Origin of the sequence: Shewanella sp. SR44-3 (genome assembly GCF_014163735.1) — a bacterium.
GTDB lineage: Bacteria > Pseudomonadota > Gammaproteobacteria > Enterobacterales > Shewanellaceae > Shewanella.
Window position 1 is genome coordinate 1 of record NZ_JACJDV010000012.1, and the last position, 57,671, is coordinate 57,671.

Here is a 57,671-nt window from a genome sequence, read left to right on the forward strand (position 1 = left end):
TCATCATGCATATACACAAACATGCTGATTTTTTTATCTAAATGGCAACACTGAGGCTAATGAGAGGGTGTTGGACTAAATGGCTCGAGTGCGTGAGCAGCAGGGATGCTGCGCCCGAGCCCACAAGGACGTGTTGACGGCGTCAGTCGGGACGTTAGTCCAATGGACGAGTTCACCTTACCGCGAATCACAATACTACAAACAAGCTTTGGGGCAAAAACGCGTTAAACTCCGGCCAAAGTTTATCAATGATCTGCTCAATTAATGCCTGTTGATTAAAGCTAAACGGTAACGCAGAGGCCAATAAGAGGCTGTTGGACTAAATGGCTCGAGTCTATTTCTTGAATGAGGCTGCAGGGATGCTGCGCCCGAGCCCATAGGGGCCTTCTTACCAATAAGAATACGGCGTCACACGAGACGTTAGCCCAATGGTCGAGGTCACCTTGCAACTAATCAATTACTCAAATACTTAGTCCATAATCGAGGCTTGTTTATATAGCCTGGAGTGCATCAAGGCTGATAAAGACTAAGGACAGCAGCATCAAGTTGGGTAGCTGTTTGGCTTTGTAGTTGAGGCTTAATACCACAAGTAGCGCAGCTAGGGTGCACAGTCCCATGTAGATCACACTGCCGTAGGCTACACCTTGAGTGTTGATGCAAAAAGCATAACCCAAACATAAGCTGGTCCAGGCAACAAGGCGAAATAGCTTAGACCCTAATGGTTTGATAGGGCGGGAGAACACCTCTCTGAAATGACCAAACATGGCCAGTGAAAAGCAGCAAAAGCTAAGGTAACAAGCAAGCAGTAGGCTGAGCATGTTATTGACCTCCTGGGCTTGCTGTTTCAATAACAGCATTCGCATCAGTACTAGCATCAGTACTAGCATCAGTACTAGTATCAGTACTTGGCATAACCTGTGTGTTCATGTGAATTGCAGTGCGATTTTTCCTAGGAATAACGGCTTTATCAGTGGCTTTAACTGCGGCTTTGTTGTGGCATTTGATTGCTGCAAAACTCAGTGCGAGAGCGAAAATGAGGCTCATCAGATCGAAACCTACTAACACCCATTGGCCAGTGGCGATATTATCGAACAGGTGTTGGCTTGATGTGAGGCCATTGAGTAGCGGCAGCATGGCAAAGGCCAGTGCAGTGAAGGCAAGCACGGTGCGCCACATTTGAAGCCCTGTGCTGATCAGCGCGCATAAACCAACTACACCTAGTCCGATAAAAAAGCTATCCACTTCTAATTGCGCTCGGCCGTCAAGTTGCGGGGCAAGTAAGCGATTCGCATAGAAAAACGCTGCTGTGCCAAGGGGCAGGCCTGCGATAAAGGTTAAGTTTAACCCTTCAACTAAGCGCAGCCCTAAGCTGGCTTTGTGGCCTTGGGCTATGTTCTTGGCTTGCTTTTGACGGATTTTAACCGCCCAAAGTACAGTACCCGTGGCTATCATGGCGCAGCCCATTAGGCCGCAAATAAAGAATATTATTCTAAGCACGGGCTCAGAGAAGCGTGCGGTATGCAGCGCCATAAAGGTGTCATGGGTTGCCTTGCTGGCTGACACTTGATCAAACGGTTTGCTAATGAGCTCACCAGTAAAGGGATTGAGGATCCAAGGAATGCGTTTATCCGTGACTTCTTTGGCAAGATCGGGGTAGACGTTCACTTTGGCATCTGGGCTTTGGGGCTGGCTGATAACAATCTGCTTGATGGGCTTATGGGCTAAGTGTCGCTCAATTGATGGCAATAGCTGGCTTAATACATAAACTTGGTCCACTTGTTGGCGGTTAAGCTTCGCTGAATTTACATCTTCTGAGCCTAAGTTTATTGGCTCAAAGGTTTGCACTTGCTCGCTGGCGGCTTGGCTTCTGAATGCGCGCACTTTCTCATTGCTATCTTTGCCATCGAAGGCTGTCATTATTCCCCAAGGCATAAACATCATCATAAAGGTCACAAGGCCGGTGTAGGTGATCATTAAGTGATAAGGCAGTGCCAGTACGGCAGTGACATTGTGACCATCGAGCCAAGAACGTGGCCCTTTGTTGACCCTAAAGCTAAAGAAGTCTTTAAAGATACGTTTATGGATAACAATACCGCTGAGTAGCGCCAACAGCATAAATAGACTGCACAGGCCCACCAGCCAGCGGGCGGCAATCACAGGGAGATAGTGTAAGTCGAAATGTAAACGGTAGAAAAAGTCACCCCCACGGGAGCTGCGTTTATCCGTGATAACGGTTTGGTTATCGGCACTCAATATTTCTTCAGTAAAGGTGCCCCTGCGTCTTGGCTCTTTGGCGGCGTCTTGCCAGCCATAACTTAAGTAAGGATGGCGACTGCTGGGCAGCGAAATAAACCAGCTATCGGCATTGGCGGCTTTTTGTTGCAGTAATTGCTGCACTTTATCCAGCTGTGGCTTGAGGTTTTGCGGCGTTTGCTGCTGCAATACTCCTTGATGAAGCTCAGGCGCGGTCCAGATTGAAATATCATGGCGAAAATAGCTTAAGCTGCCAGCATAAAAAATAATTAATAACACCCAGCAGACTAACAGCCCAACCCAAGTGTGCAGCCAAGTCATGGAACGAAAAAAAGTGTCTTTCATAATTAATCTCTTAACTCGTAAATAGGTTAATTAACCTATTTACGAGTCTTTTGTGGTGTTCTAATCGTGATGAATTAATAGCGATGAGCTAATTGTGGTGAACTAGCAGCGCCAAAGCGGAAAAGCTGCCACCAAGCAGCAATACAAGCGCCCAAGCGAGGGCGACCCGCTTAACGCTAAATACCCAGATGGCAAACAGGGCATAGATAATAAAGGCGCTCATCATGGCCACGATGCTGCTGTCTGTGGTGGGCAGGGGTAATGCCACCGCCATGAGGGCGCTGGCAGACGCCGCGACAAAATAACCACCGAAGAGCGCCGCCATGGTGCGCAGCAGCAAGGATAATTGAGAGGAAAACAGCAGTTGCCGCCATGAAATAGACATCAATGACACAGAGCAGGACCTAAGACTAAAAATGACAAGCCGATATTCTACAGCAATGAAATCAATTGAGAACTGTTTTTATTCGTATTACTTGCGTTGAGCGCACTTTATATTACTGTTACTTGGGTTACTTGGGTTACTTGAGTTACTTGAGTTGCATGAGTTGCTTGAGATGTATGGGGCAGTAGGATTTGGAACATCATGATTTAAGGCGTAAACAAAAAGCGCCAGTCTCAAACTTATGTGAGACTGGCGCTTTTGCCGTTAACGGCCGAGTTGCTGGCTTATCACATCGCTCAAGTACTCAGTGAAGTCATGACCGTGATTTTGCAGCATTTTAGGGAACATGGATATAGGGGTTAGCCCAGGGAAGGTATTGATTTCATTTAGTAATATTTCATTATCTTGAGTTAAGAAAAAATCAATACGGGATAAATGGCGCAGCTTCATGCCTTTAAATGCCTTGATGGCATAGTTTTGGATCTGCAGGCTGAGTTCTGGCGACAAATTGCTGGCGACCACATCGGTGCGCGCTTTGGAATCTTTGGCGTATTTTTCATCGAAACTATAAAAGTTATTGGTGTCACAGATGATTTCACCGGGCAAGGTGGCGATGATTTCGCCCTGATATTCATATACTGCCACTTCAAGCTCACGGGCCTTAATGGTTTTTTCTACCACCACATAAGGCGCATAGCCGAAGGCCTCTTCCAGTACCTTAGCGATATTGTCACGTACATCGACCTTGTAGCAGCCCACAGATGAGCCTTGAGAGGCGGCTTTGATAAACACTGAGCCCCAAGTGTCGAAGGCGGCTTGGGTTTGGGCAATGGCGTCTTGGTCAAATTGATGCAAGAAAATGTACGGAGTATTGGGCACACCTAAGGCACTGAACCACATCTTGGCGGTGATCTTATTGAAACAGTTGCTGGATGCTTCAGATTCACAACCAAAATAGGGCAGTTGAATTAAGTTGAAGTAAGACTGAATGTCGCCGGTTTCACCGGGGAACCCGTGAATACAGGGGATGACATAATCCACCGCCCAAGGTGCGATGCTAGCGTCTTCGAAGCGGATCTCGCGGCGATTGGTGAGTGAGCACAAGTCGCCATTTTCTGTATGATAGTGCCCCTGTTTATCTAAGGTGAGTTTAAGCACAGAAAATTGCTCAGATTTGGCTAAGGACGTCTCAAAAAAACGCGCCGACATCAATGAAATATCGTGTTCGGCGCCGCCGCCACCACAAAGTAGCAGCACATTAATCTTAGCCATGATAACTCCTAAAAGTAAAACCTAGGGCCAGAAAAAGCCAAGCTTGGGCCCCTAAAAAAAGTGTGCCTATGATAATGAGCCTATGGCAGCTAAAGCAATAGCGCCGCGTTAAGTTTTCATCAATTATTGCCCGCTTTTTGCAAGAAATATTGAGTCACGTTAACGCTATGGTATTAGGCTTCCCATAAGCGCCGCGCAAGTCCCGAGGCCCTTAAAGTCACTTGGCGGCTGGCTCGCTCAAACACAGGCTGGCTTCCCAAGCAATAAAATTGTGCTTTAGCGCGAGTTATCGCGGTATAGAGCAGTTCTTTAGTGAGCAATTGCCATTGGGCTGTGCTGGGCTTTGGCGGCAGCACAAAGCTCACCTTGGCAAATTCACTGCCCTGACTCTTATGCACTGTCATGGCATAACAAGTATCGTGACTTGGCAGGCGCGCGGGCTGAACCTTAAGCACGCTGCCATCGGCCTTGATAAAGTGTGCCATCAAGCGAGTGGGTTGATCTTTGTCTTGTAAAATCAGCCCGATATCGCCATTGAACAGTCCTAAATTGTAGTCGTTACTGGCGATAATAATGGGCCTTCCAAGATAGAACTCTTGTTTGGGGTCAATAAGTTTGCGCTGTTTTAGGGCTTGGGTCAGGGCTGCATTAATGCCATCGACACCAAACTCACCGGCGCGCATGGCGCATAAAATCCGGTATTGATTAAAGCTGTCGATAATGGTCTTGGGGCTATGAAGCGCACTGGCATCAGTTATCTCAAATTGGCGCTTATTGTCTGCAATTAAGCTTAGATAATCACCATAGGCAGACACGGATAGTGCCAGCAAGGCGTCTTTTCCTTGAGCAGAGTTTGCATCTGTGTGGTGCTCAAACCAGTTAAGCTCCTGATGTTGTTGCTGCCACACTTGCCTGATGGCCTTAATATCGGCGCGATTCACCGCTGCGGCCAAAAGACCAATGCCGGCATCGCCTTTAAATCGGTGGCTGTGAAACAAGATGCACAAGTTATCCCCAAGTCTGGCTTGTGGGTGAATATATCTTGTTAGTTTTTCCCCCGTTAATGCCTCAAGCAATAGCGCTTGTTCATGAGAATAACGCATCTGCCATTGCACCGCACTCGAGGTTGGCGCCTTAAGGCCTGCGCAAATATCCGCTAACACGGCGCCGGCTTCCACTGAGGCCAATTGGTCTTGATCCCCAAGTAAAATCAGCCGCGCATCTTTAGGTAGGGCACTTAACAACTTGTGCATCATAGGTAAATCAACCATGGAGGCTTCATCCACCACCAATAAATCTAGCCTAAGGGGATTATGCTCATCATGCCTAAACTTGTGGGAATGAGGGATAACCCCCAATAAACGGTGCAAGGTCGAGGCCTCTTCTGGAATAAGGCTAAGGGAGTCGATTAACTGCTTAAGGGCTAACTGGCTGCTTGAGTCTGGGCTCACATTCTCAGTGTGGATGTCAGTTTGGTTTTCAGCGTCGGTGTGGTTTTCAGCCATAGTTTGGTTTTCAGCGATAGTATGGTCAAAGTCTAGGCTCATCTGCCCTTGAGCCTGCTTCTTTGGCGGTGAACTTTGCCTAGATATCGTTGAAGCAGGAGAGCTGGCCGTTTGCTTAAGCTTCTGGGATAGAAAGTCATGCAGCTTGGCTTTCGAGTCTTTAATGGATTCACTGAGGCGCGCCGCCGCTTTTCCAGTCGGAGCCACTAATTTAATGTTCATTGCTGACTGAGTTTGCAATAACAGCAGTAACTTAGTCACTGTGGTGGTTTTACCCGTACCAGGGCCGCCGGTGATGACTGCTAAGGCCTTGGTGAGCGCGGTGGCGGTGGCGACTTTTTGCCAGTCTATCTGCGCCTTTTCAGCAGCGGGGAACAGGCAATCCAGTTGCTGACGCACTTGATTAAGCGTGCCTGCATCAAACGCATTGCTAGTCGCTATGAGTTCGGTTTGCGCTAATCGATTGAGTTTATGGGCAACGTGGGTCTCAAAAAAGTGATACTTATTTAAGTAAAGGCAGCCTGTATCTAAGATAAGCGGGGTATTGTCGCCGGCTTGGCCAACGGCGCTAAATTGACTGAGTTGCTGTTCAAGCTCAGTTAAGCTTAAGTTAATGCTGCAAGAGGCGGGAGCGCGGTAGCACTCTTCCATCATAGGGTTAGCTAAATCTATTTGCGACAGCACTAAGCAGCTGTGTTGATTAGATAACTGCCGACTTAACAGCGCGCAGATGAGCATAAATAGCTCAGCTTCTGGATTGTGCTTATCCAAACCTTCAATATCACAAAGGGACAAGGCAAAGTGTCTGTCAAGCGGCGTGAGTAAACGCAGCTCTTGCCAATATTTAAGCCGCTCTCTTAAGCTTGGCATTATTTGAGCCTGAGTGTCGTGGCTTTGGGCAGTTTGAGTCTCTGCTGTTTGGTTCAGTGCAGTCTGCTTCAGTGCTATCTGCTTCAGAGCTATCTGTTTTAGAGCAGTCCGCCCCAATGCTATTGGCGTCAGCGCTATCATAGGCGGCGTTTTTTGCTTGGTCATAGAGTTGAGCCCTTAAGGGGTTTTGCTACCTTAGTTTCACTGCTTGGCATGCTTTGACTGTCAACTTGAGCTTCAATTTTACTTTCGCCGTCACTAAAGAGGCTGTCCAGAGCCTTGATTAAGTCTAGCGATGGGCGATTAAAGAACACTCCCGTGCCTAAGTGTGTTGGGCTCATGCCGCGCAAAAACAAATAAAAACAGCCGCCTATGTGGGTGTCATAGTCATAACTTGGCAAGCGCAATTTAAGGTATCTGTGCAGGGCTAAGGTGTAGATGATGTACTGCAAATGATATTGATGCTCATCCATGGCCTTGGCCATATTAGCCATTTGATAATCCTCAAGGCTATGACCCAAATGATTAGACTTGTAATCGGCGATAAAGAATTGCCCTTGATATTCAAAGGTTAAATCGATAAAACCTTTGAGCATGCCCCTTAAGGTATCAAAGCTTAACTGCGCTTGATAACCATGGGATTGAAGCAGCTTATTGAGGGCAAGGCTGCCAAGGGCCGAAATCGGCAGGTAAAACTCCATTTCCACCTTGATTTTAGAAGGATTAAGCTCGGATAAGCTAAAACGCCTTTGCTGCTGACTTGCTGCAAACTGGGTATTTCGTGGTGTTTGCTCAGGGAGCAGTAGCGGCGTAGTCACTACCTCTTGATACCAAGTGGTTAGTGGCTCAAGCCAAAGCTCTACATCAAAGCCATAGTGCACCATGGCATCCCTAATCGCATCACTCAGCTGGCTTTGATACTGGCTAAAGTCAAAGTTTTCTAACACTAAGTGCATAAAGCTACCGGCATTGGCGCCGCGCTCGAAGCTGAATCTATCCAACGGCACTAATTCATCCTGCGGAGCTGGCTCATATAGGGGCGCAGGCGCTAGTGGCTTATCAGCTAAATGCGCTGACACAGTCTCATGAGCCTCTTGCTCAGTAAAGTGTAGCGTGAGCTCGTCGGTGAATTCTTCATCATCGGCGCCTGGGCTCACTTTTTCGTGGGCTTGATGCTTAACTAAACCTGAATAACTGCCCACACGCCAAGGGGTTTGATAACCGCGAGTTAAGGTTTTTGGGGCTAAGTGATGGTCATTATCGTCATTATTTGCTAACACTTGGGTGTCAGGATTATCACTCACTAAGCTCACTTCGATGGCAGGAATATCAGCGGTTATCGCCTGCACCGCCCCTTGAATAAAACTAAAGTCGACTTTTTTATCCTTGGCGCCAAGTAGATAGCCTATACCGGTTTCTGCCAATTGGCTGCTAACGCCGCCTTTGAGCTGGCGGCATTGATTGGCTATGTATAAATAACAGCGAAACACAGGCCGAGTCAGCGCGACATATAGCAGGCGTAAATCTTCGGCTAAATGGGCTTGCTGATAGCTTTCAAGGCCTTCATCTGTGTCGTGAATATCCCAAATCAATTGACCCTCTTTATGATAAAGAATGGGGCTTGGGCGACGGTTACTGCCCCTTGCTAAGCTCACAAATGGCACAAAGCACACTGGGTATTCTAGGCCCTTACTCTTATGAATCGTGACGATTTGCACTAGGTTTTGCTCACTTTCAAGCCTTAATTGCTGCTCATCTGTGGTATTAGCGGCAATCAGTTGTTGCTCAAACCAATTGATAAGGGCAGCGCTGCCATCGAGCTCAGTGGCTTTTTGTTGCAGTAATTCACACAGATGGCGAAAATCTGTTAGCCTGCGCTCCCCTGAGGCCAGCTCTGATGGCTGAGTTTCATCTTGCTCGGTATCAAACTCAGTTGCCGATGTTGACTGAGGCGCGGCGCTATTGTTGTGTGAATCGTTGTGTGAATCGTTAGCTGAGCCTTTGGCTAAAAAGTCTTTCGTTGAGCCTTTGGCTAAAAATCTTGGGATCAAACCACTCCAATTAGCCAGTGCCAACAGGGCGGGCATCACTCCTTGGCGTTGCCACAATTGGTGCCAATGATAAAATTGGCTGAGCAGTGTCTGACGACTGTCTTCATCCTGATTAAAACTGTGAATTTGCAGCGCATCATAGCCCATCAATTCGGTGGCAAGGCCGGCTCTGAGTAAGCGCTCATCTTTGGGGTTGGCTAATGCCCGCAGCAGTAGCAGTAATTCCCGCGCCTCTAAGGTGTCGAACACGCTATCGCGGCTTAAAAACACCGCCCCTATCTGGCGGGCATTAAGGGCAGCTTTAATCACAGCCGCTTCATTCCTGTCACGAACCAATACCGCGATATCTTTGGCTTTCAAGGGGCGCGGCGGCTTATTGGACTCGCTTAACTGACATTCACCTTGCTGAGATTGTGTCAATAATTGACGGATTTCACTGGCTGCATCGGCGGCTAAGTGCTGCCTTGCTTGGGTCTTGTTAAGCCCAAATTCAGCGTCTTCGGCCAGCAACTTTATTTGCAGCGCAGCCTTTGATATCTGAGCGCCAATCAGTTGTTTCTCTGCCGCCGAGCTAGGGGTTTTTACACTATCAAAAGGGATCGCCTGATTGATAAAGGGATCCTTATGTTGGGCAAATAAGCGATTCACCCCGAGCACCAGATTTTCACTGGAGCGAAAGTTAGTGGCCAAGTTGTAATGGGCCGGGGTCTGGTTTCTTGCTTGAATATAAGTGTGAATATCGGCGCCGCGAAAGGCATAAATCGCCTGTTTGGGATCGCCAATCATCAATAAGCTTAAGCCCGTTTTTGGGCTAGCTTCGAGGTGTTGCTCCTCACTTGACGCCTTGCCATACACTTGGCTGAAAATGTTAAATTGCAGCGGATCGGTATCTTGGAATTCATCGATAAGCGCTACAGGAAAGCGCTGGCCAATGGCGCTTGCCAAGGTATCAGGGTTGGCATCTAAGGCGCTGGCAAGATTTGACAATAAATCATCGGGAGCCATTAAATTACGTTGATGTTTTTGTGCCATAAAGCGCTGTTTAATGCCTTCTTTGGCGCGCAATAAAAACGCCGGAATAAAGTTATTGATAAGAATATTAATCTGATCGAAATGAGCCAGTAACGGCGCCTCAGCAGCACTGGGGATAATCCCACCTTTGTTGAGTTTAAGTTCTGATAACGCCAAACTGCTCAACGCTTTAGTGCTTGGCAATCCATAGTCTGCCATGGCCCAGTGGCTTAATTCATCAAACATTTGTCCAAGCTTGGGGTAGCCATCGCTTTGCTTACCAAAGCGGGTGCCGTTTAGGGGCAAGCTGTGGAGCAAGGCCAAGGTGTTTTCATGCTCGCTTTGCCACAAGAGTTTGAGCCGTGAAAGGCTGGTGGTTAAGCCTTGAGTTAAGGTGTTAAACGATGGAATAGCCCCTAAGGTCTTGGCTTCATTGGGCCCAAGCAACGGGCGTAGTTTACTGGCTAAGGTATCGGGCTCACCAAAGTGTTTGGCGATAATTTCGGCTAAATAGGGGGGCAAGGGATAACAGGTTTCTCGCCAGAAATCTCGCACACTGTGGTGTAAAAATTCGCTGTCATCTAAGGTGAATTCAGATTCAAACAGCAATGAAGATTCAAAGGCTAAATCCGCCAAAATCCGCTGACAAAAACCATGAATAGTAAAAATGGCCGCTTCATCTAAGGATTTAAGGGCTAAATCCAGCCGTTTTAAGGCAATTTGGCGCTCAGATCCTGGAAACGCCTGCTTTAAGGCATTGACAAATTCATCCTCTACGGCCACCCCAAGGAAGCATTTAAACGCCACTTGGATGCGTTTTCGAATTCTATCCCTGAGCTCTTGGGTGGCGGCATTGGTGAAGGTCACCACGAGAATTTGCTCGCAGCCAAGTGGTGGCAGCTCACCATGGCCCAGAAGTAGCCTTAGGTAAAGCCCTGTAATAGTGTAGGTTTTACCGGTTCCGGCACTGGCTTCGATAAGACTTGAGCCTAAAAACGGCAAGGTTAATGCATCCAGTGGGCTGCGGGTTGGGCTAATGCTAGGGCCCTTGCTTAAGTCTGTTTGGCAAGCTTTTGCTTGTTTAACTTCTGCTAGCGCTATTTCAGTTTGTTTTAGCTCAGTCATGGCGCTCCCCTTTGCTTGTAACTGCATCGTCCGCTGTTCTGCCAACACTTTGTTCTACTTCGCTCTTTTCTACAGAGCTATGGCCAACCGCTGCCTGACTGACAAAATCTTCTAACTCACTGAGTTTGCCCTTGTGATACAGGCTCAGCATGGGGCTCAATAATGTGGTGGCGATGGCGCCAAAGCCTGACTCAGTGAAATCTTCAGGAAAGCGAAACAGCCTGTGGTTATGGGGCTCAAAACCTTCCCCTAGCTGATTTTGCTCATCTCGCCACAGTTTTTGCGCGGCGATTAATTTTTCTTGATGACTACCTGGGGTTTCCACATAAGCAAAGGCGGTGCGGGGCATAAAGCACAATGGCCGCGTTTGCCCTTGAATATAGGCCAGAATAAAGGCCTTAAGTTGCGCTGTTGCATGGGCTGGCGTTATTGGTGCAAAGCTATGAAATTGCGCCATATCCAGTAAATAGCTGGTCTGCTGCTGACCACTGGCATTGAGGCATAAATGCCTTAGGTATACCCGCACTAAATCACGGCCGTGGGCGGCGCCGGGTCGATAATTTATCAGCCCCTTGGGCAGGATGTCGTCGATGCGCCCAAGTAGGGTGAGTTTAAGCGGCGCTTGGGCGGCTTTATGGGCGAGCTCTGAGCTGTTTATTAGTGCAGGCTCAAGGCTAATTTCACTCAGCTCAAGGCTGTTCATTGAAGCAGGCTCAAGGCTGTTAGCCAGAACTTGCTCTGGGCTGAAGCTAAATTCCAGTTCAAGATTAAGGCTTCTTGGCTCACATTGCTCGCCGCGCATAAATTGCACCCTGCCAATGAGCGGCGCCATGTCCCTTTGGTACTGACTCAGTAATAGCTCATCAAAGGGTGCCATGGGTAAACTGCCCGCGGCTTTTAGTGCTTGGGTAAGGCTTGCTTCAGGCGTTTTCTTCCTATTCAGGCCATTGTTATCAAGATCATTGTTATTAAGGTCAGAGTTATCAACGTCAGGTGCTAATATTTTATCTAACAGTTTCGCCTGTAACAGGTAGCGCTCCAGCGCATTCAGGCTAAAAGGCTCATCGTTGTCATCGGCTTGAATGTCTAAGGATAAATCCACTTTTAGGCTGCGATTAAAGAAAAACTGGCTGGGATTTCTGAAAAATCTCAGTAGGGCAGATAGCTCAAGCTCAGCATCCGTTGCGGCAAATACCGCTTTTTCCTCCAAATCACTGTGCCATTGCGGCCATAAGCTGTCTGCTAATATTGACTGAGGCAGGCTTTGGTTTGGCCCTAAAAAACGCCCAGAACTATTCATAACCCAAGTGTTAGCTGAGGTTTCAGCAGAGGCTGGCGCAGTGGTTGTGTTATTAGCTGGCGTGCTCGGCGGGCACCACTGGCTGTGATAACTCTGCTGCAGGGCAATGCCTAGGGCTTGATTGTCTCTAAACAGCTTTGGATCGAAAGGCTGTAACGGCTGCGCCTGAATAAGCCGTGCGAGCAGGGCATCATCACAAGGTTTGCTCAAGGCAAGGATTTGCTCTTCATTAAGTTTGCTGAGCTGCGCTTTCATCTCTGGGGTTAGGTAGCAAAGCTGACAATATTCAATGAGCTCTGAGACTAACATCGAGGGAATACGCTCACTATTATCCCGTTCACTCTGGCCGATATAACTGATGTACAGCTGCTCTCGGGCGGAGAGTAGGGCTTCGAGAAATAAGTATCTGTCATCGGCGCGCCGCGAGCGATCACCTTTTTTAGCGCCAAAGTGGGCCATTAAATCAAAGCCCACTGGGTGCTGTACCCTAGGGTAATCGCCATCATTCATGCCCAGTAAACACACCATGTTAAAGGGGATTGAGCGCATCGGCATTAAGGTGCAAAAATTGACGCTTCCTGCAAGGTAGCGCTGACCCACGCGAGACTCGCTTAAGCGTTGGTTAAACCAGATTTTAAGCACTTCAATATCCAGCATACCTTGATGGCCGGCGCCTTTTAGTTCCTCGCTTAATTTGGCAATAGCTTCATTAATGGCTTGAATTTCTTCCCGCTCATCGTCATCGGCCTCGAACATGTCTTGAAGCAAGGTTTGCAGCTCAAACAGGCGTTGATGAGTGGCGCTAGAGGCGGCAAACAGGGCGCGATAATCATCTAAGGTTTCAAGGAAATTCATTAGCTTGCCAAGGGCCTGAGCCGATTGCCCTTCAAGACCTGGCACTAATAAGGTGTCTTGATACAGGGGCGCTGCATCATTAAAGGCGTAACCTAGAATTAACCTTCGAATGCCAAAAGCCCAAGAGTTTTGCTCAAACGCCGGCAAGTTTAAGGCGGCGCGGCTGTGCTCATCTCGGCCCCAACGGACATTGGCCTCATCTAGCCAGAGGCGAATTTGATTAAGCTCATCATCGCTGAGTTTAAAGCGCCTTAAAATGGCGGGGACCTCTAAAATCCCCATGATTTCAGTTAAGGCAAAGCGGCTCTGATTAATGTTTAATAAGCTTAAAAAACTATTGATAAGCGGCGACTCTGCCGCTGCGCCGCGATCGGCGATGGCATAGGGAATATAACTATTGCCTTGTTGGCCCGCGCCATCAATCCCAGACGCTTCGGCATTGGCGGTGCCAAACACCGCATCAATATAGGGGGCGTAGGCGGCCACATCTGGCATCATGACCACTATGTCTTTGGGATGCAGCTGCGGGTGGCGGCTCAGCATGGCCAATAAGTGATTGTGTAACGTTTCAACTTCTCTTAAGGGACTGTGACAGGTGCGGATGGTGATAGAGTCATCGTCTGGCTGTAACAGGCGGCGCTCTGGAATATTGTTATACAGCGCTGCATCTGGTCCTAGGCTTACGCCTAAGGTTTCCATTTGCAAAATGTCATACTGCACCCCATGAAGTAACTTGGCGTTTTGCGACGTACTTATTTGGCTTAGATGAGCTGAACTTGGCACGCTAGGATTAATATCCCAAGGTTTGACATAACAGTCATAGCCAAAATCTGTGTGCTCGCTTGGCAAGGCGAGCATCAGATCCAGTAACTCACGGCCAAGCTTACCGTTATTGGCAAGTAGCGGGTTGCCCACCTCAAGGCTTGACTCCCAATCCTGTGGAAGCTGTTTTTTATCTGCGTATTGCAGTGCCATGCGGGCGCGGGTTTTGGGATCTATGATATCCCCCCAATAATGCTCACAAGGGCTTAAGGCCAGCATAATCACTGGAATGCGCCCTGCCAGTTGATGCAGGATTTCTAAGGTTTGTGGCGGCATGGAGGAAATGCCAAACACAAATAGCCTTTGGGGCAGGTTGGCGACAGAGCTTTGCTCATCGGCTAAGGCTTCAAGCAATGACTCATGTAAGTTAGCCCTGTGATAGGGACTGGCGCCCAGTTCATCGCGGTTATAGTCGATAAGTGCGCGCCACAATTTGGGCTGCCATAACTGGCTGTCATCGAGTTTGAGTTTATTATCTAATGAAGTCAGTGGTTTATTTTGCTCCCAAGCTAAGATCCACTCGGGGCGATAGACCAAGTATTGGTCAAAAATATCGGCGATGCGGCTGCATAGTTGATAACGCTTGATGGCATCTTGCGCCGCCGATAAAGCAATGGCTTGGGATCTTGAGTCAGGCGCTGCTGCGGCTTGCTCTGGTTTTAATTCAGGAGCTAGCTCAGTGGCCAGCTCAGTAGTTAAATTCTCAGCAGATAAATAGGTCGCCAAAGGGGCAAAGTCAGCATCGTCCAGTAGGCGCGGCAATAAGTCCATCAACTTCCAGGTCATGGCAGGCTTTGTGAAGGCGTTATCCTTGGGGACGTCGGGCAGCAGGGTGTGGCAAAGTTGCCAAATAAAGCTTGAGGGCAGCGGGAATTCAAGGGCGGCAGCTATGCCATTATGGCGAGCGACTTCGAGCCTAAGCCAAGTGGACATGCCCGGGCTTTGCACTAGCACATGCTCACTGGCCAGCAGGTTTGTCTCATCTAATGGGGTTGCCAGCAGTTTGGCTAATTGTTCAGATAATACTTCCATCTGATTGGATTGAATTAACGTGAGCATGGTGCATCCAGTTAGCCGAAAAATTAAGTTGGCTTTATTCTATGTGGTTGACTTATAAGGTTCAATCTTAAAGGCGTGATAACCCGTATTAATGGAGAGGTTAGTTAACTAAAAGCCCAAATCTTAGCTTGCGGTACAGGGCGTGAAAGCGTTTTTGCTTAAGTCTGCGCTGTTTTGGCGGCAAGTCTTGATATTTAAGTGCAATATAAAGCGCATTGAAACCGGCAAACTGTTTGGCAAGCTTGGGGTTGACTTGAGTTAGCTTAGGGGCAATTTCTGCGGCAAAGCGCTGCGGCGGAGCCATCGGCGTAATAGGAGCCATCGGCGTAATAGGAGCCATTGGCGTAATAGGAGTCATTGGCGCTATAGGAGCAATTGGCGCAATAGGTGCCAATGGCGCTTGGGAATTAACTTGAGCTTTAGTCTCGACAAGTCCTTTGTTAATCAGCCGCTGACAAATACTGAGGTAGCGCCGATTAAGTTTATCTTCAAAGGAGAAATGCAATAACCCAGCAGAATAAGCGATGAGAAGCAAGATGACACTACTTAGCCCTAAGATAATCATCGCCAGCTGACTTAGGCTGATATCGCCAAAAAGCTTGTCTAACACTTGCTGCTTTTTAGTCTCATCAAAGCCTAAGACCCACAGACTCCAGTAATAATCTAGACTTGCCATTTTATACCTAAGGTCATTCAACCAAGGCGTGTGCTTAAAGCGTAGGCTGGTAAACAGTGTGTCCGATAAGTAGCTAGAGGCACCATCAAAGCTTGCATCAAAACCATCGAGAATTCGCTCTGGAGCTATCATGGCGGTGGGATCAAACCGCTGCCAACCTTGGCCCTCAAGCCAGACTTCGGCCCAAGCATGAGCCATGTATTGATACACACTGTAATAACCCGCCTCGGGGTTATATTCGCCGCCTTGATAGCCCGCCACTACGCGGGCGGGAAGCCCAGTCGCCCTTGCCATATAAACCAGCGCCGAGGCGTAGTGGGCGCAAAATCCCGCTTTATTGTTAAACAAAAAATCATCCACTTGCTGCTTGCCAAGGGGAGGCGGGGATAAGGTATAAAAGAAGGCTTGGCGATTAAAATAGCTCATCATGGCGGCGAGCCTGTCACTGGGCTTGGGATAATCGAGCTTAAACTGCGCCGCTAACGCTAAGGTTTGTGGATTTAATCCTTTAGGCAATTGCAGGCTGATGGAGGCGATGGTTTTAGATAATTCTCTGTCCATCACGGCATTGGGGTAGGACACCACAGCATAACTAAAGCGCTGGGTGATGTCGTTTAAGGCGTAGAGACGATGATCCGGTAGCATGGTGAGTTTAGGATCGTCACTGGTGGCGACATCTAAGCCATAGAGCCATTTTTGATAACTTGGCTCACTGATGATGTTATAAGCTATTGATTTGTTATTGTGCCCTTGAAGATCAGGCGTTGATTGCGTGGGTTTAATTTGCCTGACTAATGTTTGAATAGTTAAGGTTTGTATGGCTTGCATACTGGGGTGTTGGCGCCAAGTTTCACCGTCATATTCATCTAACACTAAGGTGCGCCAATACAAATCCTGATTGGCGAGTCGGCCTTGGGACTTGCTATCAAAACCCACCCTAAAGGCCAGTTCAGCCGAGCGGGTGAGTTTACTGATATCCCCAAACGCCATTTCGTTACTCAGGCCGGTTCTGGCATTGTCCATACTGGGCATTAGCCACAAGGGGGGCAATCTTGGAAATACCACGAACAGTATTAATGCCAGTGGCAAGCTTTGAGCGAGCAGCTTAAGACTGAACTTGAACTGAGAAAGATTGAGCAGGCTAGATTTGGATCTAGTTATTCTTACATTGCCGCGGCTCTCGGGGAGGGTTTCCATCGCTGGCTGACTTTGCTCTTGATACAGGCTGATAAGCACGCAAGTGTTGATGGTGCTCACTAACAGCAAATGCAAGGTATTGAGGATTGAGTTGTATTCTAACAGGCTAAAGCCAATCAGGAAGTAGCCCACGAGCACTAAGACTTTAACGTCACGGACTTGCCGCATCTCTATGTATTTAAGTGCATAACCCAGCAGTAATAGGTTGACCAATGCATTGAGGGCGCCAATTTGGCTGGCGACTAAGCCTAAGGTGGTGGCGGCGCCAATGGCGAGCGAGGTTACCAGAAGTTTAGGCGGCGCTGCAACGCGGCCAAAATAAATCCCCACTCGCCATAAAAAGCAAATAGCGCAAATGCCTATGCTCCAAGGCATGATTTTATCAAACAGTGGACTCAAGATGGCAATATTGGTCAGCAGCAGCCAGAAAAGGGTGGATCTGCCGATATGGCTATCAAAATTATCCTGCATGGGAAGCTTCCTCATCGCGACCACTTTTAGTTTGGAATAGGGCGATGGCTTGCTGACAAGTGATCCTGTGACTGTCGCCAATGTTTTGCTCGATGGTGTGAGCGTTATCGAGCACCACACCAAAAACTTGCTGACGCCTGCTCAGTTCATCCACCTGCCAGGCGAGTTTACTGAGCCTTTCTTCAATATCGTGCCCGGTAATATTAGCCAGCAGTAGCCAAAGAGGCTTACCTTGAGGCTGAGAAAATGTTTTTGTTAACAATCCCTTGCCTTGAGCCCACTGTTTCCATGCCACTTGCTTTAATGACTCCCCAGGCACATAAGCCCTAAGCTCATTAAATTCACTGACACCGGCGCGCTGCAGGCCATGCTCATCCTCTTGGGCTTCTTTGTCAGCTGCACTTAAGATGATTTCATAGGGCTTAGGTTTGGCAAAAATAATTTGTTGTAAATCTAAATCCACATAGGACCAAGTGCGGCATAAGCCTAATGGGAAATAGGATTCAACTGTGATGCGCCCAGGATTTAACCTGCCTCGCTGGCAGTTATCTAAAGGCACATAAGTTAGCTGTTCATTGATGACGTGTTTGACCCTGACATGGTGTTGATTGGCAAATCGCAGGCAAATTTGCTGGTGGCGATTATCCCTAGAGCCATGTGGGTTACTTTGACTTGCCGCAAGTCCTAGGTCGTGATGACTCAATTCCACCGCAAAACTTGCCGTACCACCGGCATAAATCTGTGGATTTTTTATGGCGCTTAATCTAAGTCCTGCCAAATTTTTGTAACTGTAGATAATGCAGGTTTGAAATAGGCTTGCCAGTAATAGGCTCAGACCGATGATGAGATTGTTCTGGTAGTTAGTGCCAAACAAATACAGCAATAAAATAAGCCCAATCCAAGCTAGGCCGAAGGCGCTGGGGAGGATAAAAATACTTTTATGGCTTAGGGTGAACTGGCGACTTGCTGGAATGCGTTTTGCGAGCCACTTTTGCCAGCGAAGGCGTAATTTCTTGGGAATGGCCTTAAGGGTAAGTCGCATTAATAGCGTCTGCCGCGGCGCTGCTAATTGAGTTTTTAATTGAGCATCAGGAGCAGGCTTAGAATGTATCATGTTTTCGCTCCTTGCTGTTGTGGGCTATAGCGCTGCTTGAACATCGCTACATTCTTAACATGCCAGTTAACTCATTGCCTTAACTTACAGGCTTAACGTACAGGGTTAGGTTATGGGGTTGACGCTGGCGAGTATAATGTCGGCTAAGGTTTGGCCGATGGCCAAGTGACTGGTGCGAATTCTATGCTCGGCGACGGCGCTAAACACAGCTTGAATGTCTTCTGGCAATAAATAGTTGCGTTCATCGATATAAGCCCAAGCTTTAGCGGCTTGCAGTAAGGCAAGGCTGGCTCTAGGTGATAACCCAGTGGTATCGGCGTGCTGTCGAGAATAATCAACCAAGGCAATCAAGTAGTTGAGTAGCGCATCTGAGGCGCTCACTTTACTGACCTCTACTTGCAATGCCTGCAGCTCATCAGGGGTTATGCAGGAGGGCAAGTCTTGGGCTTTTAGGGCCTTACCTTTTAGCATGTTCAGCTGCGCCTCATGGCTTGGGTAGCCTAAAGAAATCCTCATCATAAATCTGTCTAATTGAGATTCAGGTAGAGGAAAAGTACCTGATTGCTCGGTGGGGTTTTGGCTTGCTACCACAAAAAATGGTGCGGGCAGAGGATAGGTGACACCATCTAAGGTGATTTGTTGCTCGGCCATGGCTTCAAGCAAGGCGCTTTGGGTCTTGGGGCTGGCGCGGTTGATTTCATCGGCCAACAACATTTGGTTAAATACCGGCCCTTTATGAAACACAAATTGGTGCTGCGCTTTATCGAAAATGGATACCCCTAGGATGTCCGCTGGCAGCATGTCACTGGTAAATTGAATGCGCTGATAGCTCATGCCTAAGGTACTTGCTAGGGCTTGAGATAAGCTGGTTTTACCCATGCCCGGCAAATCTTCAATAAGTAAATGGCCGCGGCCCAAGATACAGGCAAACGCCAACTTGATTTGCTCTGGCTTGCCGAGTAACACTTGTTCAAGCTGAGTTAAAATCCGTGACACCTGGCCTGTTAATGGGGATTTGTGGTTATCGCTCTGCTGGGATTGAATCGTCGGTTGCATCACGGCAAACCCCCTGTAGTGATTTAATTTATGCCTTGAGATAAGCGTTTTGAAATAAACACCTTGATATAAAAAAGGGCATTTTCATGCCCTTAAATAATGATGACTCCCTTACCGCAGTGGTTGCCTTGTCTTGTATTCGCTCACTTAGCTTTAATAAGTAAGCTTAATAAGCAAAGTTACGCTCATAGGGAGTAAACATACCCGCATCAGGTGAATGGGACTGCTGATAAATCATTCGATAACTTAACACCGCCTGCACATATTCACGGGTTTCGGTATAAGGTATGGTCTCGATAAAACTCATCACATCCAATTGACCTTTAGAATCAGCTAACCAACGTTTTACCCTGTGAGGTCCAGCGTTATAAGCTGCGGTAGCCAGTACTCGATTGCCGTTAAATTGTTTTAAAATTTGGCTGTAATAGGCGCTACCTAACATGATGTTATTGTCGGCGCGGTATAAATCGTTAGGCTTATTATAGAGTAAACGGTATTTTCGGGCGGTTTCTTTCGCTGTCGCTGGCATCAGTTGCATCATACCGCGAGCACCCACACCTGAGGTCGCAAAGCGATGAAACGCACTTTCACGGCGAGAAATGGCACGAATTTCATCGATATTCACCCCAAAATGCTTACTGGCTTTCTCGAATGATTTTTGCGCCGCTAACGGGAAGCGTAAGTTAAGAGCATTCCACTGCTCACCTTGAATGCTGGCCTCAACACTGAAGTTATACCAGCCATTTTCTAATGCCAATAAACCGTATTCAGCTTTGGTTTGATTGTCATGGCGTCTCAGTAAGTAAATCCACTCAGTGCGAGCATCATGAGGGCGTTTAATGGCCAATAGCTCAGTGACCCTTGCAAGGCCTGAGTCTTGATTTAATTTGGTTTTTAGCTCATCTGAAAATACCAAACCCGCATCGTTCATGCTTAAAGGGGCATTCAATGATTGGGCGGCGTAGAAGCCATAGAAGTTACGTTCTTGGCTTAAGGTGCTGGCCTGTGATTGTGCAAGGTTTGGGTTGGTTTTTCCTGTAATACGGATTTGCCAATATTGCCAACGAGGATCGGCTTTACCCTTAGGGCTGAGTTGAGCTAAATACTTTTCCACTGTGGCATCATCTTTTTCACCTATGGCCCAGCGCATGCGCATGCCAAAGAGTTCATCAGATTTAAGCTTTGGCAACATGGTATCAATATGGTTGCGCTGTTTTTCGACTTTAAAAATCAAGGCGCGGCGCACTAAAAAGTGATTTAGACTGGCATCTTGCTCTGCGCCAAAACGATGGGCCTTGTGGTATTTTTTATATAATTTAATCGCTTGATTAATATTGGACAAGGCAAGTTTTCTTAACCCAGCATCGACAATGTCACCGTAGATAGTGGCATTATTACTGAATCTTTGGGTGTGCCTTAAGCTGTTGGGATCTTTATACACTGAGACTAATAACTTAGCCTCGGCTTTATGGCGGGTAATTTTTTGCGCCAAATAGTTCACTAAACCATACTGGCCGGCATTGAAACTGAGCAATAACCGAGACCAGATCATCCCTTGGCTGCGATGGCCTGCTTTACTCCAAAGTGCAAATAAAGGGTCGCACTCAGCAGGGCGGGATTTGCCATAAAGCCATAGCGCTTGAGTCGCTTCAAAGGCGGCGGTTTTATTTCCCTGATGGTAATTGGCCAGCTGATAAAAGCATTGCAAGCGCACATCATTAGGTCGCTCAGGCGCAACGGCAAGAAAGTCACCCCAGCGCTTAGCTTTACCTGCGGTAAGTAAATAGCGATAACGGGCGGAGTTATATAAAGGCGTGCCCGCGAAGGCTTCTATGTCTTTGGCGGCCTGTTTACCGGGTAACTTGATAATATCGGCCATGGTTGCGTTGTAGTCTAGATAGACTGCCAGTGGATAACCATTGAGTTTAGATCTTAAGGTGCGATATTTAGCATACTGTTTGTTGTCGAGGGCGCGGCTGGCGTCCAAATAGGTTTGCTGGTCCTGAGTATAGGCACTCAAGCTTTGAGAGAAAAACATCAGCGCCAGGCTGGCTGCCGTTAAACAAGATGTCATTAGTGTTTTGTGCATTTAATCGAGAATCTCCGCCTCAGTATGCTATTGTTATATATGACGTTATCAAAGCGTAACGACTGTTTTGTTAACGCTGTTATCTGTTTTAAATCTCTGTACTTAGTTTCTATATTTGTCGCTGTATTTAATTACTCTACTACAGTGCTTTTTCTTTTTAGTGCGTATGCTATTTATAGCACAGCTATCAATGAGGTTAGCGTGTTTAAGTGCAGTGCTAGCTAGTCACTGCACTTAATCTTGTTTGGGCAGCATGAGGTTCATTGTGCTCTTCATCTTGGTTCTCATTTTGACTTTCATCCAAATGACCATTGAGGGCTAAATTGATTTTTTGTTTATCCAGCTGTTTACTGGTGTCGACCCCCAGTTTCTGCATTAAATGCGCTTGCCTAACTAAGTTCCCTTTGCCAGAGGACAGTTTACCCATGGCGCTTTGATAGCTTTTTTCAGCCCCCTCTAATGCACGGCCCACTTTGTCCATGTCTTCGATGAAACCGCAAAATTTATCGTACATTTTTGCGGCTTGTCTGGCGATGGTTTGGGCATTTTGATTTTGATATTCATAACGCCAAATGTTGTTGATGGTGCGTAGCGCCACCAACAAATTGGTGGGACTGACCAACATAATATTTTGCTCTAACGCATAGTTAATGATGCTGGGATCATGCTCGATAGCGAGCAGGAAAGCAGGCTCGATGGGAATAAACATCAATACATAATCAAGGCTCTTAAGGCCATGGAGTTTATGATAATCCTTTTGGCTCAAGCCTTTGATATGCTGCCTGATGGAAATAACGTGCTCTTTCAGTGCTTGCTGTTTTTGCTCGTCATCACTGCTATTAAAGTAACGCTCGTAAGCGATGAGTGACATTTTGGCATCAATAACCACGTCTTTTTGCTCAGGCAAATGCACTATCACATCGGGTTTGAAGCGTTTGCCGTTATCATCTTTTAACTCTTGTTGAGTCTGGTACTCGTGACCTTCGCGCAGACCACTTTCTTGCAGCACCCGCTCTAGAATGACTTCACCCCAGTTGCCCTGTTGCTTGTTGTCGCCTTTAAGGGCGTTAGTCAGGTTGATGGCATCTTGACTCATTTTCATGTTGAGTTCATGAAGATGATTTAATTGGTGTTTTAATGCGCTGCGTTCAGATTGCTCATGGGTGTAAGATTCATTGATCTGCTGTCTAAACCCTTCTAATTGCTGTTTTAGAGGTCCCAATACCCCATCAATTTGACTGACGTTTTGTTGCTTAAAGTTTTCGCTACGCTCTTCAAATATCCGATTAGCCAAGTTTTCAAACTGTGTGGTTAACCTCGTTTCGGCAGTTTCAAGTAAGCGGATTTTGTCCTGCAAAGCTTCTTGTTCGGTGCGGCTTTTGATTAAAATGGTTTGCTGCATGGCATTGGATTTAGATAATGCCAGTTGGGACTCCATTAGCTTTCGCTGGGTGTCGCTGAGTTGCAGTTCAAGGCTAGTGGCACGTTCGGCCTGAGACTCGACTTTTGACACTTGAGCGATAAGCAGCTCAATTTTTGACTGGGCATGTTTTATCATGTCGTCTTTATCGTCGATAAGATCTTGCTGATGGGCGGTTACAGCTGCTGCGGCATCACTGACTTGCTTATTGGTGAGTTCTTGAGCGATTTTAACTTGTTCCCAGCGCTGGCGTGTCAGCCGTTGGTTTAATAAGGCGCCAATAAGTAACGCAAGCAATGCAACGGCGCAAAGAATAATCAGCTGAGGTAAAGATAAGGCTGTCAGTTGAGTGGGAAAAGGCATGAAAGGTAACTCAAGGAAAATAATAGCCTAGAGTCGCATGTGCCGCGGGTTGCTGCAAGTCTGAGGTGCTGGATTTAAGCTGCAATTGCTTAATGAATGAGCAAAATACTGTGAATTGATCTAGTTTTATCATCACGATGGTGTTTTTTAGCTTTAATTGCAATATTTTTAGCTTTCCCCATGTCTATTCAATTATCAACAATGCGCGATACTTATTTTTTACTGCGATGTGATTAGCAAAATCATTGACAAAATAACAGAAGTAACAAGAGGTTTTTATGAGTCAGAAATCATCATTTATTCAAGGCATAAAAAAAACTGCCTCTTGGGCATTACCGGACAATCAAGTGACTCCAGAAGCTGTGTTTAATGACAGGCGTAATATTGTGAAAGCTTTGGGCTTTGGTGGATTAGGTGCGCTGGGGGCGAGTCTGTCGCCATCGGCTCAAGCGGGGTTGTTTGATGTATTTACAGACAAACCTAAGGGTGAATTTGTGCGTTCTGCACTTAAATTTTCTCGGCCTCAAGGGTTTATGCTTGATGAAGGATTAACCCCTGAAGATAAAGTGACCCGCCATAATAATTTTTATGAGTTTGGCACCAGTAAACAAGATCCCTTTGAGAATGCACAGCAGCTGAATGTCGACCCTTGGAGCTTGACAATAGATGGGCTTGTTGATAATCCCATCACTTTAAACCTTGAAGATTTAACGCGGTTATTTCCATTAGAAGAACGCACTTATCGGTTACGCTGTGTTGAAGCTTGGTCCATGGTGATACCTTGGGTTGGCTTTAGTTTAGCGGACTTACTGGCCAAGGTTGGGGTTAAGTCCAGTGCCACTCATGTGGCGTTTGAAACCTTGCATGATCCTGAGCAAATGCCTGGGCAAAAGAGCCGCTTAGTGGGAGGCGGAATACATTACCCTTATGTGGAGGGGCTGACTTTAGCTGAAGCCATGAATCCACTACCTTTTATGGCTGTGGGACTTTATGGCAAGACATTACCACCACAAAATGGTGCGCCTATTCGCTTAGTCGTGCCTTGGAAGTATGGCTTTAAGAGCATTAAATCTATTGTTCGCATTCGATTATTAGACAGAGAACCACCAACCAGTTGGAATCAACTGGCGAATAATGAGTACGGTTTTTATGCCAATGTGAACCCAGATGTGGCTCACCCACGTTGGTCACAAGCCAGTGAGCGCAGGATAGGTGAAGGCGGGCTATTCTCAGCGAAACGTATCCCCACTCAAATGTTTAATGGTTATGGCGATGAGGTCGCATATTTGTATCGAGGCATAGATCTAAAGAGGTTTTATTAATGCGCTTAACCTCTGGCAATCTGGTGTGGCTTAAAGTGGCGCTGCATTTACTTTGCTTATTACCCCTAATGTATTTAGTGCTGTTGGTGTTGACTGATAACGCTGGGGGCGATCCTGTGCAGTACATTATTCATTACACGGGTATGGGCGCTATTAATGCGCTGATTGTGACCCTGTTGGTATCACCTTTGGCTAAGCGGTTTAAACAAGGCTTGTTATTGCAGACTCGGCGTTTATTGGGGCTTTATGTACTGGCTTACGCCATGCTGCACCTGAGCGCATTTATCAGTTTAGATTTACTGTTTGCTTGGGAATTGTTGTTTGAAGAAATCCTTAAACGGCCATATATCTTGGTGGGAGCCAGCTGTTTAGTGTTACTGCTGGTGCTCGGGTTGACCTCATTCCAGCGGGTGAAACGTAACATGGGCAAACGCTGGCAGTTACTGCACAATTGGGTGTATCTTGCTGCTGTTTTAGCGCCAATTCACTTTTATTGGTCGGTGAAGTCTGAAATTATTGAACCTGGAATTTACCTGTTAATCTTTGCTTCTTTGCTGCTGTTACGCCGTAAAGCGCTGACTAAACATCTGCGCTTGAGCTAGATTGGGGTTAATTTAGGCTTTTTCTAATAAAGGTAAATGATACTTTTCAAATAGTTTTACCACAGAGGTTTGGTGCAAGGGTTTGATGATATAGCCTTTTGCACCGGCTTCTATGGCTTGGCGTACGGTATTCTTATTTTTATTACCAGTGAGCATTATGATGGGGGTTTTTTTGTTCAGGTTTGCCGTTGTTCTTATTTGGTCGAGAATATACAGCCCATTGGTATCGGGTAAATTAATGTCCATTAACACTAAGTCGTATTCACGGCTGCTTAAGCAGGCAAAGGCGCGCCGTCCTGTTTCTGCACTATCAAATTCCAGTTTGTAATTACCCAGTAATACTTGGGTTAAGTGCAGGCTAATTTCATCATCTTCAATGATGAGTACTTTAGGGATCTTCTCTTTTACTACAGGTTTTGTGGCAATTGGGGCCTCAGCGTGAGTCCTATCAAGTGCAGGTGCCACTTTAGTGACTGACTTTTCTGCAGCGGCAGAAGCGGCCCGTTTAATCTCGATATCAGGTAATTCAGTTTCATCGGAAAACAGCATGTTTTCGGCACTAAAGCTACTTTGGGCATCACTGACAACTTGTTCTAATAGTTGTATCGCCTTATTTTGAATTTTAAGCAGTTCGGGGCGTATTTCATCGGATTTAATTGCCGACAAGGTTTTTTTAAGCATCTCCATGTCAAGCTTAACGGTTTGATGTTTTTGAATTCTGTCGGCTGCTGCATCTAAGGCTTTGTCAATTTGACTTAAGCTATTCTCAAAATCTTTTTTCATCGACTCCTTGCGTTCAATACCCTTGGCGATGATTTCCTTGGCAGCATCGTTATAGTTTTTCTTGTATTGTAGAAAGTCGGTTTTGTGTGTTGTGCCCTCAGTTAAGCCCACTTTTTTTAGCAAATGCTGACAGATAACCACAGGGCGATGTAATTCGTATAGGGGCCGTGCAACAAGGTAGTCATCGATAATGCCACTGCAATAGGCTTCATAGGCATCTTTTTCATCGTGTCTTGAAATCACTCCTACCACGCAATGCTCGCAAATTTTACCGCCTTGGACTTCATCTAGGGCTTGATAGTAAGTGGCTAAAGATTCTTGCAGGGTTTCGCAAGAGACGAAGATGACCTTAGGGGCCAGATCTCTTAATGCTTCACTGACACTATTAATCTTGTCTACGACCAAGACTTTGGCAAAATTGCGGGAGATTATATTGATTAGTAGAGCGTCATTCTCCTTAGATTGGCTGAACATGATAATGTTTGATACTAGACTACTTTTTGCCATATTGACCCTTCCTTGCGACTAGGTATGCCAATAGACGTTCAATTTCCCGCTCAACATGTTGCCATAATTGATGAGCCTCGACTAAATCCACCTGATTGTTGCCAGTGTTATTTTCGAGTTTTTGGCAGGCATCACTCAAGGCTTGTGCGCCAATATAGAGGGCGCTACTTTTGATGGTGTGAACTGATGAGTGAACGCTGTTAAAATCATGATCCATAAACGCCTGCTGCAAGGCTTGATGACGCTGCTCTAGGTTGCCCAAAAATTGGGTTAAGAAATCATCGATTTCTTCATCACTGATATCGCCGACGAACTTATAGATAACCTTGATATCCATGGGTGCTGGCTGTTCTTGAGTTGTTGATTGGCTATTCAAAGGGTGAATAGCAGGGCTTTTATTGACTCTCGATTCCTGGCTATCAATAAGGTATTCATTAACTTGCTCTTCATCGTCATTGAAGGTGTCGATGAAGATGTCATCTCTGTCGGTAAAATCATGCTCCAAACCATCTAGGTTATTTAATGGATCATCCTGTTCTTGATGTTCTTCTAAGAATAAATTTAAATCGCAAAGGTATTTTTGCAAGACTGGTAAAGACAATGGTTTGATAAATATTTGATTCACTTGCGCTTTACTGCACGCTTGCTGACACTCAGAGGATTTGTCAGCCGTTAGCACTATCACTTGTGTAGGAATTCTAAACTCTGTTTCTTCGATATAGCGTATGGTTTGCGTCAGTTCAGCGCCAGTTAAATGGGGCATCTGATAGTCAGAGATGATTAAATTATAATTGTGTTGCTGGAATTGAATGATAGCTTTTTCGGGATCATCACAAAAGGTTGCCTGTACGCCAATGGACGCCAGTTGATGTTCCAAGACAAAAATATTATCAGCATTATCCTCTACAACTAATGCATTAATCCTATTCAAATTGTTTTGATCACCTTGGCGCTTTGTATCAAGTTTGTTGTTGCCGTTGCTAGTGTCTTTCACTAATTCTAATAACTGCTCCAACCTTAAGGGCATCAAGGATATTTGTTTAATATTGGTTTGGTTCGCACTAAAGTCGCCATCTTGAATGAGCAGGGCTTTACGTTGGGGCATACTGAGCAAATGTTGAAATAAGTTTTTGTCTTTAAGCTGACTATTACAAAATTTAAGATCCGCTTGATGAGGGTCAAATAATATCACCGCATCGGGTTCATTAAGCTCGAGCAAACTGTAAGAGGACACATAATGCAGATTAAATCCGATGGCATCTGCATAGCGCTGTAAGGTGTAGGACAATTTGGGATGATTAGTGAAGATGTTAAGATCAGCACGGCTTAATCCTTTAAGGGGGTTTTTCTGACTGACTTGAGTTTTCTGTGAATTAGTGAATGGAATTTTAACTATAAAATAGAAGGTTGCGCCGTGGTTGACTTCACTTTCAACTTTTAATTCAGAATGCATTAAATGACATATTTTTTGACAAATATTGAGGCCAAGGCCGGTACCACCAAACTTCCTAAAGGTTTCGTCATCGGCCTGCATAAAGCCTTGGAAGATTTTGTGCTGTTGCTCTGCCGTCAAACCAATACCGTTATCGCACACGGAAAATTTAAGGGTTTGCGATGTTGCTGTGCTACTGAGCGCTTCAAGTTTTAACAGCACCGATGGGGTTTCTGAAGTATTAAATTTAATCGCGTTACTGATAAGGTTATGCAAAATTTGCGTTATCCGCACATCATCATAATGCAGCAACTTTTCCAGTTTAGGGTCGACATAGAGCTCAAGCCAGACGCCTCTTTGTTGAGCTTGCACCGCAAAAGTTGATAGCACGTCTTCACACAACAACCTTAAGTCCACATCTACGGTGGAAAGGTTGACTTTCTCGGCTTCAAATTTAGTGTAATCCAGCACATCATTGAGTAAATTCAATAAATGGTTAGCACTGCGGCTTGCCACCTGAAGGTGTTTGTTGTCTTGATAGCGTTCATCCCTGAGGGTGAGTTCGAGTAGGCCGATAATTGCGTTAAGTGGGGTACGGATTTCATGACCCATGGCTGCCATGAATTGACTCTTAGCAGCGCTAACTTCAACAGATTTAAGCCAAGTCTTTTCTAATTTATCATGTAATTGAGTGATATTGGTTTCATCGAGTAATAAGCAAATTCGTTCATTATCATCGGTAAATCTGTCGCGATATTCTAAGGTGAATCCCGACTGGCTGGTGAAGCTGAAGTTGATCAAAGTGTTGGCTTTAAGCTTTCTTTTATACCAACGTTTAATGGCGATAATTTTTCTTTCATCGGACTTAAATTCAACGGCCAGTATTTGGCTGACTAATTCAAAGGCCTTAATACCTATCAGCAGCTGATGATCAAGATAGGGAAAAATTTTGTAAAACTGTTGGTTACATAACTCAATTCTATTATGTGCATTAACTATTACCATGCCTTCGGATAATTGATTCACGGCATTGAGCAAATAGCTGTATTTGTGCATCACGCCAGTATTTTTGTTATTAGAACCAGTCATAGGGTGCCATACAATCAGCCAAAATTGTTGTTGATTAAGCCGCACAGATTCAATGCATAAAAAGATCGCTTGTTCTTCATGGGTTAAGCTCAGCTCAACCCTTTGATTGATGGTGAGTTGCTTTAATGACTGTTGTACTTTACTGATGTTATTGGCGGAAAACAGTTGCTCGAATTGATTTTGAATATTAAGTGATGCGGTAAGCTGTGGGTGGTTTGAACTGACAAGCATGAGTTCATTATCAATTAAGGCATAGTAATTAAAATCATGCTGCACTGTGGTTTTAGCTGGTGTTGCAGCTTTGGGTCTGGAGATACAATTGCAACAGACTAAATGCGTGCCATCATCAAGAGCGATTAAAGACAGGCTGACACGGGAGGTTTGGGTGTAATAAGAGCTGGTTTTATGCCCTAAGGATAAGAAAGGGACTAAGTGCTCAATAATTTGTTGTTTATGAGCCATAAGATCGCCATCAGACTCAAATAGCACATTTTGTGCTAGACAAAGTCCTTGCCGCGACAGCAGCAAGCTTGGGCTATTGATATGGGCGATTTCATTAACCAATCTGGGTCATTCCTATTAGGCATATTACTAATAAAAATAGCAGCCTTTTTAAATATTTCCGTAGTAATTAACAAAAGTTATTAAACAAAAGTTATTAAACAACATTAGTCGTCGCTTAACCAGTTATTCATACCCCTGTCGTTAAAGTGTCATTTCCTACTGTTTAACTTGTGTGGCATTGAGCCCTGCTAGCGCGGCAAAGGCCAACAATACCAAAAATAACCACATAGGATGACAAGATGAATACAGTAAGGAACAAGTCTGCAATGGCTACGGAGACAATGAAGGCACTGGCATTGGCAAGTTTATTGTTGGCCCCCAGTATCGCCATGGCTGATACGGATGTGTATTTCACCAATAACTCCCCTAAGCAGTTGAGCATTAGCATCGACCACAGTGGCAGCGATCATTTAGTCAAAGGTGATGAATGGTTGCAACATGCCAATCATATTGGCCCCTGGGAAACCAAGATGCTACTGAGTGTTAATCGTTGGGAAGGGGTTAAATCTGGTCAAAATTATCGTTTTACGACTCACCTAACAGACAGCGAAGGGGAGGTGGTGCAGTTGCATCAGGATATTCAAGGGCATTGGTATAACTCTACGCTAAAGCATGGTTTAAGTTATGAAGGTCAAGCATTGCAATGGCACCAGGACAGAAATATTCATCGTTATCAGCAAGTGGGTATGGCGAATAATGGGATCCGCTCATCAATGAATAACGCTGAGGTTGCGGTAAAATCGAGCAGCACTCCCAGGTATGATGATCTCTATTATGCGTTCACTCCTGATCAGGACTTAGCTGGGGCACCCGCGGCGAATAGTCTAAAAGTCATGACTTACAACATTTGGGCCTTACCTGTGATTGCTTCTTACATCAATGAGCGACTGGCATTGTTGCCAGAGAAAATGCGTGGCCATGATGTTGTTATGCTTCAAGAAGTGTTTGCTCCTGGTCGCGGTGCATTCTTGCGGGCATTGGCAGAGGAATATCCTTATCAAACCAGAATGTTAGATAAGTCTGGTATTAATATTTATGATGGCGGCGTGATGATAGTGAGCCGCTATCCCATAGTGGCGCAGGCTCAGTTTGTGTATCCCGATTGCAGTGGTACAGATTGTTTTGCTGATAAAGGCATTAATTATGCGCAAGTTATCAAACAAGGCGAGGCCTATCATGTTTTTGCGACTCACGCAGCTTCCTTTGATACCGATGTGGCTAGAAGCAACCGCCAGAAACAGTTCAAACAAATGCGCCAATTTGCGCATTCATTAGCGATACCCACAGATGAAACCGTTATCTACGGTGGTGATTTCAACGTTAATAAACGCAAATTTGAGGGCGATTATCAGCAAATGTTTGCCAATTTGAAAGCCAAGCAGCCGAGTTATTTAGGTTACACAGAATCTACGTTCGACCCTCGCATTAATGAGTTTGCTGGCACGGCTTTATCGGGTGGTGAGAACATTGAATATCTGGATTATGTCGTTATCAGTGATGAGTATGCTAAGACTGAAGGCAATGACAATGATGTTAAAGTGCCCCGCAGTTCTGCCACCAGTTTATGGCAGAAATGGAACTTATCGGATCACTTTCCCGTTGTTAGCACTGTCACGCCACTGACCGCATCAGGGCGTTAATCGGCAAGCTTATAGGGCAGAAGTTGCGAATGATGGCGGAGTCAGCTCAATTAAGGCATTCATTAAAGGTGCGGTGAGCATTGCCGCACCGTTTAGCCTAAATGTCGTCATGAGAAGGGCTGTCATTCAAAGTGTCGTCATCAGATATTCAAGTGTGAATTGTGGTCGGAGGGGAAATGAAACACAGGCTGACACTAGGCTTATTGGTCGTGGGTTTTATCTTAATGGCCGTGATGGGGCTTGTAGACGTTAAGCCGCCTAACATTGCGCCGAGTAAAGCCGTTGAGCGCATTGCGCTTAATACTACTAGCGCACAAGAGGGTGACCTTGTAATTGTGCCTGTAAAGGCGATACAAAACACCGTCATCACAGCGCCAAAACAAGCGGCCCATGACTGGTTAGATGAGCCATTCATCACCAGGATAGCTCAAGATAAAGGCCAAAGGTTGCAGCAAGTATTGAGCGACTTTTGGCGATTATGCCAGCAAGAAGCTGAGTGTGATGAGCGCTTGCAAGTACTCAGTCAGCATCTGATTGATGAGCGTTTTGACTTATTGCGCAGTTATCCAATTAAATTGGCACAATTGCAGGAATTACTGGGGAATGAGTTAATGCCGCATCAAGTCTCTCTAGAGGATAAGGTTGTTCGAATTCAAGCTCTTCAAGCTCAAGTTTGGGGGACGGCTGCTGCCTTGCTGTATTTTGATGAATATCAGCAATATCAATTTAAGTTGAATGCAGAGGCACTTATGGATATTCAAGATCCGCAGACCTTAGTGCAAGCGCTGACTGCTCTTGTAAAAGATGGGCCAATCGGCAATGAGAGTGGCCGTGACAAACATAGTCAGGATACGCTGGGGGTGACGCAATATGAAACCGCCCTAGGGTTAATTCCGCAAGATCTCAATGAAGCCGATTATCAACAGGTGAGCGCGGCTTTGGCTGAGCAGTTTTTGAATGCTTCGCAGCAAAATGAGATCAAGCAGCGTCAACAGCAAGTGGAGAGCCAAGAATACCAAGTACAAGATTACCAGCAAGGGTTAGCGGCCTTGTATGCAAGGCTTGAAACACAAAGGGCGTCAGAGCTTGCACATTTATCTAACGAGGCGTGGCAAGACTACAGTAGACAGCAAAAGGCTCAATTCAGGACGAACTTTTTTGCGAGTACTCCTTAGGGAGTGTGTAGTAAATGGAAATATAACCAAAAAAGGCGCTCGAGATGAGCGCCTTAGGATTACCTAGATTTTGATATTTTTTATAAAAAGATTTATTAGAAAAAGCCCAGTGGATTGACATCATAACTGATGAGTAAGTTTTTGGTGTTTTGATAATGGTTGAGCATCATCTTGTGATTCTCGCGGCCAATACCTGACTTTTTATAACCACCAAACGCTGCGTGAGCAGGATAAGCATGGTAGCAATTTATCCATACCCGGCCGGCTTGAATACCTCGTCCCATCCGCTGTGCGCGGTTCATGTCGCGAGTCCATAGCCCTGCGCCTAGACCATATTCAGTGTCGTTGGCAAGTTCCAATGCTTGCGCTTCATCTTTGAAGGTGGTGACGGCGATAACGGGGCCAAAAATTTCTTCTTGGAATATCCGCATCTTGTTATGGCCTTTTAAGATGGTGGGATTAATGTAGAACCCTTGAGACTGACTGCCGCTTTGTTGCAGTAAATCCCCCCCTAATAACACTTGGGCACCTTCATTTTTACCTATTTCTAAGTAACTTAAGATTTTATCAAATTGCTTTTTTGAGGCTTGAGCGCCCACTTGGGTGTCGGTATCCAGCGGATCCCCTTGCTTGATGGTTTTTGCCCTTTGGATGACTTTTTCGATAAATTTATCATAGATGCTTTCTTGCACTAGCACTCTAGATGGGCAAGTACAGACTTCACCTTGGTTGAAAAACGCCAACAGCATGCCTTCGATAGCTTTATCTAAGTAGCTGTCTTCGTGATCGAGTACATCTGCAAAATAGATGTTGGGTGATTTACCGCCAAGTTCAACCGTTGAGGGAATAAGTGAGTCAGCGGCGCACTTGAGCACATGCTGACCAATTGCCGTGGAGCCGGTGAAGGCTAATTTGGCAATGCGTTTGCTGGTGGCTAGGGCTTGGCCTGCTTCAGTGCCATAACCATTGACCACATTTAATACGCCTGCGGGCAATAAATCTTCGATAAGCTCTAGCAGCACTAATATAGATGCGGGAGTTTGCTCAGCAGGTTTTAATACTATGCAGTTACCCGCAGCAAGCGCAGGGGCAATTTTCCATGCCGCCATTAGCAGCGGGAAGTTCCAAGGGATAATTTGCGCAACCACGCCTAATGGCTCAGGAAAGTGATAAGCCACAGTGTTCATATCAAGTTCTGCTGCACTGCCTTCTTGAGCGCGAATGACGCCAGCAAAGTAACGGAAATGATCAACAAACAAAGGCAAGTCGGCATTTAAGGTTTCACGCACTGCTTTGCCGTTTTCCCATGTTTCTGCAACGGCTAAATATTCAATGTTTTGCTCGACTCTGTCGGCAATTTTAAGCAGTAGGTTTGAGCGTTCAGTGACGCTGGTTTTCCCCCAAGTTTCAAAGGCTTTATGGGCAGCATCTAGGGCCAGTTCAATATCACGGCTATCAGAGCGGGGCACTTGGCAGAAAAATTCACCATTAACCGGTGATCCATTATCAAAATACTTGCCGCCAACGGGAGGCTGCCATTTGCCGCCGATAAAGTTATTGTACAGCGGCTTGAAATTCATAATTGCACCTGTGGTGCCTGGTTGTGAATAGATCATAAAAATTCCTTGTTGTTGTGGCTATTTTTATTGTATTGGTCTTGTTAGGATTACAAGGACTAGGCCAAGTAGGTCTTTTGTTTCGGAATAATTTTAATCTACTGATAAATCATGGTTTTAATGTGTTTATCAATAATGACTTGTGTTTGAGCATCTAAATTAAATTTGCTGCTCTGTAGTTACACTGTTCAGTAATGGCACGGATGAGTGTGCCAAAATGGAGCATAAGCATGGCAGCTAAAACACCGTCTTTAGTACAAGATGCATCCCATTGGTTGAGCGATTCTTGGCAGCGCAGCACGTTAGCTGGCCTGCATCAGACCCAGGATCCAGAACATTACAAACTGGATAATGCCAGCCTGCAGCAAAAGCAAGCCAATCATAGTATGCTTATTGGTTTAGTGGAGTCGCAAGCGCTGCCCTTGTTTCATCAGGTGATGGCCCACAGTCAGAGCCGGCTGATTCTGTCTGACAGTGAAGGCTATGTGCTTAAGCATTGGGGCTTGGCAAAATATTCGGATAAGCTGGCGAACATTGCCTTAGATGAAGGGGTGAATTGGCTTGAAGATCATAAGGGCACCAATGCCATCGGCACAGCCCTTAAGGCTAAGCAGCTCGTGTCTGTGATTGGCGATCAGCATTTTTTTGCCAAGCACAGGTTTATGAGTTGCACCGCCAGCCCAATTTTTTCACCCTCGGGGGAATTAATCGCCACACTAGACATTACCAGCGAACAACAAGTTCATAGCCAGCAAACCTTACTCTTGATTTCCAGCCTAGCCCAATTGATTGAAACCGCCTTGTTGTGTCAGCTCCCATATAGCCATTACCGCATTGACTTAGCCGCCCAGCCGCACTTATTTGGCTCCTTGTGGCAAGGTATCGCGGTAGCTGACAGCAAGGGTAAATTACTGGGCTTTAATCCCATGGCGCAGCATTTATTGCAGCACATGAAAGTGGGTGATGATTTGGCTGAGCATATTGGCGATAGCTGGAAACAAGACCGCCACTCTCAGCACCAGATGCTGCACCTAAAAACCCAATCATTAAAAGACCGCGCCCCTTCGGTGACGGTGAATAAGCTTGGGCTTAAATTTAAAGACCCTCAATTAGAGCAAGCTTGGATACAGGCCAATAAAGTCTTGAGCCGGCAGATCCCTTTGCTCATCTGCGGCGAAACTGGGGTTGGCAAAGAGCATTTTGTTAAGCAGCTCCACAGCCAAAGTGATCGTCACGATAAACCCCTAGTGGCGATAAACTGCGCCGCCATTCCTCATGACTTAGTTGAGGCTGAACTGTTTGGCTATCAAGCTGGGGCTTACACTGGGGCTAATCGACATGGGTTTATGGGTAAAATTCGTCAGGCGGATCAGGGGTTTTTATTCCTCGATGAAATAGGCGACATGCCGATGGCGGTGCAAACTCGATTGCTACGGGTATTACAGGAGCGTGAAGTGGTGCCCATTGGCGCAAATCAAGCCATAGCCGTTGATATTCAATTGGTGGCAGCAAGTCATGCCGATTTGCAGGCTAAAGTGGCAAGCGGGGAGTTTAGGCAAGATTTGTACTATCGCTTAAGTGGCTTACAGGTCAATTTACCGCCGCTGCGTGACAGGCAAGATAAAGCGAGGATCATCGATAAACTCCATGTTAAATACTGCACGGATAAGCAAGTCATGTGTGGTGAGCTGCTTGAGTTGTTACTGGGCTATGCATGGCCCGGGAATCTACGCGAGCTTGATAACTTGATGCAGGTGGCCTGCCTGATGTCAGAAGGCTTGCCCATGTTGACCCTACAATCTATGCCTGTGCAGCTGCAAACTCAATTAGTCTCTGAGCGTCAGTCTTCATCAATGATGACGAATAGCAATCATGATGCATCGATACACACTGATGCTTTGTTGCCCCAAGCCAAGTCGCTTTTTTCGCCGCCATTTTCTGCTGGCAAGAGCTTAGCTCAGCAAATTGATGTTGAAGTGATGGCGGCATTATCAGGGTGCAGTGGCAATGTGAGCCAGTGCGCTAAGCACTTGGGAATAAGCCGTAACACGTTATACCGAAAGCTGAGAAAGCTTGGCATGAGGTGATAAACGACTTTTATTCGATGAATTGATAACGAAATAAAGATTGCTGTAAAATCGAGAGACAAAAAAGCCTCGAAATTGACATCAAGTCAACAACGAGGCTTTTTCATTAAATGTGGTCGGGATAACAGGATTTGAACCTGTGATCTCTTGTCCCCCAGACAAGCGCCTTACCGGACTAGGCCATATCCCGAAATGTCATTGAGATAAAGGGGGGCTTCTCAACGAGCAAGCACTTTATCAATTGAGGTGATTGGCTGCAAGCACTTAATGTTATACGCACTATCAACTGCTTAGAATCTGCTCGATAGCTGCAACGTTCTAGGCTACATTTATTGATTATATAAACGTCGCCCTTCACGCATCACTTGAATAAGCTCTGGCGCACTCATTTTTTTGTCTAAGCGCTTAGTAAACTGACTGTTATAGATACGGTATTTACCGTGTCTATCTAGCACAGTGATTTCATTTTTTTGATAGATAGCAAAGATTTGGCTATCACCAATATAAATCCAGCTCTCTTTACTTGGCTCAAGTAGGCCGCGTCCTGCGCTGTAATCTGCCATGGGGTTTTCACAGCCTAGCACTTGGGTCATCAAAGTGGGCACTATGCCGTAATGACTGGTGCGATACTTAACTTTAGCGGCAGGTGAATTTGGCTGGTGAATAATCAAAGGAACCTTGACGCTTGCAGGGGATAAATCCCGTTTAACGGCATCGCTATTGGTATTGAATATTTGCCCATGGGTGCCAGTTATCAGCACTATAGTGTCGTTATCGACTTGCGTCAGTATTTGCTGCAACTGCTTATCAATAAAGTTCAGTGATTGACGATACTGATTAAACAGTACTTTTTCAGCGGCTTTGAGCTCAAACGGTGGCTTGACGGTTTCTATGCCTAAAAAGCCAATGGGGGTATCGTATTCTTTGGGTGCAGTGAGATTGACTAAGGCAAACCAAGGCGCTGTTTGCGCAGAGGGGAGCGCCTTGCTTTGCAGCCATGAGGTTAAGTTTGCAACAGTGGCAAGATCCGCCGCCGCGCCGCCATCAAGGCGTGAACTGGCGTTAAGCTCGAAGCCATCAAACATGCTGTTTATTAACGCATTTTGGCGGATGACTTCTGGCATAAATAACCCTAGTTGGTAACCTGACTTTAACAACTCATCGGTCATCACTGGGCGTTTATTGTGAAATTCTTGGCGGTCGCTGTAGCTAGATTGCAGACCATAAAGCAGTGAAAACATGCCAGTCCTAAACTGATTCCCACCGCTGTAATGTTGACTAAACTCTTGATTCTGTTTTTGGTATCGAGTTAAGAATGGCATGGTTTTGTCATCAATCATGTCGGCTCTTAAGCTGTCTATGCTGATGAGTAATATATTACTCTGGCTCGCAATACTGCATTGTAGCGCTGCAATGGGGTAAGTTAACTTGGCACTGCCAGAGGTGACTTTATCACTTAATAATGGGTCGAGATCTTTTGTGCCTTCAATGCCATGGCTTTCCATAAAGCTGCGGGCAGTGGCTGGGTATGATAGCGGGTAAGCATCATCAAATCGGGTGATATCTGTGATGTCGGCGGCATCGGCCCAGATGTGAGTTAAGTGGCTAGACACAAAACACAAGCCGATAAATAACACAACTTTATGGCCGAACTGTTTTTTCTGAATTTTCTCGATGCGCTTCCAAATAAAGTTCGCCGCGGTTAATTCAATGATCACGATCCCGATAGGGGTCACAATATAAGAGGTTCCATGGAGCAGGGCATTAAGATCGGCCCAGGCTAAATCGAAGGCGAAAGGACTTAGGTGAATGCCGTAGTCATCATAAATAACTGTGTCATACAACAAGATGCACAGGCTTAAACTGGCGACTATGGCCGCTAAACCGCGCAAAATTTTCGAATAAGGCAGCAATAAGGTCACGGGGAACAGGAAAACCAAATAGACAATAAAGGCGAGAAAGCTGAACTGACTTAAGGTATTGACGACTAAATAGCCCCAACCAAGCACGGTTTCTGGGTAGCCAAGGCTGGATAGGTAGCGGGCACCTACTATCATGGCGAGTAAGCCATTAAAGAAGGCGAACCAGTGACCCCAATTGATAAGCCGAGACACCTTGTCACGACTCATTTGCTCTTTACGCTCGCTCATACTAGCTTGTTTTCCTGTCGTTATCTTAGCCAAAGTCTAATGAATGATACTTAAATGAACATCTAAACAATGGCTAAGCAATACGGGCAAAGTGCGGTATTAATCTACTTTACTGATTTTACTAGGGCTTTTGCAAATTGTTCTGCCACAGTCTGGCGAGACTCGCTCGGCACTTTTTTCTCTAAAAGGTGAGTTACGCAGTTGCCTAATACCATTAAGCTTAGGTCTGTCGGGGCTTGATGCTTGCTTAGCACAGCAAGTAACTCACTGATTAATGCTTCAACTTGGGTATTAGTGTATTTTGATTGGATAGCCATAATTAAAAAATGTTCACAATGAAATGAATTAGCGGCATATAATAACGGATTTCCACCAGTATCACTATCAGGGCTTATGAGTATTAATATAGAACAAGCAATTATTCACGAGATTTCTCAGGATAGTCAGGGACAACTGCGTTGTCGTCTCCGTCCTCAACCTTTGTTGAACAGCCAAGCCGTTGAGGCCATGCTGGAGGAATTACATCAAACTTACTCAGGTAAAGCTGGCAAAGGCTTTGGCTTTTTTGGCACCCAAGGTGAAGACGGTGAAGCAAACCCTGCCTTTGCAGATGGCTTAGGCCAATATCGCAGTGGCGATTTGGGTTTTGTCGACTTTACTGGTCTTGCTAGTAAGTTACTCCAAGAAGAGCTGGCTAAATATGATTTCAGCCAAGGTGGTTTCTTGCTGATGTCATGTTACACCAGCATGACGAGTGATTATTTATTTGTGGCATTACTCAGTGCAAAGTCGTCGATGACAGTGCTTGATGATATGGAGCTGTCACAAAATAACCACTTAGATCTCAACAATATTCAGCTTGCGGCGCGTATTGACTTGACTGAATGGCAAGCGGATAAAGATTCTCGTAAATACATTTCGTTTATTCGCGGACGCGCTGGGCGCAAAGTTGCCGATTTCTTTTTAGATTTTATGGGCTGCGTTGAAGGGGTGAACATCAAGGCGCAAAATAAAACCTTGATGCATGCGGTAGAAGATTTTGTCTCTGGCAGTGAACTGACCAAAGACGAGCGTCAGCAATGCCGTGACAAAGTGTTTGATTATTGCAGCGAACGCGCCGGCGTTGGCGCTGATATCGAACTTAAAGATCTTGCCGATGAACTCGCCGATAGTGGCATGGATTCCTTCTATGATTTTGCAAGTTCTGGCACCTATGAGCTCGATGAAGAGTTCCCAGCGGACAAAGCAAGCCTTAGACAACTTAAAAAGTTCTCCGGCACTGGCGGCGGCGTGACCTTAAGTTTTGACGGTGGTCATTTAGGTGAACGGGTAATTTATGATCCAATATCAGACACTATCCTGATAAAAGGCGTGCCCGCTAATTTGAAAGATCAATTAGACAGACGCTTAAAAAGTTAATTAAACATATCATGATGGCACCATCTTGTGATTGTTTAAGCCGGACAAATGCCCTAAGGGGCATTTTTATTTATGATTTATGTAGAGCAGAGTCGATCTTTTAAGGTCGTTTTACTCTTTGTTGAGATGCACTTGGCTAAGTGATAGCGGCTTAGATTACTAGATTGCAATCCAGTCGCTGCGATTAAAATATTTTTATCCTGAACAAAATTCAACCAGAAAAGATCAGCAGGCCCTGGTGCATAATGGGGATTTTTTGCTGTTCATTCCCTATGAATTGAGTAAACTAGCGCCAAAATTGGCCTATATATAGGTTAAACTTCTCTATGACTGCTTGGGGGGCATATGATCACTGCATATAGCTATCAAGAACGACAACTTACGATTACCGAATTGTCGGTAGACCATGTCTTACCCAAGGACATGATTTGGCTTGACCTTTATAAGCCGAATGATGAAGAGCGTGAATGGTTAAGTCATATTTCGGTTGAAGAAGTGCCCGACGAAGATGACATTAACGAAATTGAAGCCTCGGCGCGTTTTTATCAAAATAATGATGGTCTGCACATCAACTCTCTATTCCCTCAACGGGTGGGCCAAGATGTTCGCGGCGTTAACGTGTCATTCAATTTACGTGAAACCTTTTTATTGACCATAAGAGAAGAAGATGTAGGTCTTATTCGCTTGTTGCGTAACTATTTGCGCCTTGGCCGGTTAGAGATCAGTACCCCTCAGGGATTGTTGATTGAATTATTCAATCTCAAAGTCGACTACTTATCTGATTTAATTGAAGATGTCTATACTGTACTGGATAATGTCAGTGAGCGAGTATTTGAAAACGATGAGCTGGACAGGGTATTTAAGCTCATCACATTACAGGAAGATTCCAACGGGAAAATCCGCTTAAGTCTACTGGATACTCAGCGCTCATTGCGTTACATGCAGCGTTATTACCGTGAGCAGCTCAGTGATGCTAACATGAAAGATTTACGTGAAATGCTGTCGGATATTGAATCACTCATGCCCCACAGCCAGTTTATCTTTGATAAATTAAACTTTTTGCTTGATGCTGCCATGGGCTTTAGTGGTTTACAGCAGAATAAAATCATTAAAATCTTCTCAGTTGCAGCAGTGGTGTTTATGCCGCCAACCTTGATAGCCAGTAGTTATGGGATGAACTTTGGCGCCATGCCTGAGCTTGCTTGGCAGTTTGGTTATCCAATGGCCATAGTGATGATGATAGCCAGCGCCGCTGGAACTTATTTATTCTTTAAACGCAAAGGTTGGTTATAAGCCTTGGTTATATTTGAACGGTGACATCAAAGGTTAACCTTTGATGTCACCGTTCAAATTAGCTTTCGTTACCAATAGCGTAGCTTACTTTTTCTCTTGGATTTAAGTATTTAAATATTTTTTCAGGCAAGGCCGCTGGAGGTAAACAGCGTACAATTTTGATGCCTTCTTTTTCTAAATCAATAATCGGCGCTTGATCTTTAGGCACTTGGGGATCGTAAACCATGATCCGCGGGAATAAGATGTTTTTCAAGTTTACCGACATCACTAAGCCAAATTGACCTGATGAGAGTTCAATAATGCACCCCGGTGGATAAATCCCTAAGGTTTTAATCATTTTGCCCACGTACTCTTTATTCAGCTTAGTGCTGTAATTTTTATAAAGATAACTTAAAGCGGCAAAAGGTGTTTTGGCCTTTGACTGTAAGCTGCCGTTACACAGGTTGTCGTACTCATTAACCACAGCGATAAGTTGAGATAAATTATCAAGCTGAGCTGCTTTTAAGCCTTGAGGTGAACCTGAGCCATCAAGATATTCATGGTGATTGGCAATTAAGGGTTTGGCCGCTTCAGGGAAGTTATCAGCTAATTTTAAGAAGTTAATACTCATTAGCGGGTGCTGTTTAATGAAGTTTATTTCAGGAACACTCAAAGGAGTACGTTTATTTAAGATGTTACTGGGAACTTTAAGTTTACCTACATCGTGAAACAATGCGCCTATACCTATAAGTTCTATTTCTTCCCTAGACCAGCCCAAACCCTTGCCCAACAGCATACATAACGTTGAGACATTCAGTGAGTGATAATAAATGCCATCCTCTGGTTTAGCATCACCCATTAAATGCAGCACTAAATTATCTGAATTAAGCAGTAAATCAGTTAAATTATGGATCAGATCTTTGGCATCATTTACGGCATTTAAGGGACGACTGCCAAGTTTTGATACGACAGAGTGCATCATAGCCACAGAACGTTGAAACTGCCTTTCTGTCTTGTTAATCCCCCGGCGTAGCTGCTGTTGCTTATCTATGCTGTCTTGCTTGTGAACTTCCATTTCATTTTTAAGCAGCATCATATCATCTGAGTCGGCTGCTACTGGCATGTCATCGAGGTCGACACTATTCTCTTCAACCGCTTCTGGAGCCAGAGGTTGAACTTCGCTTTTTTCTTGATTGAAAAATACTTCAGTTATACCTAAATGTTTTATTAACTCAATTTGAGCGGCATCTTTAATCTTAAAACTACTGAATAAAAAAGGATGATCTTTCCAAGACACAGGAAGGCTGATGAAAGTGCCTACTTGGAGTTGATCAACTGAAATTTTAAGATTTTTAGTCATAGAACCATTTAATTCATTAGCGGTTGCTAAAAAGTTACAATTATCAACAAATGTGTAATAACAAGGCTTTACATCACCAATGTTACCGTGGCAGCATGTTACCACTCTCCTTAGAAAAAATAATTAAATTATATGGATTTTATTGAAGTCTACCCCAACGCCATGAGTGATGAACTATGCGACCGCTTGATTGAAGCCTTTGAGCGTCACCCTAGTGTTAAGCCTGGGTGCACGGGTAATGGGGTCGATCTTGAGAAAAAAATTAGCCAAGATTTAATGTTAGATTCTCACCCTGAGTTAGATTCATTAAAAAATGAATTGTTAGCCACCACACTCAAACATAGTGTAGCGTATTTTAAGCAGTATTCGTTGGCCTTAATGGGGGCGGTTTCAGTGGCTGTTGCTGATGAAAATGGCCAGTCTGCCACCTTAACACCCACCAACTTTGATATTTTAGGTGAGCCTAGGGCTGAAGCGATTGTTAAGTATCTATTTAGAAGTGGGACTGTAAATATACAGCGTTATCAACAAGGCAAGGGCGGTTACCCCCATTGGCACTCTGAGCAATTTCCTCAAGCTGGACATAATGAGGCATTACACAGAGTGGTGTTGTATATGTTCTATTTAAATGATGTGGTCGAGGGCGGTGAAACCGAGTTCTTCTATCAACAACGTAAAATATCTCCTAAAAAAGGTACCTTAGTGATAGCGCCAGCAGGATTTACTCATAGCCACAGGGGCAATACTCCTCTGAGTGGTGATAAATACATTGCCACCTCTTGGGTGATGTTTAATCGCGCTGAGCAGCTGTATAATTTGTCATAATGATTTTATACATCGCTTGGTATTAGGCATTTGTACTTAACATAAAAAAGACGCCGCGGCGTCTTTTTTATTGTTTAAGAAAAACGCTAATCAGCGGGTTTTCTTAGGGTTAAGCACTTGCTCTTCAAAACTCTTAGCAGCTTTTCCTGCTTGAGAGTCATCAAAAATCCCTTGATTAAACTCACCTTCTGACTTTGCAATGATCACTGTTGCAACTGTGTCACCGGTAACATTGACGGCGGTGCGGAGCATATCTAATAATCTATCGACACCAATAATTAAGGCAATGCCTTCAACCGGTAAACCCACTTGATTAAGCACCATGGCAAGCATAATAAGCCCGACACCAGGAACACCAGCCGTGCCTATTGAGGCTAAGGTTGCCGTGACCACTACAGTCACATAATCCATTAAACTGAGTTCAATACCAAATACTTGAGCGATAAATACAGTCGCTACCCCTTGCATAATGGCTGTGCCATCCATGTTTAAGGTTGCGCCAAGGGGCAAGGTAAAGGAGGCTATTTTATTATCAACCCCCATGCGATGCTCGCTAGTTTCTATAGTCACAGGCAAAGTGGCATTAGAGCTTGCGGTGCTAAAAGCAAACAATTGCACATCACGCATTTTGCGAAGAAACATCAAGGGACTTAAGCCTGAGAAGATTTTTAATAAGCTTGGGTACACTATGAGTGCTTGAATAAATAACACCAGTACCACGAGGAAGAAGTATTTTAATACACTACCAAAGGTTTCTAATCCTAAGGTCAAGCTGAGTTTTGCCATTAATGCAAAGACGCCATAAGGTGCCAGTTGCATAATTAAGGTCACGACTCGCATGATGACTTCGTTGAGGTCGTCAAAAAATGCCGCCACTCTTAATCCACGCTCACCAATATGAGAAATCGCGAAACCAAAAATCACCGCGAATATGATGATCTGCAGCATATTGCCTTCACTTAAGGCTTGCATTGGGTTAGTGGGGACGATGTTAATAATTACTTCAGCCAGACTTGGGGCCTCTTTAACCACGTATTCCATTTGGCTTGATGCTAATGAGGCATTACCTGGGTGAACTAAAATCGCCGCAGTGATGGCAATGGTTAACGCAATCGCAGTGGTAAATAAATAAAACGCTATGGTTTTACCCCCTAAACGCCCCAATTTTGATGGGTCGCTTAATGAACAGGTGCCGCAAACCAGTGATATAAATACCAGTGGTACCACGAGCATTTTTAAACTGGCAATAAAAATGGTACCGACTACGTGTAAAAAACCATCAGTGATGTAGTCTTGCACCCATTCAGCGCTAGGAAAGAGGTTACGTAATAATAGACCAATAATGATCCCCGCTCCCATACCGATCAATATTTTACTTGTTAGCCCAAGTTTGTTGATTTTTATCACTCTGAATCCTTTTTTAATTATGATTTTTCAGTCATGCCTTTAGCTTAGTGAAGCCTAGCAGGAAACCTTATTTGATGAAATGCACAATAAAGCTAAACTTCTGATATTTATTCAAGATAAATACAGAAGTTGTCGAAAAGTTACATGAAATTTGTGCAATGTTAACCTATATATAATGAAGTATCATTTTTGAATATAAAAATACAATAGGGAGCCTGACCAATGAAGTCAGCTTATAAAGTTTATCTAGCACTATTGTTCTTGTGTTTATTTTCAGCTTGCGGCGGTGGAGGTAGCATTACAGATTCAGGTAATGGCGGAGTAACAACTCCCGCTGTAACCAGTGTGACATTAACGTCCAGTATTGATGAAGTGACCGCCACAGCACCAAGCATAATTACTGCGACGGTTACTGACACAGTGAAAGGGCCTTTAGCTGGGGAGTTTATTACTTTTACATTAAAAGATCCGCTATCAGGCACCTTTGATCCAGTATCAGGCACAGCGCGCACCAATGCTCAAGGTATAGCGACCGTCAAACTTGCTACAGCCAATAAAGCTGGCGCCAGTTTAGTGACCGCAAGCCTTGAGACTGGTGAGTCAGGCACGGTTGCTGTCAGTATGAAAGGTGATGGCGGCCAAGCCGCTGGTGGTGCACAAGTGGGATTAGTGTTAACAAATACCACAGGCCAAGCACTTCAATCAATTACCACCCTAACCCCAGGAAAATTAACCGCGACAGTTAACGGTTTAAGCAAGCCCGCGATTGTCACTTTTGCCAGTCCCATAGGTGATTTACCGATAAAAACTGCGGTGACAGATGCTGATGGTAAAGCCAGTGTGGATATTTATGCAGGCAGCTCTTTAGGGGCGGGGGAAGCAACAGCGTCATTGTCAACGGGTGAAATTGGTAAAGTGATTGTCGTGGTGGGGGCCACGAATGTGGTTATGGGCAGCGGCACACCTTTTGTATCGGGTAGAGCATCTGTGAGTGTCGAAGATTTAACTGCTGGCGGTACAGCAACTATTTCGGTGCTTATTCAAGATGACAAAGGCAATGCTTATACGCAGCCAGTCGATGTCAATTTCTCATCTACCTGCGCCACCAAAAATCCTGCGCAAGCGGCGATTAGCTCACCAGTGTCATCGGTTAATGGTGTTGCCACGACCACTTATCTTGCTCAGGGCTGTGTCGGTGCTGACCAAATCAACGTTACCGCTAATGCCGGCGGCATCAGCCTTTCTGCTAGTGGTACTTTAAATGTTCTTCAAGCCAGTGTTGGCAGTATTGTATTTCTTTCTGCACAACCTCAAAATATCAGTATTTTAGGTACTGGCGGCACTGAATCGTCAGTGGTTAAATTTAAGGTGTTAGATAAAAACAGTAATGTAGTCAGTAATCAAAGTGTGAGCTTTTCCCTTAATACCACAGTGGGCGGGATAAGCTTAGATCCCGTTGTTGCAACGACCAATAGTGAAGGGGTTGTGCAGACAGTGGTTCGCACCGGCACAGTCGCCACCTCTGTACGCGTAACCGGTGTGGTGGATGGCTCGTCACCGCTGATTTCAAGTCAATCCAGTCAGTTGATTGTTTCGACTGGTATTCCTGATCAAGACAGTTTCTCTCTTTCTGCTGAGTTTTTAAATGCCGAAGGCTGGGATCAGGAAAATACTGTGGTTAAAGTCACGGCTCGTCTCGCTGATGCCTTTAATAACCCAGTCCCCAATGGTACCACTGTGTCTTTTACCACTGAAGGCGGTGCTATTGAGGATGCCTGCCAAACAGTGAACGGCGCCTGTAGCGTCAATTGGACCAGTCAGCAACCCAGACCAGAAGGTGAAGTGATCATAGATGGTACGGGGGCCATGATACGTAACCCAAGTGCAGTACTCAGCTACGACGCTTCAGTGGGGCGTTATGGCAATATTTATGGTCAACGTTACGGCGGTCGAGCAACGATTACAGCAACCGCCATTGGTGAAGAATCTTTCCCTGATCTTAATGGTAACGGCCGCTTCGATGCCTCTGAATTAAACGCCTTTTTGACCGAAAAAGACGTCAGTGGTAAATCCTTTGATTTAGCCGATGCCTTTACTGATTACAATGAAGATGGCCTGTTTAATCCCCAGCAAACCGGCGGGCAAATAGGCGGTAATTTAGAGGAGTTGGTGGATTTTAATACTAATGGGGTATTTGATGCCGCAGACAGTAAATATAATGGTGTGCTTTGTTCCTCGACTTTTCATGCAGGCTGTGCTGACGGGGTTAGTGATTCTCAGTCATTGTATGTTAGAGCGAGCCTAGTCATGGTGATGTCAGGCAGTACAGCTTATGCCACAAGGGGCAGTGATATATTGATCTCTGATCATACGGGTATACATTCTGGCGGCAGCATAACCATCTTAGGTAAAGGTGCAGCTTCGGTATTGTTTACGATTTCAGATTTACATAATCAACAGATGCCAGCAGGGTCTAAAGTCAGGTTTAAAACCAGTGCAGGTTCGGTTGTTAGTTCAACTGAGCTAATTTGGCCAAGTTCAAATTATAATGGTGGCCGTGAGTTCAGTGCGACCCTCAAAGGGGAAGATGAGCCAAATTCTGGGGTCTTTATTGTTGAAGTTGAGGCACCAAATGGCTTAGTGACTCAAGTTGTATCCATAGGTGTAAGTATTATTTAATACGCTATGATAGAAAACAATAAGGGCGCCGATTGGCGCCCTTATTGTTTTCATTATTCACTTAGTTTGAGTTATTTCTGGAATTGATACACGCTGCCAAGCTTTAATATTTGGGTTAGTTCATCGAGCGCCGTGCGTGATTCAACAATCAACTGAGGATCGGCTAAATCTTTTACCGATAAGCTGTCGCGGTAATGTTTCTCAACCCAAGTATTCAAACGGCCGAAGAGGGCATCATTCATTAAGGTGTCTTGATTCACGGCGGCTAGCTCTTGATCGTTTAGCGCCACTCTAAGACGCAAGCACGCAGGACCGCCGCCATTTTGCATGCTTTGCTTAACGTCAAAATAGCGCACTTGTTTAATCGGGGTGCCTAAGGTCACAAGCTCATTAAGGTAGGCAAATACCGCTGGGTTTTCTTGGCAATCCGTTGGCGCAATGATGGTCATCTCGCCATTTGGCAAGGTGATGATTTGGGTGTTGAATAAATAACTTCTTACTGCATCGTCGATGGATACTTGTGAGGTGGCCACTTTCACGAAATGCATGTCGGTATTCATTTTTCGGCGAATTTCGTCAAATTTGGCATCGGTATTTAAAAAGGCTTGCTCGTGATAGAACAGTACATTCTGGTTACCTACTGAAATCACGTCGTTATGGAACACACCTTGATCGATAACATCAGGGTTTTGTTGCATAAACACTGTGCTTTCATCTTCTAGCTGATGCAAGCGTGCTATGGCTTGTGAGGCCTCCAAAGTTTGACGTGCTGGGTATTTTTTCGGCTTAGGGGCATTAGGGTTAGTGGCCTCTTGTCCATAAACAAATAATTCAACCCCAGAATGACCGTATTCACTGCATAAACGCGTGTGGTTTGCCGCGCCTTCATCACCAAAATGAGCATGCTCTGGTAAGTGAGTGTGATGTTGGAAGTGGTGCGGGTCTTTAAACGTCGAGCGTAAAATATTGGCCGTGGTGATGGGTTCTATGCTGCGGTGCAGTTTGTCGACCAAGTTTGCTGGGGTGAAATGAACTTTGCCATCACGGGTATCGGCGCTTGGTGACACTGTGGCTGCATTGGCTGTCCACATGCTTGAGGCACTGCAACAGGCGTTAAGTAATGCAGGAGCCTGCTTAGCCGCTTTTTGGATAACTTCAGCATCAGAGCCTGAAAAACCAATTCGACGTAATGTGTAAAGGTCAGGGCGCTCTTGTGGGGCCAATACGCCTTGAACCATGCCTAAGTCTGCTAAAGCCTTGGCTTTTTGTAGTCCTTGTTTGGCTGCTGCTTTTGGGTTTGCCGTTTGCGCCGCGTTATTATAGGAGGCGACGTTGCCAAAGGATAAGCCTGCGTAGTTATGAGTCGGGCCGACGAGACCATCGAAATTAGCTTCAAAGTGCTTCATTATCTATCCTATTAAAGAGGGCGTTGGTTATTATTAATTTTTGTCATTTGCCTGCCAGTATACCTGTGCTTTTCAAGGGCACAAGTGAGACCTAATAAGGCAATAAAGGGCAAAAGTGATTAAAAATGCAAGAGTTTGCTTAAGGGCTGTCTAATAATGAGATTTTAGCCTAATAAAACGCAAGAATATTTTTTGATTTATTTATATTGCTCAAAAAATGGCTAATAGAGCACTTAAAAGCGGTATTAACTTGAAACTATCGCCGCAACACTCTATATATGGAAACAATTTTCTATCTGTTTGAGACTTTTGGCGCAAATAAAACTATGGGTAAATCGCTAGTTATTGTCGAATCGCCGGCCAAGGCCAAGACTATTAATAAATATCTTGGTAAAGAATTCATCGTAAAGTCCAGTGTGGGTCACATACGTGATCTACCGACTTCATCCACCTCTGACGGCAGTGCCAGCACCAAAACGGCTGCAGAAGTCAGAAAGATGTCACCTGAAGATAAAGCCGCATACAAGCTTATTCGTGATAAGCAGGCGTTAGTTTCCCGTATGGGCATCAACCCAGAAAAAGGCTGGGCGGCAAAGTACCAAATATTGCCGGGCAAAGAAAAAGTGGTGAAAGAGCTTAAGGCATTAGCCGAGTCCGCTGACCAAATATATCTCGCAACCGATTTGGACCGTGAAGGGGAAGCCATCGCCTGGCATTTACAGGAGATCATAGGTGGTGATGCTTCGCGGTATCAACGAGTTGTGTTTAATGAGATCACCAAGAGTGCTATCCAAGATGCCTTTAGTCAGCCGTCAAGCTTAGATACCAATATGGTTAATGCTCAGCAGGCGCGTCGATTCCTCGACCGTGTTGTGGGCTTTATGGTGTCACCACTGTTGTGGAAAAAAGTGGCCCGTGGTCTATCTGCCGGCCGAGTGCAGTCGGTTGCCGTGCGTTTAGTGGTTGAAAGAGAAAGTGAAATCAAAGCATTTGTGCCAGAAGAGTTTTGGGATATCAATGCCGAGCTTAATACTGCCACCAACCAAGCCCTTAAAATGCAAGTGGCTAAGTACCTAGGCGATAACTTTAATCCCGTCAATAAAGCCCAAGCTGAGCAGGCGGTTGAGCAATTAACCAACGCCAGTTACTCAGTGAGTGCCAGGGAAGACAAAGCCACTTCAAGCAAACCTTCAGCGCCTTACATTACTTCAACCCTGCAACAAGCGGCCAGTACTCGCTTGGGCTTTGGGGTGAAAAAGACCATGATGATGGCGCAGCGTCTATATGAAGCTGGCCACATTACCTATATGCGTACTGATTCGACCAACTTGAGTCAGGAAGCGGTGGACAATGTCCGTGAGATGATTGCCGCAGACTTTGGCACTAAGTACCTTCCTACTGATCCCATTCGCTATGGCAGCAAAGAAGGTGCTCAAGAAGCTCACGAAGCTATACGTCCATCAAACGTACAGGTGCAATCTGCGAGCTTAACCGACATGGAGCGTGATGCTCAGCGTCTGTACGAGCTTATCTGGCGTCAATTTGTGGCCTGTCAGATGACACCTGCTCAATACGATGCAACGCGCCTCACGGTTAAAGCTGGTGATTATGAGCTTAAAGCCAGCGGCCGCACTTTGCGATTCGATGGTTGGACTCGTGCTCAGCCGCCTATGGGTAAGAAGAATGAAGAAGACAACACCTTACCTCATGTGGATAAGGGCGAGTCACTGACATTGACAACTTTAGCGCCTAAACAGCACTTTACTAAGCCGCCAGCTCGTTATGGTGAAGCCTCATTGGTAAAAGAGCTTGAAAAGCGCGGCATTGGTCGTCCATCTACTTATGCAACGATTATTTCAACCATTCAAGACCGTGGTTACGTAAAAGTCGAAAACCGCCGTTTCTTTGCCGAGAAAATGGGTGAAATTGTCAGTGACCGTTTAGTCGGCAGCTTTAAAGAGCTGATGAGCTACGATTTCACCGCTAGCATGGAGCAAACTTTAGATGATGTTGCTCAAGGTAAGCAGGAATGGAAAAACGTCCTAGATGGTTTCTACGGTGACTTTACTAAGCAACTAGAAAAAGCAGAGCTTGACCCTGAAGAGGGCGGCATGCACCTCAATCAAATGGTGCTCACCGATGCGATTAGTTGCCCAACCTGTGAACGTCCTATGGGCATTCGTACCGGTACTACAGGGGTGTTCTTAGGCTGCTCAGGTTATGCTTTACCGCCAAAAGAGCGCTGTAAGACTACGATGAACTTAACCCCGGGGGAAGAGGCTGTCAGCGATGCTGAAGATGCTGAAACCGATGCGCTGCGTGCTAAACATCGTTGTGGCAAATGTGGCACAGCCATGGACAGTTACTTAATTGATGAAAAACGTAAGCTGCATGTTTGCGGTAACAATCCAAGCTGTGACGGTTACGAAGTCGAAGCGGGTCAATTTAAGATTAAAGGCTATGAAGGTCCATTAATTGAATGCGATCGCTGCGGTAACGACATGGAGCTAAAAAACGGCCGTTTTGGTAAATATTTTGGCTGTACCAACAGTGAGTGTAAAAATACCCGTAAACTGCTAAGAAGTGGTGAAGCTGCGCCGCCTAAAGAAGATCCTATCTTCTTACCTGAGCTTAAATGCACCAAGTCCGATGCTCATTTTGTGTTACGTGATGGCGCAGCCGGCATCTTTATGGCTGCCAGCACTTTCCCTAAATCTCGGGAAACGCGGGCGCCATTAGTGGAGGAGTTGGTTAAGTATCGCGAGCAGCTATGGCCTAAGTATCAGTATCTTGCCGATGCACCGGTTGAAGATGATGACGGCAATAAAGCCGCGGTGAAGTTTAGCCGCAAGACCAAAGAGCAATACGTGGCCACAGAAGTGGACGGTAAAGCAACCGGTTGGACTGCTAAATATCACGGCGGCAAATGGTTGGTTGAACAAACCAAGAAAAAAGCCAAGAGCTAAATTAAGCTTCCCTATTAAAACGCTACTTAATGTAGCGTTTTTTTTAAGGTATTTTTTAAGAGTAATAAACTGAAAATACATACTTTAGTTTACAAGTACGCGGTCAATTACACTTTTGGCTAGTGGCTAAAATAGTCTTTAGTTGTTAATTTGTCTGGTAAGCTCTGTTTTGGAAAGATGAGGCTACAAACTTGCCTTTAAGCAGAGTGAGATGGGTCGGGCTGTCATATAAAGCCGCTATCTTAATGCTTTGCCGCTTATGCACCTAACAACTGATCCTTCTTATGCTAGCGCAACTAGATAATGAGACTCAGATTAAATGCCATTGTCCTAGTGGCATTTAACAAAAGTGCGTACGCATAAAAACAATCACATGGAGTGTAATTGATGTTTAAAATTGTAAATTGGATGCTGGTTTCACGCTCGCAGTTACTCACAGATTTATTGGAGTGCCGCTGGCCGCAGGAGTTTTTAATCAAGCTCACCCATGCAAGCCCTGGTACGTTAGCCGCCAAGCTTGAAAGTCATAATGTGAGTGTAGTGGTGTTTGATTTAGCGACCGTAGATCTGCAGCAAAGCTATCAGTTGCAACGTCTTATCGAGCGCGAATACAGCACAGTCAAAACCGTGTTTCTAAATTTTCCTCGGCAAATCGATGCGAAATTTTTGATCCATCCAGCAACCAGTGTCGGGGTGTTTTACCTTGATTCAGGGATAAGCGAAATAAGCAGTGGCTTGAATGATATTTTAAAAGGCCGCAGTGTTATGCCTTTTGAGCTGCATCAGTCCATGCTACATGATGACGCTGAAGATGATACCGATAGCCTTACCATCAGGGAGCGTGAAGTGTTGCAAGCCCTGTTGTCAGGCAGTACTAATTTGGATATTGCCAATCAGCTGTTTGTCAGTGAAAGCACGATTAAAACCCATCTCTACCGAGCTTTTAGAAAAATCGGTGTGTCGAGTCGTGGTCAGGCTATTGCTTGGGCTCAGACTCATATGCATGAAGTGAGGTGTTGATTTAGCCTATTGGCGTTAATGGTTACTTGTTAATAGCTATGAGATCCAAAAATGCCAGCAAACTTATTTGCTGGCATTTTTTATGGCTCACAATAACCAATAATATAAAAGGATAGTTACTTCAGTATTTTTATCAGTAGCTTAACCATAATTTTGCCGCATCAGGGTCGCTAATGCGCAGTGCTACAGTATCGAGCATGGGGGCTTGCAGCGCCAGTTGACCTTGCATCAACACATCGCGTCTAAACCAGTGCAGGGTTAAGTACTCACCCAGTTGATAATCTTGTAGTTGTTTTTCAAATTCTGGGGTGACTTTTAGTCCATCGCAGCTAATAAGAACGTCGCCAGCGCTAAGTCCTGCATCATGGGCTGGGCTGCCTTGATTCACGCTGATAATAGTTAATCCTGCAGCGTCAGCTTTATACTTGGCGCCAAAGCCAATCTGGTAACCTTTAGGTTTGCCGTCATTTAAACTGTCTCCTATATCGCTGCCGCCTTCACTGGCGCGCAGCGTCATCTCAACGCCGACTTTGGCCAGTAACGGCTCAAGGGGTAAATCTTCTGTGTTGTCTAAATAGCTGAAAAGCTCATCACAGTTACGATTAAGTAATTGCTCAACAATTTCTTGATGTGAGCCTTCATGGGTACCCATGCCGGTTAAGCCGTAGCGCTGCCATAATTGTTGCATTAGATCGTCTAAGGAATATTGCCCTTTGGATCCGATGCGCAGGGTTAAATCCAGCATCAGCGCGAACAGCGCGCCCTTGGTGTAATAACTCACAATGGCGTTGGCGGCATTTTCATCTTGTTTATAGAATTTGGTCCAAGCATTAAAACTGGATGCTTTTAAACTTTGCTTAAAGCGTCCTTGGCCGCGATACACTCGGGTCATGGTGGCGCTGAGTAACTCAAGGTAACTGTTAGCATCTATGCAGCCTGCGCGGTAGGTAATAAAATCATCAAAATAGGAGGTAATACCTTCATAGGCCCACAGCTGATTGGTGTAGCTTTCTTGGCTTAAATCGAAGGGAATAAACTCCTTTGGCAAGATACGCTTGACGTTCCAACTGTGAAAATACTCGTGACTGCAAAGGGATAGATAGGTGCGGTAATCTTTATTCACTTTAGCATCGAGACTTTGAGGAAGATCTTTGCGTGAGCACATTAATGCTGTGGACGCCTTGTGTTCGAGGCCGCCAAAACCATTATCAAGCACGCGTGTCATAAATACATAGCGCTCAAAGGGCGCTTGGCCGCCAAAGAGATTTATTTGGTATTCACAAATGGCTTTTAGATCTTGGCAAAGTCTTGGCATATTGACGCGACTTGCACCGCTTAACACCACATCATGGGTTACGCCGCAGGCATCAAATTGGCCTATGGTGAGCTGACCCATTTCCACCGGATGATCAATTAAGTCTTGATAGTTTTCGGCGCAAAAATCACCAAAGCCAAATTCATCGCCGCTTGTGCGCTTAAGGCTGGTAGCCAGTTGCCAGTCTTGCAGTGTCGCGTCTTGGGGTTTGGCAATAGTGACAGTACTTGGGGCGGCTTCTTTGCCTTTGACACTTAGAAATACACTGCTGCCATTAAAAAAACCATGGCTCATATCAAGGTGAGCTGAGCGCACCGATAAATCCCAAGCATAGACTTGATAGCTTAGGGTTAACTTAGGGCTGGTATTCGCTGCACGCCAGCGCTGCTTATCTAGTTGAGTGAGTGCTATGGCTTGGTTGTTATCATCAAAAGCATTTATCTCAATGATGTTTCTGGCAAAGTCTCTGATCATGTAACTGCCGGGCAGCCAAGCTGGCAGGCTAAACTCTTGGGTGTTATGGGCATTGTCTAAGGTGAGAGTGACGTGGAAAAGATGCGCCTTAGGATCGAGAGGGACAATATGATAATGCATGAAAAAATCCAAAATAGGGCTTAAGTAACACAGCCAAACAGAATAGGTGGTTACATGCTGCCAAAAATGCACTCAGTAGGCAATGCTAACTGAGTGCTGGGATTAGAATTATCCATTACCCATGGTCGTTTTATGTATATAATCATCAAGATTAAATCGGTTCAATCTAAGATTGAAACCTATCATGGATAAGCATAGGAGCCACATCATGGCCGAAGAAACCCTGTTTAGTAAAATCATTCGTCGTGAAATTCCAGCTGATATTTTATATCAAGATGATTTAGTCACCGCATTTCGCGATATTCAGCCCAAAGCCCCGACCCATATTTTGATCATTCCCAATCACCTTATTGCCACAGCAAATGATGTTAAGTCATCGGATGAATTGGCTTTAGGGCGCATGTTCACAGTGGCGGCAAAGCTTGCTTCTGAAGCGGGTATTGCCAAAGATGGCTATCGACTCATCATGAATTGCAATCAGCATGGCGGCCAAGAGGTGTACCATATCCATATGCATTTAGTCGGCGGCAAGCCTTTAGGGCCAATGTTGTCGGTATAGTCTGAAATGTATTGCCTTGTGACCATAGTAAAATGAGCCTAGCGTTATGCCAAATACCATGAAGATAAATAGTGATTTTTTTCCCTTGACCGAGCTTGCTACCCGCTTTGTTGACCAACTTGCCCAGTGCCGCCGCTTAGGGATTAAAGTTCATGAGGCAAGCGAGCATCACGTGTTATTAGAATTGCCCTATAGCCAAGATATTATCGGCTATCCAGATACAGGGGTGATACACGGCGGCGTCATCACCACCTTAATTGATACTGGTTGCGGTACGGCGGTGGTGTGCGCCATTTTAAAGAAATTCCAGTCATTAGAGATTTCACCTACTCTGGATTTGCGGGTAGATTACATGAAACCTGCCGAGCCCCATAAATCAGTTTTTGCTTTTGCTGAGTGTTATAAGTTGTCGTCAAGTGTCGCTTTTACCCGCGCTATCGCCTATCAAGACAGCATAGATGAGCCAATTGCTCACGCGGTAGGATCTTTTATGCGCATTAGCCCAGAGATGGTGGGGGAAACCTTTAGGCAAGCATTAATGGGGAATTTACCTCAAGCGAATACAGCGGAGACTAAGGCTGATGAGTGATACACAAGATCTTGATGTGCAAGATGTGGTAAAGCGCGCCATTGAGCTTAATGATTACAGTTATTTATTAGCCAAAGTGCCTTACTCACAGTTTATTGGCATGGCGGTTGACCGTTTTGGTGATGAAATGGTGTTTAAATTACCCGCCAAAGACGACAACATAGGCAACCCTATTTTGCCCGCTATCCATGGTGGGGTGATTGCAGGCTTTATGGAAATGTCTGCCATTGTCCAGTTAATGGTGTTTATGCAGGCGAAAAAGGTGCCTAAAATTGTCGATTTTTCAATTGATTATTTAAGGGCTGGTCTACATCAAGATACCTTTGCCGAGTGTAAAATTACTCGCCAAGGACGGCGCGTTGCCAATGTGAGTATTAATTGTTGGCAAACGAACCGTAAACAACTTATCGCAACGGCAAGAGCCCATTTTTTAGTTGAATAACAGCAGTTATTATTTTTCTAACGGTTTTGCGCTAAGCCATTTGGTTTTATTTCGTTTTGTTTTAAGCAGAGTAGGAGCAGGTGATGATAAAAAAGTTAACTCAACAGCTTATCTTTCCAGTCAGTTTAATGTTCACTGCAGCCCTAACACTCAGTGGTTGTGCAAATACTACCGCTGGCGTTGGGGCAAGTTCATCTGGGCAAACCCGAATTGATTCAAATAGCCTTAGCCGTGATGTGAAAATTGAACAAATCATCAGTCGCCGCCTCGGGGATTTACTCCAAGGTACAGCGGTATTGGTGAGCCAAGGCGCTTATGATGTTCAGCTGCAATATAAATTTACCTGGTTTGATCTTGATGGCATAAGCGTGGACGATGAAGGCAATAGCTGGAAGTCACTTACCTTACATGGCCATGAGAATAAACACATTCAAGCATTAGCACCGAACCCTATGGCGTCGAGTTTTGAAATATATGTAAGGAAAAGTCACTCAAATTAGCAGTATAAGGTTAAAGAATGTGACAAGTATCTGTGTCGCACTTAAGTCTTATCGTTTATAATCCTTAGCGCCAAGGGGTGTTAGCGCAATTTGCTCTGACTGAGATATCGTTTGATGAACCCTTAGAACCTGATCCGGCTAATACCGGCGTAGGAATGGGCTTATTATTCGCGCACTTCTTATTCGCTTATCCATGCCGGATCTCAAACTATACATTTGAGGTCCTATGTCAGCTCCAATTTGCTTGTCCTTACCCGTAAAATCTACCTTAACCTTAGCCATCATGGCAGTGCTAAGTGCACCTGCTGCTGCCAAAACGGCAGACATTGAACGCCGCGCCGCAGACAGTGAAAAAATGGAGGTCATAGTCGTTAATGCTGATTTCAGTGGTATTAATCTCGATAAGATGCCTTCTAGCGTTACCGTTATTGATGCCCAGCAGCTCGAAGATGAAGGGGCGCAACATTTTGAAGATGTGCTTAACAGCATTGCCAACTTTAACTGGTCTGGTGGCAGCTCTCGTCCTAAGTATTTTCAAATTCGCGGGGTTGGCGAGCAAGAAGAGTATAAAGGCGCCCCCAATTCATCCGTCGGTTTTATCATGGATGACATAGATTTATCTGGTCTTGGCAGTATCGCTAGCATGTACGATATGCAGCAGGTGGAGATACTTCGCGGCCCCCAAGGCACACAATATGGCGCCAATGCGCTAGCCGGGCTTATTTATCTTAAAAGTAATGATCCAAGTCAAGAGTCAGAGCAGGGGGCGGAGGTCAGTGTTGGCGATGATAACCTCACCACTTTTGCAGGTTTTAGCTCAGGGCCTGTGACGGATTCTGGCGCACTTTTGTACCGTGTGTCAGTTGAAAAACACAATCAAGACGGCTTTAAAGATAACCAGTATCTGGGCCGCTCAGACACCAATGAGCGTGATGAATTTAACGCACGCGCTAAACTGCGTTGGTACGCTACCGATGCACTGCAATTAGATTTAACCTTACTTCACGCTGATTTTGATAACGGTTATGATGCTTGGACTTTAGACAATAATGGCCGTAACACCACCTCAGACTTACCGGGCATAGATAGTCAGCAAACCACAGGCGCAGGTT

Annotated in this window: 37 protein-coding genes, 1 tRNA gene and 1 riboswitch (1 of these 39 running past the window's edge); of the genes, 16 read left to right on the top strand and 22 right to left on the bottom strand. The window is 45.3% G+C overall.

The features are described from left to right. Positions 1 to 491 precede the first annotated feature (491 nt). The 12 genes from H5073_RS08520 to H5073_RS08575 form a co-directional block, all read right to left on the bottom strand. Positions 492 to 818 (bottom strand): DUF3325 domain-containing protein, encoded by a 327-nt coding sequence (locus H5073_RS08520; protein ID WP_182678882.1) that lies wholly within the window; start codon positions 816 to 818, stop codon positions 492 to 494. 1 nt (position 819) lies between these two features. Continuing rightward, positions 820 to 2,598 carry a PepSY domain-containing protein gene (locus tag H5073_RS08525; RefSeq protein ID WP_182678884.1) on the bottom strand — a complete coding sequence of 593 codons (1,779 nt, stop codon included), beginning with the start codon at positions 2,596 to 2,598 and terminating at the stop codon, positions 820 to 822. 88 nt (positions 2,599 to 2,686) lie between these two features. Continuing rightward, complete coding sequence (locus H5073_RS08530) at positions 2,687 to 2,983, bottom strand: hypothetical protein (RefSeq protein ID WP_182678886.1); 297 nt, start codon at positions 2,981 to 2,983, stop codon at positions 2,687 to 2,689. Between the two features lie 264 nt (positions 2,984 to 3,247). Then, positions 3,248 to 4,255, bottom strand: coding sequence for a D-alanine--D-alanine ligase (locus H5073_RS08535; protein WP_182678888.1), 1,008 nt, complete (start codon positions 4,253 to 4,255; stop codon positions 3,248 to 3,250). 173 nt (positions 4,256 to 4,428) lie between these two features. Further along, complete coding sequence (gene recD, locus H5073_RS08540; protein ID WP_182678890.1) at positions 4,429 to 6,795, bottom strand: exodeoxyribonuclease V subunit alpha; 2,367 nt, start codon at positions 6,793 to 6,795, stop codon at positions 4,429 to 4,431. Continuing rightward, complete coding sequence (locus H5073_RS08545; RefSeq protein WP_259394855.1) at positions 6,792 to 10,817, bottom strand: UvrD-helicase domain-containing protein; 4,026 nt, start codon at positions 10,815 to 10,817, stop codon at positions 6,792 to 6,794. The genes recD and H5073_RS08545 overlap by 4 nt, the downstream gene beginning before the upstream one ends. After that, on the bottom strand, positions 10,810 to 14,853 hold the full coding sequence (gene recC / locus H5073_RS08550; RefSeq protein ID WP_182678892.1) for an exodeoxyribonuclease V subunit gamma: 4,044 nt from the start codon (positions 14,851 to 14,853) through the stop codon (positions 10,810 to 10,812). Before recC ends, H5073_RS08545 begins: the two co-directional genes overlap by 8 nt. Before the next feature lie 100 nt (positions 14,854 to 14,953). After that, positions 14,954 to 17,197, bottom strand: coding sequence for a DUF3488 and transglutaminase-like domain-containing protein (locus tag H5073_RS08555; RefSeq protein ID WP_182678894.1), 2,244 nt, complete (start codon positions 17,195 to 17,197; stop codon positions 14,954 to 14,956). Beyond that, positions 17,187 to 18,311, bottom strand: a complete 1,125-nt coding sequence (locus H5073_RS08560; protein ID WP_259394856.1) for a DUF58 domain-containing protein — start codon at positions 18,309 to 18,311, stop codon at positions 17,187 to 17,189. The genes H5073_RS08555 and H5073_RS08560 overlap by 11 nt, the downstream gene beginning before the upstream one ends. A 105-nt stretch (positions 18,312 to 18,416) precedes the next feature. Then, positions 18,417 to 19,367, bottom strand: a complete 951-nt coding sequence (locus H5073_RS08565; protein ID WP_182679007.1) for a MoxR family ATPase — start codon at positions 19,365 to 19,367, stop codon at positions 18,417 to 18,419. A 166-nt stretch (positions 19,368 to 19,533) separates the two neighbouring features. Continuing rightward, positions 19,534 to 21,456, bottom strand: a complete 1,923-nt coding sequence (locus H5073_RS08570; protein WP_182678896.1) for a transglycosylase SLT domain-containing protein — start codon at positions 21,454 to 21,456, stop codon at positions 19,534 to 19,536. A 217-nt stretch (positions 21,457 to 21,673) separates the two neighbouring features. Next, positions 21,674 to 23,239 (bottom strand): DNA recombination protein RmuC, encoded by a 1,566-nt coding sequence (locus tag H5073_RS08575; RefSeq protein ID WP_182678898.1) that lies wholly within the window; start codon positions 23,237 to 23,239, stop codon positions 21,674 to 21,676. A gap of 278 nt (positions 23,240 to 23,517) precedes the next feature. Here H5073_RS08575 and msrP point away from each other — a divergent pair, with 278 nt between their 5' ends. Further along, positions 23,518 to 24,561 (top strand): protein-methionine-sulfoxide reductase catalytic subunit MsrP, encoded by a 1,044-nt coding sequence (gene msrP / locus H5073_RS08580; protein WP_182678900.1) that lies wholly within the window; start codon positions 23,518 to 23,520, stop codon positions 24,559 to 24,561. Beyond that, the gene (gene msrQ, locus H5073_RS08585; RefSeq protein WP_182678902.1) at positions 24,561 to 25,163 is read left to right on the top strand and encodes a protein-methionine-sulfoxide reductase heme-binding subunit MsrQ; all 603 of its coding nucleotides are present in this window, start codon (positions 24,561 to 24,563) and stop codon (positions 25,161 to 25,163) included. Before msrP ends, msrQ begins: the two co-directional genes overlap by 1 nt. A gap of 12 nt (positions 25,164 to 25,175) precedes the next feature. Here the strand turns inward: msrQ and H5073_RS08590 are convergent, their stop codons facing one another. Both H5073_RS08590 and H5073_RS08595 read right to left on the bottom strand, forming a co-directional pair. Next, a complete protein-coding gene (locus tag H5073_RS08590) occupies positions 25,176 to 26,453 on the bottom strand; it encodes a PleD family two-component system response regulator (RefSeq protein WP_182678904.1) in 1,278 nt (425 codons plus the stop codon). After that, on the bottom strand, positions 26,440 to 29,538 hold the full coding sequence (locus H5073_RS08595; RefSeq protein WP_182678906.1) for a hybrid sensor histidine kinase/response regulator: 3,099 nt from the start codon (positions 29,536 to 29,538) through the stop codon (positions 26,440 to 26,442). The genes H5073_RS08590 and H5073_RS08595 overlap by 14 nt, the downstream gene beginning before the upstream one ends. 266 nt (positions 29,539 to 29,804) lie before the next feature. Here H5073_RS08595 and H5073_RS08600 point away from each other — a divergent pair, with 266 nt between their 5' ends. Further along, a complete protein-coding gene (locus H5073_RS08600) occupies positions 29,805 to 31,178 on the top strand; it encodes a sphingomyelin phosphodiesterase (RefSeq protein ID WP_182678907.1) in 1,374 nt (457 codons plus the stop codon). 176 nt (positions 31,179 to 31,354) lie between these two features. After that, a complete protein-coding gene (locus tag H5073_RS08605; protein WP_182678909.1) occupies positions 31,355 to 32,353 on the top strand; it encodes a hypothetical protein in 999 nt (332 codons plus the stop codon). A gap of 95 nt (positions 32,354 to 32,448) precedes the next feature. On the opposite strand, the gene H5073_RS08610 is transcribed toward H5073_RS08605, so the two are convergent. Beyond that, positions 32,449 to 33,969: an aldehyde dehydrogenase family protein gene (locus H5073_RS08610; protein ID WP_182678911.1), complete on the bottom strand. Its 1,521-nt coding sequence runs from the start codon at positions 33,967 to 33,969 to the stop codon at positions 32,449 to 32,451. Between the two features lie 230 nt (positions 33,970 to 34,199). Between H5073_RS08610 and H5073_RS08615 the strand changes: the two genes are divergently transcribed. After that, positions 34,200 to 36,056: a sigma-54-dependent Fis family transcriptional regulator gene (locus tag H5073_RS08615; RefSeq protein ID WP_182678913.1), complete on the top strand. Its 1,857-nt coding sequence runs from the start codon at positions 34,200 to 34,202 to the stop codon at positions 36,054 to 36,056. A 113-nt stretch (positions 36,057 to 36,169) separates the two neighbouring features. Here H5073_RS08615 and H5073_RS08620 read toward each other — a convergent pair. The 3 genes from H5073_RS08620 to H5073_RS08630 all read right to left on the bottom strand — a co-directional run bounded on the left by H5073_RS08620 (position 36,170) and on the right by H5073_RS08630 (position 38,523). Further along, positions 36,170 to 36,246 (bottom strand) — tRNA-Pro (locus H5073_RS08620). A 139-nt stretch (positions 36,247 to 36,385) separates the two neighbouring features. Continuing rightward, positions 36,386 to 38,206 carry a DUF3413 domain-containing protein gene (locus H5073_RS08625; protein ID WP_182678915.1) on the bottom strand — a complete coding sequence of 607 codons (1,821 nt, stop codon included), beginning with the start codon at positions 38,204 to 38,206 and terminating at the stop codon, positions 36,386 to 36,388. Positions 38,207 to 38,310: 104 nt separating this feature from the next. Continuing rightward, on the bottom strand, positions 38,311 to 38,523 hold the full coding sequence (locus H5073_RS08630) for a YejL family protein (RefSeq protein ID WP_182678917.1): 213 nt from the start codon (positions 38,521 to 38,523) through the stop codon (positions 38,311 to 38,313). Between the two features lie 76 nt (positions 38,524 to 38,599). Between H5073_RS08630 and yejK the strand changes: the two genes are divergently transcribed. Both yejK and corA read left to right on the top strand, forming a co-directional pair. Continuing rightward, positions 38,600 to 39,625 carry a nucleoid-associated protein YejK gene (gene yejK / locus H5073_RS08635; protein ID WP_182678919.1) on the top strand — a complete coding sequence of 342 codons (1,026 nt, stop codon included), beginning with the start codon at positions 38,600 to 38,602 and terminating at the stop codon, positions 39,623 to 39,625. Positions 39,626 to 39,970: 345 nt separating this feature from the next. After that, on the top strand, positions 39,971 to 40,918 hold the full coding sequence (gene corA, locus H5073_RS08640) for a magnesium/cobalt transporter CorA (RefSeq protein ID WP_182678921.1): 948 nt from the start codon (positions 39,971 to 39,973) through the stop codon (positions 40,916 to 40,918). A 58-nt stretch (positions 40,919 to 40,976) separates the two neighbouring features. Here the strand turns inward: corA and H5073_RS08645 are convergent, their stop codons facing one another. Then, on the bottom strand, positions 40,977 to 42,257 hold the full coding sequence (locus H5073_RS08645) for an HD-GYP domain-containing protein (protein WP_182678923.1): 1,281 nt from the start codon (positions 42,255 to 42,257) through the stop codon (positions 40,977 to 40,979). A 132-nt stretch (positions 42,258 to 42,389) separates the two neighbouring features. Between H5073_RS08645 and H5073_RS08650 the strand changes: the two genes are divergently transcribed. Then, the gene (locus tag H5073_RS08650) at positions 42,390 to 43,082 is read left to right on the top strand and encodes a 2OG-Fe(II) oxygenase (RefSeq protein WP_182678924.1); all 693 of its coding nucleotides are present in this window, start codon (positions 42,390 to 42,392) and stop codon (positions 43,080 to 43,082) included. Between the two features lie 90 nt (positions 43,083 to 43,172). Here H5073_RS08650 and H5073_RS08655 read toward each other — a convergent pair whose 3' ends face one another. Continuing rightward, the gene (locus H5073_RS08655; RefSeq protein WP_182678926.1) at positions 43,173 to 44,489 is read right to left on the bottom strand and encodes a dicarboxylate/amino acid:cation symporter; all 1,317 of its coding nucleotides are present in this window, start codon (positions 44,487 to 44,489) and stop codon (positions 43,173 to 43,175) included. A gap of 222 nt (positions 44,490 to 44,711) precedes the next feature. On the opposite strand from H5073_RS08655, the gene H5073_RS08660 reads away from it, so the two are divergent. Then, positions 44,712 to 47,168, top strand: a complete 2,457-nt coding sequence (locus H5073_RS08660; protein WP_182678928.1) for a hypothetical protein — start codon at positions 44,712 to 44,714, stop codon at positions 47,166 to 47,168. A gap of 71 nt (positions 47,169 to 47,239) precedes the next feature. Here H5073_RS08660 and astB read toward each other — a convergent pair whose 3' ends face one another. Next, the gene (gene astB, locus H5073_RS08665; protein ID WP_182678930.1) at positions 47,240 to 48,574 is read right to left on the bottom strand and encodes an N-succinylarginine dihydrolase; all 1,335 of its coding nucleotides are present in this window, start codon (positions 48,572 to 48,574) and stop codon (positions 47,240 to 47,242) included. A gap of 326 nt (positions 48,575 to 48,900) precedes the next feature. Between astB and topA the strand changes: the two genes are divergently transcribed. Next, a complete protein-coding gene (topA, locus tag H5073_RS08670; RefSeq protein WP_182678932.1) occupies positions 48,901 to 51,540 on the top strand; it encodes a type I DNA topoisomerase in 2,640 nt (879 codons plus the stop codon). A 387-nt stretch (positions 51,541 to 51,927) separates the two neighbouring features. Then, on the top strand, positions 51,928 to 52,560 hold the full coding sequence (locus tag H5073_RS08675; protein ID WP_182678934.1) for a response regulator transcription factor: 633 nt from the start codon (positions 51,928 to 51,930) through the stop codon (positions 52,558 to 52,560). A 133-nt stretch (positions 52,561 to 52,693) separates the two neighbouring features. Here H5073_RS08675 and H5073_RS08680 read toward each other — a convergent pair whose 3' ends face one another. Beyond that, entirely contained in the window at positions 52,694 to 54,469 is a 1,776-nt protein-coding gene (locus H5073_RS08680; RefSeq protein WP_182678936.1) for a M61 family metallopeptidase, read from the bottom strand. A gap of 208 nt (positions 54,470 to 54,677) precedes the next feature. Between H5073_RS08680 and hinT the strand changes: the two genes are divergently transcribed. From hinT to H5073_RS08705, 5 genes are all read left to right on the top strand, one after another. Then, a complete protein-coding gene (hinT, locus tag H5073_RS08685) occupies positions 54,678 to 55,028 on the top strand; it encodes a purine nucleoside phosphoramidase (RefSeq protein WP_182678937.1) in 351 nt (116 codons plus the stop codon). A gap of 58 nt (positions 55,029 to 55,086) precedes the next feature. Then, positions 55,087 to 55,617: a PaaI family thioesterase gene (locus tag H5073_RS08690; protein WP_182679009.1), complete on the top strand. Its 531-nt coding sequence runs from the start codon at positions 55,087 to 55,089 to the stop codon at positions 55,615 to 55,617. After that, positions 55,610 to 56,059 carry a PaaI family thioesterase gene (locus tag H5073_RS08695; protein WP_182678939.1) on the top strand — a complete coding sequence of 150 codons (450 nt, stop codon included), beginning with the start codon at positions 55,610 to 55,612 and terminating at the stop codon, positions 56,057 to 56,059. The genes H5073_RS08690 and H5073_RS08695 overlap by 8 nt, the downstream gene beginning before the upstream one ends. An 83-nt stretch (positions 56,060 to 56,142) precedes the next feature. Beyond that, on the top strand, positions 56,143 to 56,559 hold the full coding sequence (locus H5073_RS08700; protein WP_182678941.1) for a YcfL family protein: 417 nt from the start codon (positions 56,143 to 56,145) through the stop codon (positions 56,557 to 56,559). 63 nt (positions 56,560 to 56,622) lie between these two features. Next, a riboswitch (TPP riboswitch) is annotated at positions 56,623 to 56,732 on the top strand. A 53-nt stretch (positions 56,733 to 56,785) separates the two neighbouring features. Next, positions 56,786 to 57,671 carry the 5' end (the start) of a TonB-dependent receptor gene (locus H5073_RS08705; protein ID WP_182678943.1) on the top strand. 1,313 nt of this gene lie beyond the right edge of the window, so the window shows 886 of its 2,199 coding nt (coding positions 1-886); it begins with the start codon at positions 56,786 to 56,788; its stop codon lies beyond the right edge, outside the window.

Bases quoted from the DNA above. Each gene is read 5' to 3' on its own strand.
- H5073_RS08645 (WP_182678923.1), bottom strand. From the start codon at position 42,257: ATGACTAAAAATCTTAAAATTTCAGTTGATCAACTCCAAGTAGGCACT.
- H5073_RS08520 (WP_182678882.1), bottom strand. From the start codon at position 818: ATGCTCAGCCTACTGCTTGCTTGTTACCTTAGCTTTTGCTGCTTTTCA.
- H5073_RS08680 (WP_182678936.1), bottom strand. From the start codon at position 54,469: ATGCATTATCATATTGTCCCTCTCGATCCTAAGGCGCATCTTTTCCAC.
- H5073_RS08625 (WP_182678915.1), bottom strand. From the start codon at position 38,206: ATGAGCGAGCGTAAAGAGCAAATGAGTCGTGACAAGGTGTCTCGGCTT.
- H5073_RS08555 (WP_182678894.1), bottom strand. From the start codon at position 17,197: ATGCAGGATAATTTTGATAGCCATATCGGCAGATCCACCCTTTTCTGG.
- H5073_RS08525 (WP_182678884.1), bottom strand. From the start codon at position 2,598: ATGAAAGACACTTTTTTTCGTTCCATGACTTGGCTGCACACTTGGGTT.
- recC (WP_182678892.1), bottom strand. From the start codon at position 14,853: ATGCTCACGTTAATTCAATCCAATCAGATGGAAGTATTATCTGAACAA.
- H5073_RS08660 (WP_182678928.1), top strand. From the start codon at position 44,712: ATGAAGTCAGCTTATAAAGTTTATCTAGCACTATTGTTCTTGTGTTTA.
- H5073_RS08545 (WP_259394855.1), bottom strand. From the start codon at position 10,817: ATGACTGAGCTAAAACAAACTGAAATAGCGCTAGCAGAAGTTAAACAA.
- msrQ (WP_182678902.1), top strand. From the start codon at position 24,561: ATGCGCTTAACCTCTGGCAATCTGGTGTGGCTTAAAGTGGCGCTGCAT.
- H5073_RS08590 (WP_182678904.1), bottom strand. From the start codon at position 26,453: ATGGCAAAAAGTAGTCTAGTATCAAACATTATCATGTTCAGCCAATCT.
- H5073_RS08530 (WP_182678886.1), bottom strand. From the start codon at position 2,983: ATGTCTATTTCATGGCGGCAACTGCTGTTTTCCTCTCAATTATCCTTG.
- H5073_RS08605 (WP_182678909.1), top strand. From the start codon at position 31,355: ATGAAACACAGGCTGACACTAGGCTTATTGGTCGTGGGTTTTATCTTA.
- H5073_RS08565 (WP_182679007.1), bottom strand. From the start codon at position 19,367: ATGCAACCGACGATTCAATCCCAGCAGAGCGATAACCACAAATCCCCA.
- topA (WP_182678932.1), top strand. From the start codon at position 48,901: ATGGGTAAATCGCTAGTTATTGTCGAATCGCCGGCCAAGGCCAAGACT.
- H5073_RS08675 (WP_182678934.1), top strand. From the start codon at position 51,928: ATGTTTAAAATTGTAAATTGGATGCTGGTTTCACGCTCGCAGTTACTC.
- hinT (WP_182678937.1), top strand. From the start codon at position 54,678: ATGGCCGAAGAAACCCTGTTTAGTAAAATCATTCGTCGTGAAATTCCA.
- H5073_RS08695 (WP_182678939.1), top strand. From the start codon at position 55,610: ATGAGTGATACACAAGATCTTGATGTGCAAGATGTGGTAAAGCGCGCC.
- H5073_RS08630 (WP_182678917.1), bottom strand. From the start codon at position 38,523: ATGGCTATCCAATCAAAATACACTAATACCCAAGTTGAAGCATTAATC.
- H5073_RS08560 (WP_259394856.1), bottom strand. From the start codon at position 18,311: ATGATACATTCTAAGCCTGCTCCTGATGCTCAATTAAAAACTCAATTA.
- H5073_RS08700 (WP_182678941.1), top strand. From the start codon at position 56,143: ATGATAAAAAAGTTAACTCAACAGCTTATCTTTCCAGTCAGTTTAATG.
- msrP (WP_182678900.1), top strand. From the start codon at position 23,518: ATGAGTCAGAAATCATCATTTATTCAAGGCATAAAAAAAACTGCCTCT.
- yejK (WP_182678919.1), top strand. From the start codon at position 38,600: ATGAGTATTAATATAGAACAAGCAATTATTCACGAGATTTCTCAGGAT.
- H5073_RS08615 (WP_182678913.1), top strand. From the start codon at position 34,200: ATGGCAGCTAAAACACCGTCTTTAGTACAAGATGCATCCCATTGGTTG.
- H5073_RS08535 (WP_182678888.1), bottom strand. From the start codon at position 4,255: ATGGCTAAGATTAATGTGCTGCTACTTTGTGGTGGCGGCGGCGCCGAA.
- H5073_RS08600 (WP_182678907.1), top strand. From the start codon at position 29,805: ATGGCTACGGAGACAATGAAGGCACTGGCATTGGCAAGTTTATTGTTG.
- astB (WP_182678930.1), bottom strand. From the start codon at position 48,574: ATGAAGCACTTTGAAGCTAATTTCGATGGTCTCGTCGGCCCGACTCAT.
- H5073_RS08575 (WP_182678898.1), bottom strand. From the start codon at position 23,239: ATGCCTTTTCCCACTCAACTGACAGCCTTATCTTTACCTCAGCTGATT.
- recD (WP_182678890.1), bottom strand. From the start codon at position 6,795: ATGACCAAGCAAAAAACGCCGCCTATGATAGCGCTGACGCCAATAGCA.
- H5073_RS08570 (WP_182678896.1), bottom strand. From the start codon at position 21,456: ATGCACAAAACACTAATGACATCTTGTTTAACGGCAGCCAGCCTGGCG.
- corA (WP_182678921.1), top strand. From the start codon at position 39,971: ATGATCACTGCATATAGCTATCAAGAACGACAACTTACGATTACCGAA.
- H5073_RS08650 (WP_182678924.1), top strand. From the start codon at position 42,390: ATGGATTTTATTGAAGTCTACCCCAACGCCATGAGTGATGAACTATGC.
- H5073_RS08610 (WP_182678911.1), bottom strand. From the start codon at position 33,969: ATGATCTATTCACAACCAGGCACCACAGGTGCAATTATGAATTTCAAG.
- H5073_RS08690 (WP_182679009.1), top strand. From the start codon at position 55,087: ATGAAGATAAATAGTGATTTTTTTCCCTTGACCGAGCTTGCTACCCGC.